The organism is Exiguobacterium sp. s34, assembly GCF_018617435.1.
Lineage (GTDB): Bacteria > Bacillota > Bacilli > Exiguobacteriales > Exiguobacteriaceae > Exiguobacterium > Exiguobacterium aestuarii.
In genome coordinates, this window is the sequence record NZ_JACSKE010000001.1 from 123,619 (window position 1) to 181,289 (window position 57,671).

The window sequence follows — 57,671 nt, forward strand, 5'->3', positions numbered from 1 at the left end:
TTCTGAAACACATAATTCTCCGCTCGTTTCGTATACTCGTTTCCGGTCACCAAATGTTTTTTCATACGCTTTATACATTTCTAAATACTTGTTCAAGATTCATCTAGACCCTCCTAGTATAAGTATCCGAGCAAATCGAGTTTCCCTTCCGTCCAACTCTTATCCCCGACCGACCGGACCATTAGTTCGTCAAATGGTGCCTTACCTATCCCACGTGTCGTCTGGTTCTCGTCATCGATTTGAAGCCACGTGCACGTGTTTGATACCGTGTGAAACCCAATTCGTTCGTAAAGGTCTGGTCGGTCTGCGAACAACAGGAGAAAGTCGATTGGGTACTCTTCTCCGAGGGCAATGACTTCTTCCATCATTGCACGTCCAACTCCACGTCCCCGAACTTCTTTTCTCACACATAAATCGATGATGCCGAGCACGTGAATCGGCTCCCCGTCCACATTCATCACACGAAAGTCTAACCCGACTTGCCCGATGATTTGTTCGTCTTCATACGCAATCAATCGGAGATGAGGAAGTTGCTTGAAGTAACGGCGATTCGGATAAATGGAAGGAAACGCATGTTGTAATAGCTCAATCAGTTCCGTATCCATCGATTCTGAAATGGTCATCTCGAGGTGCTGCTCGATTCTCATAGCTCCGCTCCATCTTTTTGAATGCGTTCGTAGCGGACGATACTGACCCCGTTCGGCATCAACTGTTGCTCAATCGCATCTAGTTGAAGTGGTAAGATGTTACCGTCCGGGAACAGACGCTTCCCGGAACCGATGATAATCGGATACATGATCAATCGGTATTCATCGATGAGGTCGTTCGCGAGTAACGTGTGCACGAGTTCACTGCTGCCCCAGACGTGCAAATCCGGTCCATCTTCTTGTTTGATTTGTTTCAACGCTTCGACCGGTTCTGTCAGAAACGTCGTTGATTCCCAAAGCGAATCCCGTGATTGCCGCGTAACTACATACTTCATCGCACGGTTGACTTCCGGCCAGACATCATCGTGATGCGGCCAATAACTCGCCCACTGATCATATGTCTTTCGACCGAGCAACAGGTCAAATTCACTGTTCATTTGCGTCCGAATCCAAATCCCTAGCTCTTGGCTCGAAAACGGCTCCGTCCATCCCCCATGCATAAAATCCCCACTCATGTCCTCTTCTTTTCCACCTGGTGCTTGAATCACGCCATCTAACGATAGATGCTCCAGAACAATGATCTTTCTCATCTCCGACTCCCCTTTCGTTTGCTTACAAAAATAGCCCCCGATTGAATCAATCGAAGGCGTATTACTATCATCTTATTCTACTTTCTCCATCCATGCCACCGTCTCCACATGCGCCGTATGCGGGAACATGTCGACCGGCGTCACCTCCATTAAACGATAGCCACGGTCGGCGAGATAACGCATATCGCGAGCCTGCGTCGCGACGTTACAAGAGACGTACACGATCCGCTTCGGTCCCATCTCGACCATCGTCTCGAGGAACGACTCAGCACAGCCTTTTCGTGGTGGGTCGACGACGATCACGTCCGGATTTACGCCGTCTTTCTTCCACTGCGGGAGCACGTCTTCCGCCGCTCCACATGCGTACGTCACGTTATCCATCTCATTGACGAGCGCGTTCTGTTTCGCATCCTCGATGGCTTCTGGTACGACTTCAACGCCGTACACATGAGCCGCTTTTCGGGCGAGGAACAGACTGATTGTCCCGATACCACAATATGCATCGACCACTTGCTCCGTACCTGACAACTGTGCGTACTCCAGTGCTTTTCCGTACAGCTTCTCCGTTTGGACCGGATTGACTTGGAAGAACGAGTGCGGGGAAATCGTGAACGTCAGTCCTGCGATTTTATCCTCAATCGTCTCATGGCCGTAGAGCAACTTGTTCGTCGCTCCGAGGATGACGTTCGTCTTGTCCGGGTTGACGTTTTGCATGATCGACGTCACGTCCGGAAGACGCTCGACGATGTCGGCGACGATTTCATTCACACCTTTTAGTTTCGTCGTCTTCGTGATGAGGACGATCATGAGTTCACCCGAATGATATCCATATCGGGCCATGACGTGACGGATGACCCCACGTCCGGTCTTCTCGTCATACGCCGGCACACCACGTGCATCTAACACGTCGCGAACGACTTGAACAGCTTTGTCATTGCGCTCATCTTGAATCAAACATTCGCTCATCTCAACGATGTCATGCGAACGTGGGCGATAGAAGCCCGAGACGAGACGGTCTCCTTCTTGTTTGAACGGCACTTGAGCCTTGTTGCGGTAGCGCCATGGCTCCGGCATGCCGATTGTGTCATGTACTGGCACGTCGAACTGACCGAGGCGCTTGAGCGCATCGACGACGCGTTCCCGTTTCTGGCGAAGTTGTCCTTCATAGCTGAAGTGTTGCAGCTGGCAGCCGCCACATTGATAAAAGATTGGGCACGGCGGCTCGACGCGGTCCGCGCTCGCTTCTTTCACGTTCAACAATCGGGCGAACCCGTACTGCTTGTTCGTCTTCGTCACGACGATTTCGACCGTCTCTCCTGGTAACGCGTTCGGAACGAACAGCGTATAGCCATCGACACGTGCCACACCCGCCCCTTCATGGGTCAAATCGTGGACGTGGACATCGAGACGATCATTCTTTTTCACTGGTAGCATACGAATGCTCCTTCCATTGCAAATAGGAATGACTGATGTCGTCATTCCTATCTTTTCACTCTGCTTTATCGAGCGAAACATTGAACAATTGCTTGATCATCTGTTCGCGTTCATATTGTGCATTCAAATCTTCCATCTCACGGATTCGGGCGTTCGGTGCGAGTACCGTCAAGTGACGGAACAAGTTCCGCATCTCGCCGGTGCACTCCCCGCCGTACTCGCCGTCGATGTTCAGGCTCATCGGTTCTGTCGTCTTCATCTTGACGCGGCTCGTCTTCACATGTTCGACGAGCGAGCTTGATAAATGCTCCCCACGGAGGAGAAGACGGACGACATGGATGAATTCGAACAAGTTACATTTCCGAAGGATGAACAGGTCGAACAACCCGTCATTCAACGACGCATGGGGTGAGATTTTTTCAAAACCACCGACCGAGTTCGAGTTCGATGTGAGGAAGACCATGACTTCTCCTTGGAACGTTCCTTCATCGTGCTCGAGCTCGATATACGTCGGTTTGATGAGCGGTAGTTTCTCCATCCCCTTCACGTAATAGGCGAGCTGACCGAGTGCCGTTTTTAACTTCGATGGCACTTCATACGAAAGTTCGGTCATGATCCCGCCACCAGCGATATTGATGAAATAGTGGATGTCACCTTTCTCGCCTTCGATCTCCCCAAGGTCGACGGGCATCTCGAACCCGTCACAAATGACGTCGAGTGCACCGACGACGCTGAGCGGGATTCGCATCGCCCGGGCAAAATCGTTCGTCGTCCCGACCGGAATCAGACCAATCGTCGGACGATTCTCAAGCGGTGCAAGCCCTGAGATGACTTCATTCAATGTCCCGTCTCCACCTGCGGCGATGATGAGATCGAATTCGGCCGCCGAGGCCCGTTTTGCTTCGAGCGTGGCATCACCAATCGCTTTCGTCGCATACGTCGACGTCTCATAACCCGCATCCTCGAGGCGGTTCAAAATGTACGGGAGTTCCCGTTTGATCACTTCTTTACCAGATGTCGGGTTATAAATGACCCGCGCACGTTTCCGTTGCATATTGATTCTCTCCCCTGTGCTCAACTCGAGCGAAAAGCGAGACACAAGTGTCTCGCCGCCTGCTTAGCGTTTTGCGATCTCTTCGTGGAACAAGCCATCGAGGAGTGCCGGGTTCGCCATCCCTTTCGTCTGTTTCATGATTTGCCCGATAATGAAGCCTTTCGCACGGTCTTTCCCGTTCTTGAAGTCTTCGATCATTTGCGGATGTGCCTCGAACAATTCGAGGATGTAGCCGCGGAGCAGGTTCTCGTCCGAGATTTGGGCGAGACCGTTCGCTTCGACATACGCTTTCGGCTCTGCGCCCTCTTCCATCATCGCTGTGAAGACACGCTTCGCAATCTTCGATGAAATCGTGCCTTCCGCAATCAAGCGGATGAGTTCTGCGAGTGATTCCGGCGTCAACTTCATCGTCTCGACCGTTTCATCCGACTTGTTCAAGTGACCGAGTACTTCACCCATGAGCCAGTTCGCTGCTGCCTTCGGTTCAGCTCCAGCCGCTGTCGTCGCTTCAAAGAAGTCCGAGAATTCACGCGTCGACGTGAGGGCTTTCGCATCGTATGCCGAGAGACCGTATTGGCTCATGTAGCGTTCACGACGTGCTGCCGGCATCTCTGGGATCGTCGCGCGAATGCGCTCTTTCCATGCCTCATCGATTTCGAGACGGACGAGGTCCGGTTCTGGGAAGTAGCGGTAGTCCGCTGCCCCTTCTTTGACACGCATGAGAATCGTCTTTTTCGCTGCCTCATCATAGCGAAGCGTCTCTTGACGCATGACGCCGCCTGAGAGAAGCAATTTACGATGACGCGTCTCTTCAAAGTCGAGTGCCTTCAAGACGTTCGAGAACGAGTTCAAGTTCTTGAGCTCTGTCTTCGTCCCGAACTTCTCTTGCCCGTATGGACGGACCGAGATGTTACAGTCACAACGAAGCGATCCTTCTTCCATCTTGACGTCCGAGACGCCAGCGAATGAGAGGACCTCTTTCAAGCGTTCGAGATACGCGACCGCATCTTTCGGCGAACGCATATCCGCTTCACTGACAATCTCGATGAGTGGTGAACCGGTCCGGTTGAAGTCGACGACCGAATGTTTCTCGCCCGTATGGTTCATCTTCCCAGCATCTTCTTCCAAGTGCACGCGCTCGATGCGGAATCGTTTCATCTCTCCGTCCACTTCGACGTCGACGTGACCGTTCGAGCCGATCGGCTTGTCGAACTGCGAGATTTGATACGCTTTCGGCGTGTCAGGATAGAAGTAGTTCTTGCGGTCAAATTTTGTATCTGTCGCGATCTCACAATTGAGTGCCATCGCCGCTTTGATCGCGAGGTTGACCGCTTCTTCGTTCAATTTAGGCAAGACGCCCGGGTGTCCGAGACAAATCGGACACGTCTGTGTATTCGTTTCGGCACCGTAAGTGCGTGAGCAGCCACACCAAATCTTCGACTTCGTGCTCAGCTCGGCGTGCACCTCGATCCCGATGATCGTTTCAAAGTTCATCGTACGTCCTCCTTAGAGCTGTGGCATCTTGAAACCGCCGTTTGCTTGTTCAAAAGCATGGGCCACGCGGTAAAGTGTTGATTCATCAAAGTAGTTCCCGATAATTTGAAGACCGACCGGAAGTCCTTCTGAGAGACCTGCCGGGACCGAGATTGCCGGGATGCCGACCAAGTTGACCGGAATCGTCATGATATCGTTCGCATACATCGTGAGCGGATCGTCGAGCTGTTCGCCAAGTTTGAACGCTGTCGTCGGTGCCGTAGGTCCAACGATGGCATCGTACTCTTCGAACACTTTCGCGAAGTCCTGTTTCATGAGGGTACGGACTTGTTGTGCCTTCTTGTAGAACGCATCGTAATAACCAGAGCTGAGCGCATATGTCCCAAGCATGATCCGGCGTTTGACCTCATCACCGAATCCTTGTTCACGCGAATACGTGAACACTTCGTCGAGCGTGTCCGCTTCGGCGCGGCGTCCGTAACGGATGCCGTCGAAACGAGCCAAGTTCGAAGAGGCTTCTGACGATGCGAGCAAGTAGTAAGCCGAAAGTGCGTACTTCACGGACGGGATGGATACCGTCTCGATTGTCGCACCGAGAGACTTGAGTGTCTCGATCGCTTTTTCGATTTGTTCGCGGACACCTGGCGCGACGCCTTCTGCCATAAATTCTTCTGGAAGGGCGAACTTCATCCCCGTCAAATCTTGGTTAAGTGCTGCCGTATAGTCAGGCACCTCAACCTCGGCTGACGTCGAATCCATGTCGCAATGTCCTGCAATCGTATTCAATAAGTAAGCATTGTCTTCAACGGTACGTGTGAGCGGACCGATTTGGTCGAGTGAAGACGCGAAAGCAACGAGGCCGAAGCGCGAGACGAGACCGTATGTCGGTTTCATCCCGACGACACCGCAATAAGCGGCTGGTTGACGGATTGAACCACCCGTATCCGAACCGAGGCTAAAGAGGACTTGCCCAGCTGCGACCGATGCCGCTGAACCGCCTGAAGAACCTCCTGGTACACGTGTCGGGTCCCATGGGTTACGGACCGGTTTGAACGCCGAGTTCTCGTTCGATGAACCCATCGCAAACTCGTCCATGTTCAACTTCCCGATCGTGACAGCGCCGGCGTCGTGAAGACGCTCCACCACTGTTGCATCGTGTGCCGGGACGAAGTTCTCGAGGAACGTCGAGGCACATGTCGTGCGCATCCCTTTTGTGACGATGTTATCTTTTACGCCGATTGGCATACCGAAGAGCGGATCGTCTGAAGTTTTCGCGAGCTCATCCATGCGTTTCGCTTGCTCGAACGCATCTTCATTGAGCGTCAAAAACGCACCGATTTTTTCATCCGTCGCTTCGATACGATCGAATGACTCTTTGACGAGGTCCGTGACCGTGACTTCGCCTTCTTTTAATAGCGTATGCAATTTCGCTACACCGTGGTCAAATAAACTCATGAAAGGCCTCCTTACTCAAAGACCGCAGGGACACGGACTTGACCGTTCTCCCAGTCAGGTGCCATCCGTTCGACTTCCTCACGTGGAAGCGATGGACGAACCTCGTCTTTGCGTAGTACGTTTTTCAAATCTAGGGCATGGGTCGTCGGTTCGACGCCCGTTGTATCCAGCTCATCGAGTTGCTCGGCGAACTCGAGAATTTTTGTCAATTGCTCCGTGAAGTGCGTCACTTCTTCATCCGTGATCGCAAGTCGGGCAAGTCCGGCGACGTGCCGAACTTCAGCTTCTGTAATACGAGCCAAAATTCCCACCTCCAACAGTTTTCAATACATCGTTCATTATCATACCACTTTTTCAGAAGACAAAAAAGGAAATCTATCTCGTTCTAAATTGTCTCATTTTTATGAAACTAGGGGAATCCACCCCGAATATTGACCCGCTTTCGAAATCAGCTATACGGTCGGCGACGGATTCTGATTATGATAGAAACGATTCGTTAAGGAGGAATCATATGTCGATCCGAAATAAACTAATCACCGCTTTCAGCATCATGTTTGTGTTGCTTCTTGGTGTAAGCGGTTACTCTTGGTATGCCTTGAACGCCTCAAAAGCGGCTCAAGAAGATATGACCGTTTCCTGGGTACCGGGGATGGACCAGATTCATCAAGTCGATAAACAATTGCTCGAAATTCGCCGCCATCTCATTCGCCACGCCCTCGTCGATGACGCGGTGACGAAACAAAATATCGAACGAGACATCCAAGCGTCCGTCGCCATCTTAGAGCAACGGATGGATGGATATGAAGCGACGATTATCATGGAAGAGGATCAACAGCTCTTCGATCAAGCAAGTTCCGATTGGGCCAACTTCCAGACCGTCATGAATGAACTTATCCGTATTTCAAATGAAGAAGGTACAGAAGCTGCGGAAGCGTACATTCGTGACACGGCTACCGCTAGTGCGGACACCCTCTCGAATTCGCTTGGCCTCCTCGTCAACCTGAACCGGGAAGCGATTCAGACAGACACGGCCGCAGCAGCTGAAATGTTTGAACAGGTTCAGCTGACGCTCCTCGTTGTTCTCGGGGTCGCTGCCGTCATGACCATCCTCATGATGCTCTTCATCTTCCGTTCCATCTTTGAGCCGCTCAAAGAGTTCAAGACGAAGATGCACGAACTCGCGACGAGCGAGGGGGATTTGACGACGTCGATTCCTGTGAAGCGCCGCGACGAGTTCGCTGGACTTGCCCGTGACTTCAATCAGTTCATCGCCAACTTGCGTCAGTTGATCCTTCAAGTAAACGACGTCACAACGGGTGTGACGAAACAATCGACACATATGTATGAAGAGTTGAAAGAACTCGACACGTATATGACGACGACCGCCGCAACGACGGAAGACTTGACCGCCGGGATGCAACAGACCGCGGCAAGCGCGCAAGAAATGAATGCGTCTGCATCCGATATGGAACGGACGATTCACCACATCGTGACCATGGCCGATGAGCGCAAAGTCGAAGCGAAACAAATCGATGAACGCGCCCTCTCCCTTAAATCACATGCGGTAGAGGCGAAAGAGAACGCGATTAGCGTCCTTCACTCAACGCGCACGAACTTGGAGAAAGCGATGCAAGACGCGAAAGCTGTACGGGAAATCGCGACCCTCACGAATGACATCCTTGATATCGCCGCCCAAACGAACCTGTTATCGCTAAACGCCTCCATCGAAGCAGCACGTGCCGGTGAGGCCGGTCGTGGATTCGCCGTCGTCGCCGATGAGATTCGTAAACTCGCCGAAACGAGCCGGGCGACCGTCGAACGCATCCAAGCAATCTCGACGACCGTTCTTCATTCGGTCGACCACTTGAATGAAAGCTCCGGGCAGATGCTTCACTTCCTCGATACGAATGTCTTGAAAGACTACGACCAACTCGAGGAGGCAGCCGGACAATATAGCGAGGACGCAGGTCGCTTCGAGACGACCGCGACCGAGTTCGCCGCTGCTGCGGGTGAACTTGAGCAATTGACATCGAACATGATCGGTGTCATTCAAGACGTGGCGACGACCGTCAACAACGGAGCGCTCGGTACACAGGAAATCGCTGAAAAAGTAACGCTGTCCGTCGATCGCTTCGCTGAATTGAACCGCGCGACCGAACAGTCGCAACAAAAGATGGAAGAACTCGATTCATTGATTCGACAATTCAAGGTATGAAAATAACCCGCCGACACGTGTCGGCGGGTTTCTCATTAGGCGGCAGATTGCACCGCTTCTTTTTTTCGTTCGAGTTCGAATCGTTTTGTCTCGGCGACGACGACACCTGATAGGAACAAGAGTCCAATCAAGTTCGGAATCGCCATGAGACCGTTGAACACATCCGAGATGGACCAAATCAAATTTAAGTTCGTCGTCATTGCACCGAGCCCTGCGACTAAAATATAGAGGACACGATACGGGACGATGACTTTTTCCCCAAGTAAATAGTACGCGGAACGTTCCCCGTAATAACACCAGCCAAGGACGGTGGAATAGGCGAAGAAGACGAGTGAGACCGTCACGATGATTTCACCGATTGGTCCTAAGAAATAAGCGAATGACGCTTGCGTCAAGGCAATTCCTTCAAGTCCTTCCGTATATTGACCACCCATGACAATCGTGAGTCCGGTAATCGAACAGACGATGAGCGTATCGATCAAGACCTGTGTCATCGAGACGACGAGACGAGTGCTTGTCGTCCCGGGAAATCGGTTTTTGCTGCCGCTGCCGCGATCGGTGCAGATCCAAGTCCTGCCTCATTAGAGAACACACCGCGCGCGACCCCGTAGCGAATCGCGGCACCTAACGCACCCCCACCGATAGCTTCGGCACTGAATGTGCTCGAGAACATCGTCGATAAGGCACCCGGTACCAATTCAAGGTTCATGATAAGAATCACGAGCCCACTTCCGACATATGCAAGAATCATGAACGGGACAAAAATCCCGACGACTTTCCCGATCGATTTGACACCACCTAAAATGACAAACGCCGTCACCGCCATCATGACGATTCCTGTCACAACCATTGGGACGTTGAACGAATTGTTCAAGGCGAGACTGATTGAGTTCGTTTGTACCCCGTTCCCAATCCCAAAGGCTGCGACTGATGCGAATAAGGCAAACAACATGCCTAGCCACTTTTTCTTTAGCCCGTGTTCTAAGTAATACATCGGCCCACCGGCAATTTCGCCTCGTTCATCGACGACACGATATTTGACCGCAAGGATGGCCTCCGCATATTTCGTCGCCATTCCGACAAAACCAGATAACCACATCCAAACGACTGCACCCGGTCCCCCGAGGACGATTGCCGTCGCGACACCGACCATATTTCCGGTACCGACCGTGGCCGCTAAAGCCGTCATCAACGCTTGGAAATGCGAGATGTCCCCACGTTGTTTCTTCTTCGGTTTCTCATTCTTTGGAATAAAGGCCTCTTTCAAGCCGACACCAAGCCTCGTCACTTGAATAAAGCCGAGACGGACGGTCAGAAAGATCCCTGTCCCGACAAGTAAGATTAATAAATGTGGCCCCCAGACGAGATTTGATAAACTCGACAGCCAACTTTCAATTTGATTCACCGTGTTGCTCTCCTCCTACGTTCTTGATTTGAGCGCTCTTCTATATTTTTCAGAACATTCACAATCGAGTCAAGGCGCCACACCCTAAGAAAGCGTTTTCACACCGTTATATAATTGTAATATTTTCCCTGAACCCTTGTCCTCATACGCTCCTTAAAATTTATTTCGAAATATGATTGTAATATATCTCCGCACTAAGAAGCACCGATTTCACAATCAATATGAATCGTTAATCGATGGACTGCATCTCGATCAGAAATGGATCGGATGTAAAAGTACAAAGACCTCTCGTGTCGGATTGAGAGCAATAATCAAATACGGGCAGGCGAGACTCCTGAGAGAATAGCAAGCAAAGTGAGACCCAGCAACGACCGAAAGTCGCGATGCGGCTCACTGCTTGCCTCTAGGAAAGCGAGCCGTGCCTGGATTGGTCAAAAAAAGACTGTAGACCTATGGTTTGTCTACAGTCTGAAACCGCTCGAGGCGATTCCTCCAGTTGCTCGTTTTACGAATGAATTGCAGACACGACTTCCTCGACGTGTCCCTTCACTTTGACATTACGCCACTCTTCTTGAATGTAGCCGTCCTCGTTGATCAGGAAAGTTGAACGGACGATACCGTAGTACTCTTTCCCGTAATTCTTCTTCAATTGCCAGACACCGTACAACTCAGACACTTCGTGATCTTCATCGACGAGCAAGTCGAACGGCAACTCATTCTTGGCGATAAAATTCTGGTGCTTCTTTTGGCTGTCCGCTGAAATTCCGATGACGACCGCGCCTTCCATCTTCGGCATCGCATCGCGGAAATCACATGCCTCCGTCGTACAACCGGGTGTCGAGTCACGCGGATAAAAATACAATACGACTTTCTTTCCTAAATAGTCTTTTAACGAGACCATCTCTCCGTTTTGGTTCGGTAATGAAAATGTTGGTGCGAGCATCTGTTTTCCTCCTTAACCGAACGACGGGTCGACGAGTTGTTCGTCAAAACCATCGATCGCTTCCTCTAGTTTTGTCTTTAACGGGTCGAGTGCTTCGATATACTCGATCGGGTCTTCGGTGGCGGCCGCTTCTCGAAGCGACGCCTCATTGTCGGTGTACCACTTCTCGTACGCTTTAAAGTAATCGGCCATGATCGCTTGGTTCTCTTCGACCGTCAACGTCTCCGCCATCAGAAGAAAGACATTATTGTCCGCTTCTAAAGCTGTATAGTCGGTCTGTGCATTGACTCGGTCGTAAATCGGACCTGCCTCATCTTCCGGAACTTCCGCAAGACGGGCGTTCGCTTCCGCGTTGACCCCATATTCGTTTGCCTGTATCCCGATGAGAAGTTCCCCGACTTCAGCGATCACGTCCTCTGGTAACGCGGTCGGCGTGATGACGAGCGACCAGTCCTCCCCATCCTTCACAGCAACTTTACTGAGGCGGTTCGGGAGCGGATTGCCGTCTTGGTCGACCATTTCATGGACGAGAAACGCCACGTCTTCGTCCTCGTTGACCCAACTCTCATAGATATCTCCTGGGGCAAGCTGACGCGTGACAGCGCCGGTCGCCGGGATGTCGGTCAAGCGACCCGCATAATCGATGGCCGTGAGCGCCTCGGCATCGCCCGACTCGAGCGCCGCTTGATAGTCCGCATACACTTCTGTGACAGCATCCGGCAATGCGCGTTTCGTTTCTTCTACAACCGCCTCTTCGTCGTTCCCACATGCCCCGAGCGTGAAGACGAGGAGAAGCGGAATGAGCCATTTTTTCATGTTGTTCGTCCTTTCTAAAGCCGTGTTCTCCCCCATCCTACCATGTCTCGAATCGTCGCTCCAATGGCATGTGTTTCTGGAAAATTGTTTCACTAGGATTTCTACGATAATTTCGATACAATACAGACGTAAGCGCTTTAACGCTCAACATCACTTTAAGGGGGAACGAGAATGATTCCATACAAACATGAACCATTCACAGACTTTACACAAAAAGAGAATGCCGATGCGATCCAAGCGGCAATCGAGAAAGTGAACGGTGAGCTTGGGAAAGACTATCCGCTCGTAATCGGTGGGGAAAAGGTTACGACGGAAGGAAAAATCACGTCTTACAACCCAGCGAACAAAGAAGAAGTGATTGGTCGCGTCTCGAAAGCGAACCAAGAGCTCGCAGAACGTGCGATGCAAGAAGCACTCACAGCGTTCGACTCATGGCGCCACGTCGACCCAGCCGTCCGTGCAGACGTCTTGTTCAAAGCGGCGAACATCGTCCGCAAACGTAAGCACGAATTCTCGGCTTACCTCGTCAAAGAAGCTGGTAAGCCATGGAACGAAGCGGATGCGGATACGGCAGAAGCAATCGACTTCATGGAATACTATGCACGTCAAATGCTCGAACTCAAGCCAGGTAAGAAAGTCGAGAGCCGTCCAGGCGAATATAACCGTTATGACTACATCCCACTCGGGGTCGGGATCGTCATCAGCCCATGGAACTTCCCGTTCGCAATCATGGCCGGTACAGCTGTCGCGGCAATCGTTGCCGGTAACACGATTCTCTTGAAGCCAGCTTCGACGACACCAATCGTCGCTGCGAAATTCGTCGAAGTGATGGAAGAAGCAGGTCTTCCAAAAGGCGTGCTCAACTTCATCCCAGGACCTGGCGCAGAAGTCGGTGACTACCTCGTCGACCATCCGAAGACACGCTTCATCAGTTTCACAGGCTCACGTGATGTGGGACTCCGCATCAACGAGCGTGCTTCTAAATTGAACGAAGGTCAAATCTGGCTCAAACGCGTCATCGCAGAGATGGGCGGAAAAGATACAATCGTCGTCGACGAGTCAGCGGATCTCGAACTCGCTGCACAATCGATCGTCAAATCGGCATTCGGTTTCTCAGGTCAGAAATGTTCAGCTTGTTCACGTGCCGTCATCGTGGACAGTGTGTATGACACGGTACTTGACCGCGTCGTCGAACTTACGAACGAACTCTCTGTCGGCAACACAGAGAAGAATGAACACTTCATGGGACCTGTCATCGACGCAGCGGCCTTCAAGAAAATCACATCGTATTTCGATGTCGCTAAAGAAGAAGGACGCATCGTCGCTGGCGGAAACGCGGATGATTCAACAGGCTACTTCATCGAGCCGACAGTTGTCGCAGACGTCGACCCGAAAGCGCGTCTCATGCAAGAAGAGATCTTCGGACCTGTCGTTGCGTTCACAAAAGCGAAAGATTTCAAAGAAGCGATCGATATCGCGAACAACACAGAGTACGGCTTGACGGGTGCGGTGCTTACACGTGACCGCGCGAACCAAGAATTCGCTCGCCAAAACTTCCACGTCGGTAACCTTTACTTCAACCGTGGTTGCACTGGCGCAATCGTCGGTTACCAGCCATTCGGTGGATTCAACATGTCAGGAACGGATTCAAAAGCAGGTGGTCCGGATTACATCCAACTCCACATGCAAGCGAAGACGACATCTGAAACGTTCTAATCAACAAGGAGACGTTCCCTCGGGGGAGCGTCTCCTTTATTAGTGTGCTTTAAAAGTCTGTTCGAACATGATGGCCATCTCTTCTTGATGGAGCAAGAACAGTTCAAATAGCGTCGGATCGAACGCTCCGTTCATGTCTTTCATCGCTACAATCGAGTCTTCATGTGAGAAGGCAGGTTTATACGGGCGGACCGTACGAAGAGCGTCATAGACGTCGATGATGGTGACGATTCGTGCCGCAAGTGGGATTTCTTCCCCTTTCAAGCCTTTAATATATCCCGTCCCGTCCCAACGTTCATGATGATAGAGGGCAATCTGGTAAGCCATCTGGATAAAGTAGTTATGAGGAAACTGTGTTTGTAAATCCTTCAACACCTCGCCCCCGACGCGCACATGATCTTTCATGAATACCCATTCCTGATCGGATAGCTTATTCGCCTTCAATAAGATCGCATCCGGGACAGAGATCTTTCCGATATCATGAAGCGGTGCCGCGAGTCGAATCCCTTCGATGAAAAGAGGAGACACATCCGGATGATGGTGATCATATAAAATCGTCGCAAAGAGCGTCGACAAATCCTGCACCCGCTCGATATGGTTCCCCGTCTCATTGTTGCGGAGTGCTGACAGGCGTAACAGTGTACGGACAAGTCCTTCTTGATAATCGATCATTTCTTTTTCCCGCTCGGCAAGGATACGCTGTGCTTCTTCGCGTCCCGCCTCGATCCGATGTCGTTCGACCGCCCCGAGAAGTGCATTACTGAAGTCTTGCAGTGCCTGTTGTTCGTATTCCGTGTACGTCCGTTCCGAGACGACGGAATCAAACCCGACAAATCCTTGGCACGTCTTCCCTTGCATCATCGGGACTGCGAGCAGACTTTGAATGGATTGCGGTTCGAGAATCCCGCGGACGACACTATTTTCTGGTAAATCAGCCACGCGCGGAATATACATCGTCTCACCCGCGACATGGGTGTTGACCCATTCGGGCAACACATCGATTGGCACGTCTTGAAGATTGTCCATTTCGGCGGTGATGCCTTCGGCGCACCACTCGAACGTGTTGTGACAAACCTGGTTCGTGAAATCGTAATCGAAGACATAGACGCGGTCGACCGCGAAATAATGTCCAAGTTCGGCTAGCGACTGGTCAACCCGCTTTTTGAAATCCGCAATCTCTGTTGTTAAAAAGCGATTGAGGAGTGACGAAAGCAGGTGATGGAGTCGCTCTTGTTGTTGTAACTGTAACGTCAATGATTCATGCGAAGTTGCCATGTGCCAAACCTCCCTTATTGTCTGAAATGAAATCAATCGTTCCATGAGTTTATTTTACCCAATTTTCAGTCTTTTTACCCTGCTTATACCAATTGAAAAACCGGGTGACGATGCACCCGGTTCGACATCACACTTGCTTCAATAAGTTCGCCATCTCAATGGCCGACGTCGCCGCTTCCCAACCTTTGTTTCCTGCTTTCGTACCAGCCCGTTCAATCGCCTGTTCGATCGTTTCCGTCGTCAATACGCCAAAGATGACCGGGACCTCCGATTGATAACTCGCTTGCGCGATTCCTTTGGCCGCTTCGTTACACACATAATCAAAGTGCGGTGTCGCGCCACGGATGACGGCACCGAGCGTGATGATCGCATCGTATTTTTTACTCATCGCCATTTTTTTCGCAACGAGCGGGAGCTCGAACGCACCCGGGACGAAAGCGAGCGAGACGTCCTCTTCCTTCACGCCGTGACGCTTCAGCGCATCCTTCGCTCCATCGAGTAGACGCATCGTAATCAAGTCGTTAAATCGTCCGACGACGATTCCAATCTTTAAGCCTTCTCCAACTAAGTTACCTTCAAATGTATATGTCATCTCATTCATCCTCCGATATGGTTCATTTTGAGTTGTTTCGTCATTCGATATGACTCGTTCGCTTCGTGCGCACCGACATGGAGCGGTACACGTTCGACGACGGTGATGCCACATGATTCTAAGGCATCGACTTTTTCTGGGTTATTCGTCATGAGGCGAACACGGGTCACTCCGAGGTCACGGAGCATCGCCGCACTGACACGATAGTCACGCATGTCGGGATGAAATCCGAGCGCCTCGTTCGCCTCGACCGTGTCTAACCCTTCCTCTTGCAAGGCGTATGCTTTCAATTTGTTCACGAGTCCGATCCCTCGTCCTTCTTGGCGCATATAAAGGACGATGCCCGACTCCTGTTCGATTCGACCGATAGCAGCATCGAGTTGTGGACCGCAATCACATCGGAACGACCCGAAGACGTCTCCCGTCAAACATTCCGAATGAATTCGAACGAGCGGGACGTCCGACAGCGTCTCGGTCACGAGAGCGACGTGCTCGTGTCGGTCGAACCGATTCGCGTATCCGATCATCCGAAACGCGCCTTTCGATGAGGGAAGTGACACGTCCGCTTCGCGCGTGACAAGGTCTGTCTCCATATATCGGACCAATGCCTCGATTGTGATGAAGGCCAATTCATGACGTTTGGCGACTTGCACCAAGTCCGGTACGCGGGCCATCTCCCCGTCTTCACGAATGATTTCACAGATGACGGCTACCGGTTCACTGCCTGCAAGTCGTGCCAAATCGACGGACGCTTCCGTATGGCCACGGCGCACGGAGACGCCTCCTTTTTTGGCGATGAGTGGGAAAAGGTGTCCTGGGCGTTGAAAGTCAGACGGACGTGATGACGGATTCGCCAATTCGCGAACGGTATGGGAGCGCTCGCTCGCAGAGATGCCTGTCGTCGAATCGACATGGTCAACACTGACCGTAAATGCCGTCCCATGTGGGTCCGTACTGTTCGTCACCATTGGCACAAGGTCAAGGCGTGCCGCGACTTCTTCGGCGACGGCTGCACAGACGAGTCCTTTTCCTTCCGTGATTAAAAAGTTCATCGTCTCAGGTGTCATCTTGTCACCGAGCACGACAAAGTCACCTTCATTCTCACGGTCCTCGTCATCGACAACGATGATGGGACGTCCGCGTCTTAACTCCTCAATCGCTCGATCGATCGAATCAAACATTACCATCCCGCCTTTCCATAACCTTGTGACGCCAAAGACTCGAGTGTCATCTTCGACTGTCCGACTAATTTTTCCATATATTTTGCTAACAGATCACATTCCAAATTGACAGAGTCGCCGACATGCTTCGATCCGAGAACGGTCTCGCTATACGTGTGCGGGATCAAGGACAGGGTAAATCCACGTTCTGATACGTCAAATACGGTCAGACTTGTCCCGTCCACAGAAATCGATCCCTTCGGCACGATGTATGAAAGAAGCGAACGGTCGCATTGAATGTCGACATATACGGCATTCGCGAGCGGACGTTTCTTGGCGATGCGTCCGACGCCGTCGACGTGTCCGGACACGAAATGCCCACCGAATCGTCCGTCCGCTGGCATCGCCCGCTCCAGATTGACTCGTGTGCCCGGCTTGACCCCATCTAAACTGGAGGCCTTCAACGTCTCTGGCATCACATCAACAGCGAACGTCGACGCGTCAAACGTCGTGACCGTCAGACAAATCCCGTTCACCGCAATGCTGTCCCCGACCTTCACGTCCTCGAGCACTTTCGTACCTGACAGGACGAGCCGTAAGGACGGTCCATTTCGCTTCACCGCTTTGACCGAACCGATTTCTTCTACGATTCCGGTAAACATCAGAGCGCCCCCTTTCGAAGGACGACTTTCAGATCAGGTCCAATCGTCTCGACCTGATGAATGCCAAAGCGAGCAATCGCATCGATCGAGCCTTCCTGCTGCGAGCGATAGATGCCGTTCTTTCCGCCGAATACGCGCGGTGATTGATAGGCGACCCATTCATCGACATACCCTCCGTCAAGAAGGGACGTGACAAGCGTCGGTCCCGCCTCCACCAACAAGCGCCCAACCCCGTTCGCGTACAATGTCTCGAGCATGCTCCCGAGTGACGTATAATCGAATAGCTCGATGCCCATAGCACGCGCCCGTTCCCGTCTCTCTTCATCGTCTGACGAAGTGAACAGGAGGACCGGTACGTCTTCAGCCGTTCGAGCAAGCGTGCTCGCGAGTGGCAAGCGAAGATCACGGTCGAGGACGACTCGCTTCGGCTGACGTGTCTCTCGGTCCAATCGAACGGTCAGTGCCGGATCATCGGCGAGCACCGTTCCAATCCCCGTCAAAATCGCATCGACTGTCGCGCGTAGTTCATGAACGTCACGACGAGCTTCCGAACTCGTCACCCACTGGCTCTCACCCGACTCCAAGGCAACTTTCCCGTCGAGGCTCGTCGCCGTCTTTAAGATGACGTACGGTCGTTTCGTCTCGAGCGCTCGCAAGAACGCTGGATTCAATTCCTTTGCTTCATCTTCAAGCAGTCCGACTTCGACCTCGACCCCAGCCGACCGGAGACGCATGATTCCTTTTCCGGCAACGAGCGGGTTCGGGTCCTCCATGGCGATGACGACCCGTTTGATCCCGGACTCTACAATCAAGTCGGCGCACGGTGGTGTTTTCCCGTGATGCGAGCACGGCTCAAGCGTGACGAAAAGTGTTGCTCCGTTCGCTGCCGCACCTGCCATCTTGATTGCATGAACCTCGGCATGCGGTTCGCCCGCCTTGAGATGGGCGCCTAGCCCGACGATGCGACCGTCTTTGACGAGAACGGCACCGACGAGCGGGTTCGCCCCAGTCTGTCCATCGGCCGATTTCGCCAATTGGATGGCCTGTTTCATGTACTGTTTCATCGTTCTCCCTCCTTTTTTCCGTACAAACAAAAGACCCTAAGGAAAGGTCCTTAGGGTCTTGGTGGGAGGGTTTTCGTCGCTTTTGAACAAGCCAAATAAACGTTTTCTTTACAGAAAAGCGTACGACGAAGCACAGGTCACGCGGACCTGTTTTTTGTTCCTTCTCCCATCCAGACTATACTGTCGGCTCTAGAGTCTCACTAGATCCACCGTTCGCACACGTGCGCCCGGGTCACGGACTTAGGGCATGGCCCATCACCGCCGGTTGGGAATTTCACCCGACCCCGAAGGAATATTTGTTTGTACAGATTTACTGTATCGCAATTGTTTTTATTTCGCAAAACAAAAAGCGCCACTCGTGAGAGTAGCGCCTCGATTATGCGAGAAAGAGGACGACAAGAAGCCCGACAATCCAGCAATAATATGAGAAATACTTCAGTTCGCCTTTGGCCATGACGTGTTGGAACCACTTCAACGAAATCGCAGTCAACGCATACGAGGCGATGAACGCCAAGATGAGCGGGCCGAACAAGTCACTCGTCTCCGGGTTCGTAAACAAAGCCGGACCGTCCAAAATCATCGTTCCGAGACTGATCGGGATGAACAGGAAGAATGAGAAACGAAGTGCTGATTCCTGCTTGATCCCGAGTAACATCGCCATGACGATGGTCGCCCCAGAGCGACTGATGCCTGGGATAAGTGCTACCGCTTGGGCGAGCCCAATCAAGATGGCGTCACGTAACGTGATACCGCCGTCCCCTTTATTCCCGCGCATATTTCGAATGAACCAAAGCGCGAGACCTGTGATGATGAGCGTATATCCGACCGTCGCGACGCCACCGAGTACTTCTCCGATCCAGTCGCCGAAAATGACACCGAGGACACCGGCTGGAACCGTTGCGACGAGGAGCAAGCCGATAAACTTCACATCGACCATCGTTTCTTCCGTTCGGTCCTTCTTGAATAGGAACGTCCATAAACTGACGATGAGACGGATGACATCTTTACGATAGACCGTCAAAACCGCGAGGAGCGAAGCAAAGTTTACGAAAACTTCAAATGACAATCCCGGCAAGTCGATGTTAAATAATTCTTGGAAGATAACAAGATGTCCACTTGATGAAATCGGAATCGGCTCCGTGAATCCCTGGATCAATCCGAGCAACGTATAAAATAACCAAACTGTCATAATGGTAATCCTCTTTTCTGTTTTTCACTCAATGCGCCTATTTTAGCAGAATTGGACTTTCGTTGACCAGCTGTTAAAAATTTTTTGATGTAATTTCAATATTCGATTGATTAGTCTGAAAATTAAATTTATTATAGAAGGGTACTCATCTGGAGCGAAGGCGATGACCCCATTTCTCCAGTTGGGTACTTTTTTATAAAAATATGACATTTTTGGTTGATTAAAACTTTTTGTTTACATTTATCTCGAAATTCGATTTAATTTGTAATAGAACTGTTACCATTTTTTGAAATCTTTATCTGTGACTTTAGACCTATCCATTTCTTAGAATATGTTTAAAAATTTTCAAAATCACGTTAATAAATCCGAAAAACCATCCGATAGTATGATTGTAGGAGCATTTTTTTCATCTTTGTCGGTTCATATTTGAGTCCACGGAAGGAGGAACCATCATTGAGTCAAACGCTAACCACTAAATCCCATCACCTGTCCACTGAACAGCAGAGGATGATCCATTGCATCCGCCTTCTCGGGGACTTGCTGAAGGAACGTCCGCGCCGTTCTGTCTATCGTCGCTTTGCCATGGAACAGAATTGGCCATCTCCTGAATCGATCATCAGACAGTTCGGGTCATGGGCTGAGGCACTTGCCATCGCAGGCTATGAATGGCATGGAGAAGCAACTGTCGAATTGCCAGACAAAATGCCAAAGTATACACGCGAGGACATCATCGAGACACTTGCGCTTTATTCGCGAGACATGGGCTCGATCATCACCTTGAAGAAGTATCAGCAATGGCGAAAGCTCCATCCGAAGGCACCGAGCCATTATCACATCGTCAAGACGTTCGGTTCGTGGCATGATGCCTGTGCCGAGGCAGGACTTGAGGCAAGTGTCACCTATTCGAAAACGGAACTCTCCAACGCGCTCCGTGAAGCTATTCAGGAAATGGGCTTCTCCCTCTCATTCGAAGCATATCGGGAATGGGCGAAGCGTAACAACAAACCTTCGACAAAAGCGATCTTACATCGTTACGGCTCTTGGTCAGCCGCCGTTCATGCGGTTGAATCGGAACTTTATAATACGAACTCATAATCTTTTCATACAAAAGGAGGATCTGCCATTTGGCGGATCCTCCTTTCATCTGACTTCTGTTGATAATCCTTGATAGTGGGCGACCCGGTCACGACCATTGAACTTGGCACCGACATACATGGCTCGGTCCGCATGCCGGAGTACCGTATCGAGGTCTTCATATTCATGAATCGTCTCGATCCCAATACTCGCCGTCACCGTAATGCGTGTCCCTTCCGTGCCAAAGTCATGTCGTTTCAGTGCGTCGCGTATCTTTTCACCGACCAGTTGGGCTGCAGCCTCATCCATCCGAGGAAAGACGAATACAAATTCTTCGCCACCATACCGTGTCACCAAATCTGTCGCCCGAACGCTACGCGTGAACAATTGTCCGGCCTCAATCAACACCTCGTCCCCGAACGCATGTCCATATGTATCGTTGATCGACTTGAAATGATCCAAATCAACTAGGAAAAGGGATAGTGGATAGGATGCGACGTCGTTCAATCGTTCTGTCGTCCAGTTACGTAACGCCCGCTGATTATGGAGACCTGTCAACGGGTCCGTCAAACTCTCATGTTGAAGGCGGTCCCGCTCATCGATTCGCTCGATTGACCACGACAACGTTTTGAGGAGCCGATTCACTTCGACGGCAATCGGCATCTCATACGCGCCGTTCGCTGTCGTCGACACCATACAGCTGACGGCCGTTTCCGCTCCCCAAACAGGCTGGATAACGAGCGCCGAATGATGAAGCTCTTGTTGCTGTTGTTGCAAGTCGGGATGCCATTCATGAAGTGAATCATAGACGAAACATGGCTCATCCTCGTCTTGATAGCGCTCGATCGTATAAGCGTCCGGTACACTCGGGATGATGCGTCCCGTCATATCATAAAACGTCCGCTCCCCTTTTCGGTTGACCTGCAGCCAACCACGTTCGACTTCAACGACGTCACGTAGTCCGTTCCAAAACTTTTCAATCAACAGCTGTTCACTATCGACACGATAGAGCTGCTCTTTCAATCGCTCGACCTGATCGACTTTTGTTTTCGTCTCTTCTGTCTCCGTCGCTTTCGACATCGTCATCTTTAAGACGGATAGAACGAAGAATGTGACAATCAGCCCGACATATCCAAACACGAGATACGATTCAATCGCAATCATCGTGAACAACAGTTCGAGTGACACGACGAGCCAATCGAATCGAATCAACCGCCACATGATCGGTAACGGGATTCGTTCTCCGACCATGAAGTACGACAGGGCAAAACTCATCGTTAGAACGAGGAAGAGCGTACCTAAGAACGCCAACATCGCCACGCCTTGTTGCATCAAATGAACCGGTTCACCGATGCGTCCACCGAGGCCGATATAGGCTAGGCCTGGCAATAGGACGAGGAGGCATTCAATTACCGTATTGAGCGGATAGAAATGTAAGAAACGACGACGCCCTACCCGACGGTTGAACGTCCTCGCCTGAAAGGTGAACAAGAGGAGCTGTCCCATCAGGAGGGCCGGGGCGAGTCCATAGAGGAAGAACGTGATAAAGACGAACATCTCATGGAACGTGAAATGCAGATGTCTACGCTTGAGCGGGTTCATGACGAACAAAGCACCTAGTGTATAGATAAACCAAAACAACGGCCAGTCGAACGATTCGAGGTGGTGCAAAGTCAAATACGTCACACCTGTGAAGACGACGGCCCATGCGAGCCAGCTCCGAACTAGATACTTCCGAAATCGCATCGTCTTCTCCCCTTTTCCCGTTCATTTTTTCTAGTATGACCCGTAATGCAAAAACATTCCAGCAATTGTTTGAAAGTTGAGACAATGAAATATTGAAATTATTCCCATTTAGATGTTTTACTTAACAACAAGTCGGCAACAGTCATAGAAAGGAGGCTAACAATGGACCTTTCCATGTTTCTCATCACATTTCTTTTGATCTATTCGCTGACGATCACGTTTCTCTTTTTACGGAAGCAAAAACAACATTGAAACATACAAAAGGCGATCCTCTCACGAGCATCGCCTTCATGTCTTATTTCGCTTTCAAATATGAAATCCCGATCGACCCAGATCCCGTATGTGCCCCGAGAAGCGGTGCGAGCGTGTCGACCCGAATCGGAATCTTGTCACCGAGTCGTTCTTTCCATTCTTGCGCGAGTTCAGGGACGTTCCCGTGGAAAATCGAGACATCCTGACATTCTCCTGACTCAATCGCCGCACGCAACACTTCGAACAAGTGGGCTTGTGCTTTCTTGTATGTGCGGACGGTCTGATAAGGAACGATTAATCCATCCTCAAATCGAAGTACCGGCTTCAATTGAAGCATATTCCCGATCAATGCTTTCGATTTTGAGATACGTCCGCCTTTTTGCATCTGCGTCAAATTTTGAAGCGTCAACTCGATGCGAACATCTTCGACGCGCTCCTTCATGTAGGCTTCGACGTCTTCAAGTGCATCGCCTCGTTCGACACGTTCAATCAACTCCTCAAACATGAGTCCCATCGTATAGATGCCTGCTCGTGAATCGAAAGCGAGTAACTTAAATTCTGCGATTTCGGCCCCTTGTACGGATGCCGAATACGTTCCGCTCAAGTCAGACGACAAGTGAATGGCGATTCCCATATCGTACTCGTCTTTCAACTTCTCATAGAGAGTGACAAAGTCTCCGATGGCAGGCTGGCTCGTCGACACACGCTCCCCGGCATCGATCCACTCATAGACGGTCGTCGCATCGACTTCAATCCCGTCCTTATACGGTTGGTCCCCTTTGACGACATAAAGAGGGACGATATGAATGTCTGGGTGGTTCACTAAAGCATCTGGAAGGACAATCGTGCTGTCCGTGATATAAGCAATCTTCATGGAAAGTTCTCCCTTAAAAAAAGTTTTTAGTACCTGGTTATATTATTTTATCACAGGTGAAGCGGTTTCACTATTTTTTCAAAACATCCTATGTGCAGCTCGTCCAATCTGACCTCGAAACGGGTACATGATACATAACGAACAAAGGAGGCGAACGAGAGATGATTCAACTCGAGAACGTCAATAAAATTTACAAGACCGGCGATGTAGAGACCGCCGCCTTGAAAGAGATTGACCTAACCATTCGTGACGGTGCATTCGTCGTCATCCTCGGACCGAGTGGAAGCGGGAAAAGTACATTACTCAACGTCATCAGCGGACTCGATACCGTATCAAGCGGCAAGATCACATTCGGGGACACGGTGTTGACCGATTTATCTCCTGAACAGATGACGACATTCCGACGCGACCATCTCGGATTTATCTTTCAACAATACAATCTCCTTCAAAACTTGACTGTCTATGAGAATATTCAAATCGGATCTGATTTGACGAAAGACCCACTCCCCATCGATGAATTGCTCGATCAAGTCGGACTCGCGACAGCCCGTGACAAATATCCCTATCAATTGTCCGGCGGTGAACAGCAACGGGTCTCCGTCGCCCGTAGTCTCGCTAAAAATCCAGCTATCGTCTTCTGTGACGAACCGACGGGGTCGCTTGACGAAGAGAATTCGAAGAAGGTGCTCGAGCTATTGGAACGACTGAACGAGACGTATCAAAAAACGATCGTCGTCATCACGCATAACAATGGAATCAGCGACATGGCGGACGATGTCATCAAGATGAATTCCGGTCGGATTGTCGAAGTGATCCATAATGACACCCGCGTCGCGGCACGTGACATTCGTTGGGGATAAGGAGGTGGCGACATGCTGTACAAAAACGTGTGGAAGACGCTCAGCAAAAAATGGATGCAACTGCTCGCCATCGCCATCATCATCGTCATGAGTTCGCTCACGTACACGATGATGTTCTATGGGATCAGCGGAATCGAAGTTCCGACCGAAGAATACTTGGAGGAATCGAACCAGGAAGACTTCGCCATCGAGATGCTGAACCGGGTAACGGAAGAAGAATTACGTGATCCCGATATCGCCACACTCGCTGGAACCGGAACGTTCACACTGGCCGACATCAAACAGACCGACGAAGACGTCTTTAATCGTTTGATCGCATCTCGCATCGATGCAGTCGAACGAGAGATGCCAGAGGCGACGATTGAGCTCCGTGACTTCAAAACGATCACGTACACGCTCGGTGATGCCGAACATCGTGGTCTCATATTGAAGGAATCTGATACAATCAACCGTTCCTATGTAGAGGCTGGATCAAGACCAAATACGAATGACGAGGTCGCCCTCAACAAAAAATATGCTGAAGAGAACGGGATTGAAATCGGGGACACGATTGATCTCGGCAGACCGTTCACCGTCAGCGGGTTCGTCCTCTTCCCTGACTACACACTCCCACTGTTCGATGACAACTTTTTCAATCTAGACCCAGGCTCTCAAACGCTCTTACTCATGACGGACGAATCGTTCGAATCCACTGTCGGACAAGAGTCGTTCCGTCTATCGGGTGTGACGGAGCAGACAGTCGTGACCAATCTCGAATTGCCATTTGTCGTGTCCGTCATGGAGACAGAAAATATCATCCGTAGCGGTGCGATTTATAGTGAAATCTCATCTGGGAAAGCGATGGCGCTCGGACTCAGTCTCTTCATCGTGTCGATTGCCGTCATCATCGTCGCCATCTTGATCTCGAACATGCTCGAGGCGGAACGTGGCCAAATCGGACTGTTGAAAGCGATCGGCTATAATCGCCGTCAAATCGCGACGCCCTATCTCGTCCTCATCTTGATTTTCGCTTTCTTCATGCTCATCATCGGCTACTTCCTCGGTCTTTATTTTGCGGACCCGTTGAAACAGTTGTATCTCGACTTTTACCTTTTACCGTCCATCACCATCGCCCAAAGTCCGCTCGTCTTTCTCACGGCCGTGTTTGCACCATTGCTATTCTTCGCGCTCGTCGCAGGCGCAGTCATCTATAAAATCATGGGAGAAAGCGCCCTCGCCCTTCTATCACCTCGAGACAACGTCTCCTTGAATCGACTGAGCCGATTCGTCAGTCGACTATTGAAGCGAGCGAGCGGCAAGACGAAGTTCAAATACTTGTATGCCGTCAAAAGTACAGGCAGTTTTCTCATTTTCTTCCTCGGTATTTTGTTCTCGACCATTCTCATCGTCTTCGCCCTGATGATGAACGGAGCCGTCGACCGAATGACCGTGGGTGGTTTGAATGAGGCCGTCTATGAATACGAAGCGTATACAGACGGTTCACCGCCAATCGAAGACGGACAAGAACCATTCCTCACTTATCCGTTCGCGTTTGTTGAAGAGAAACTGATCACCTTGAAAGGCTTAGATATCGACAATACCTTATTCCCTTTACGCAACGAAGAGGGTGACACGCTGACACTTGAACCTGACGGACTAATCGTATCGTCATCCCTTGCCTTAAAACTCGGACTCGAGGTCGGGCAGGACATCGATATCGAACTGAATGAGGAAACGCTGACTTATCCCATCACGGGTATCGCCGATGAATTCTCTGGAGACTTCGCCTATTTGCCCCGGACGACGTTAAGTGAACTTCTTTCGGATGGGATGACGGATGACTTATTCAATGGCATCTATGCGATGGAGCGCCCAGATGACTCCGACTATACGACCATCTTGTCGCGTCAAGGGTTGATTGAGCAGTCCGAATCCATCAATCAATATATGAACTTTATGATGAACGTCTTGATCGGCGGGGCATCCCTCATCGCCTTCAGCATCTTATTCGTCCTGACGGCACTGACGGTCGAGAAGAATTACTATGTCATTTCCTTGTTGAAAGTCATGGGGTACCAAAAACGGGAAGTCCGCTCGATGATACTGAACAGTTACTTCATTTACGCGCTCGTCTCGGCCCTTTTGAGCATTCCAATCGCCTTGTTGACGCTTCGGGTCATTATCGTCGTGTTCGCAGAAGATTATGGGCTCGTGCTGCCGCTGGAATTCGAGTGGATTTATATCGTCTATACGCTCGGTGCGGTCGTTCTCCTCTTCTTCCTGAGCACGTTTATCAGCCGACGGAAGATTGATCAAATCCCACTTCAGGAAGTATTGAAGACATATCAAGAATAATTTGTGCCAAAATAGGGCATAATAAAAGATAGACCAGGCCTCTCCCGAGGAGGGGCCTGACTTTTGCAGAAAAGGATGATTGACATGAATCGTACACAAGTTATGCTCGCCATTCCAGGGAACTGGTCTTCCGCGGAAGGCGTGAACGAACAAATTAGTTTACATAGTGAAGGCTACACGATGGCAGGTCTGTTGTTGCTCGAAGATGAGACTGGCAAGGCGTTTACTGTAGAAGTCGTCGAACGAGACCCGGCTCTCGCCGAGGCGATGATTCACGCGAGTTCGGGTGGATTCACACCAAAAGTCGCAAAAGGAATCGCCCGTCATACGCATGTCGTCTATTTGATTGTCGATGTCAACGATTTGACAGACGTTGCCGCTGCGCGCCGTGCCGCAAATGCCGTCTTAAATGCTGGTGGGGTTGGCGTCATGGTCGAGTCGGCTGGTGTCTCTTTCTCGAAAGATGAATGGCAAGAGTCGAAAGAAGAAGACCTCGCGCTCGATTACTCGCTGTTGACGGCCATCACGGAAGAAGAGAACGCCTATATGTCATGGGGAATGAAAGCGTTCGGTCATGCAGACGTGGCTGTTCCGATGACACTTGATATCGAGGATGCCATCCATGTGATTCATTCGTTCAACTTCCACCTCATCTCAGGTGGCGCGATGTTCGGCGATGGTGACCATTTCGCGTTCGAAGACGGACGTGCCTTCACGGTCGAGATGGGTGAAGACGAACGGACGACAATCGACAACTTGTTGCATAACCCGTTCGGTTTGATTTACCTCGTCCCACAAGCAGCAGAATAACCTGAAAATGGAGCGCCATTTGGCACTCCATTTTTTATGTCGCCAACACGTCATGGTATTCAGGATGACGATCGAACTGATTTTTTGTGAACGGACAAAGCGGGATGATTGTCTTCCCTTCTGTCCGAGCATAGTCGACGACAGCGACCACAAGTTTCTCCCCGATTCCTTGTCCTCGCAGGTCATCACTGACATACGTATGATCGACAATCAGTTTGTCGGGTCCCGTCGGTACGTAGTGCAGTTCTGCCGATGGCTTCGCCTCGTCCCCAACGTAAAACGTATTTTCCTTCTGTTTGATCTCCATTCACTTACCACGCTCCTCCTCTAGTTTTAGCGGGATGAAGAAATGATCACGTGTCGTCCAATCCATCTCACGCATCAAGATATCGAACGAGGTGGACAAAAAGTCTTGGACGTGACCACTCGTTGCTTCATCAAGCGGCAAGAAAAATTCACTCTTTTCCGCGTCATAATAAGCCGCGCCCGGCTTCAACGTCTCCGTCGGCAACGGTCTGAACAAAAACGGATACGGCAACACAAAATAACTTGGACGATCCGTCACATCATCCCCGAGCCAAAATCCGAATTCGACAAACTGTTCATCAAAGGCGACACGCTCAATCACTTTGTCCTCCGGGAATGGCTGTTCAATCGGATAAATGACGAGTGACGAGACGTCAAACGTTCCCCAAAAGAGGGCCGGTTTGATTTTTCGGCATCGCAGTTTTGATAAATATGTCAGTTGTTCGTGCGCCGCTCGCTGAAACAACCTTAACCCTTTTCGGGCATACGCTGCGTCATAGGCAAGCGGTGTCTCGTCCGTATCGAGCTGGCCTGTGAACGACATCTCTTGTGGTTTCGGATTGATGTTCACATGTATCCCGTGTTCGCGAAGACGCGCGAATAAATCATCGTGATAAGACTTGATCGTCTTCCCCGATTCAATCGGAATGGCGTCCGTCTGATCCTCGACGTGGATGACGAGACAAGACGTCAACAGGTCCACGTCGATTTGTAGCGTTCGTTCTCCTTCGAACAACAACCCTGTCGTGAATCCTTGCACCATAAGCGGCAACGAGACATGCCCCCACTGCGGTTCTGGCGGTGCCAGTTGAAGTCTGATCTTCCCGAGCAGCTGGGAAATCAAATGCAAGGTCAACTTTGTGTCGTGCCATTCTGAATGCAGTGGAATATGCATCCTCATTCATCCTCTCATCCTTTACATGCGCCACTATGGTCACAAATCGGTCGTTTCTCAGACTGCCCGCATCCACACAATGTCGCTCGGTAAGTCGAAATGATGTCATTCCCTTGTTCAATGTGAAGGTCGCCCCGCACCTCGATTTGTTGCCAGTCGTTCAGCTTAACAGATATCGGCACATCCGGCGTCTCCGCATCTCCTCCGTCTTTTCGGACGAATTGGAGCGCACCGCTTGGACAACGTTCAATCACCGTCGCGACATCAGGCGCCTCGGCACCGTCTGGTAAAATCCACGGTTTTCGTTTCGTATCAAACACGTCCGGTAGCCCGCGCACACATTCTGCCGCATGTACGCAAAGCGACACATCATAATACACATCAATCGATTCTCCCACATATTGTTTGCCCCGCATCGAATCACCCCTTATGTGTTTGCGGGTCTTTACCCGTTCACCTACGAAAAAAACCCATCATCCGTCAAGTGGGATGATGGGCTTCGATTAGGCTTGTCTCATTTCTTGCATGCGTTCGAGTTGATGTGTCAATTCCCCGATTGGGACGAATCGCGCCCGACGTAGCATCTCTTTTCCGTTGATGAAAAAGAGGACGACCGGTACTGTGAAAATGGAGAAGGTTCCCGCAACTTCTGGGACTTCGTCCGAATCCACTGCGACCGCCTCGATGTCAGGGAATTGATGGAGCATCTCTTCGATTTGAGGTTTCAGCGCATGACAGACACTGCATCCTGGATGTGACACGTAAACGAGCAGTTGTTCCGTGCTCGCGATCCGTTCGTTCAATCCAGTCAACGTTGTCATTGCTTCCATCTTATATTCCTCCTATTAATTAAGCGTCGAGCCACAAGACACCGACCGTCTCAAACCCGGCATGTACCGCGATGGATGGACAGAATCGTGTCCGTACCACTTCAAGACCCGGTAATTTCGACTCGATAAGTGCGACAAGGTCGTCTTGCATCTTCGGTGCGAGTGCCGTCTGGACGAACACACGATTGTCTTTTACACCGTTCTCCGCGTGGCGACGTTCGAGTTCGCCGACCATCTCCGCATAGGCTTTCTTCAACGAGCGTGCTTTTTTGAACGGAATGACTTTCCCCGTCTCATCGAGCGTGATGATCGGTTTAATGTTCAAAATGTTCGCAAGGAACAGTTCACCCGAAGAAACACGGCCACCGCGGCGCATCGTTTCCATGTTTCCGATAATCATGAAGAAGTTTTTCTTATCACGCCATGCCTCGAGCAATGCGACAATCTCTTCGACGGATTTGCCTTCTTGTTCAGCAGCCTTTCCGATTCGAACGAGCTCTTGTTGCGCTTCGAGCGCAGCGTGAGAGTCGATTGTATACACTTTAAAGTCAGCCGCCTCTGCCGCTGCTTTTGAGTTTTTGGCCGTGCTGCTCAATCCGTTCGAACAGTGGACGGCGATGGCGCAGTCATATCCTTCTTCTTTCAAGCGCTCGTAGCGGCCGATGAAATCTCCGAAAATCGGTTGTGACGTCTTCGCTTCTTTCTTTTGGTCAATCATATACCGGTGCAAGTCTTCAAGCGAGAGATTTGTTTCACTATAACCGTTGCCATCCACAATCAATTGAATCGGGACGATATCCACACCGAGACGCGCCGCCTCTTCTTGTGAGAAGTTGGCCATGCTGTCGGTAATCCATGCGATTTTTGTCATAACTAAAAAGCCTCCAATGGTCGTTCATTTTTGTCCAATCCCATTATACCTTATTTTCTGCCCCTATTCCTACTCGTCCGAACGAGACACAAAAACAGAGCGACATGCGGTCGCCCTGCTTCTCTTCACTTCGTCGAAATCAATTTTGTATGGGCGAATTCGTCATGCGGCAACTCGAGGTCTTTGTTCGACTTCATCTGTTGGAGCGCTCGAATGAGCGGAATCCCGAGCGTCGCCGGATAGACGACGTCCTTATAAAGTGTCCGTTTGATGACCTGTTCAAGAGAGAGCGGGCGTCCGTCCGCACTCACGACTTTTATTCCAACGACTCGATCACCAAGTGTCTGACCGTTTTGGTACAGCATACAGTAAACCTCTCCAGCCATCGTCACAACGGTCGGTAAGTAATACCGCTTCACTTCCTTGTCTGGCCATACCTTTTTGCGGATTGCCTTCTCAACCAATTTGGCCGGTGTCTGAAAGACGACTTGGTCGATTTGACCGGCGACGGCTCGTTTCCAAAGTGGGACTGCCACAGCAATCATCCTTTCTCTCGGTTCTAGCCTTTTATTTCCTCTTTTACCGGCTGACGAAACCCCGAGAACGGACATCCACTTCGTGCGAACAAGTTCGGCGTCTTGATGATATTGTCATAATGTTCATGGAAGACGTGCGTCGTCGCAGGCGATAGGGGTGGGATGAGCCAGCTCCACTGCCCGGTGACGTCACGCCCCGCTTCCCGTTCATTCTTTTCGAATCGTTTGAACTGTTTTGCGGCGGTATGGTGGTCAACGATGGTGACACCTGCCCGTTCGAACGACTGAAGGACAGCGATATTCAATTCAACGAGGGCACGGTCCCGCCAAAGGGAGCGTTCTTTCGACGTGTCGAGCCCGAGTGAACGGCCGACAAGTGGCAATAAGTCATAACGGTCGGTGTCTGCCAAGTTACGGGCACCGATTTCCGTCTCCATATACCAGCCGTTGAACGGCACGGATGTAAAACGGAGACCGCCGATTTCAAGCTCCATGTCGGCGATGGCCGGGACGGCGTGCCATTTGATGGTGCGCCCGTCAAACAAGTCATACTCCTCATGCACGATATCCACTTCGAGCACAGCGTCACTCGGTAATTCATAAAGACGAACATCCTGACCGTCCGTAATCATGAGCGGCAGGACGTCAAACGGCGTGCCTGCACCGACCCAACCGAGTTGTTCAGCCCGTTTCGTCATCGTCACCGACATCGGATCCCCGATGATCCCGTCTTGCGTCTCATATCCGGCATACCGAATGAGCTGCGTATTCAACAGTTTGAACTCGTTCGGAAGGACCGTCATCGTCGAGCGGATCTTCCCACCGTTCGTCGCGAAATGAAGATGATTGACAAGCCGCGCGTAGACATCATCAAATGTTGTGGCGTCTCGAGCATCGATCACATGAAGCGTCTGCCAAAACAATCGTCCGATGCAACGGTTCGAGTTCCGCCACGCCACTTTCGCACCCTCACACAACTCCTCTGTCGTCAACGTATAGGTACCGGTGCGCTCAATTTCTTGTTCGATTTGCTGCAGGCGTTCAGAAGGGACGTCTTGCCGTTGTCGCATCCACTCGCTCGCTTGTTCATACACATTCATATCTTAAGTCTCCTCATTTTTTCTCTCTTCTCCATCTTAGAGAAAAGGAGACCTTCCTTTCAACTATCCATCCTCGCCTACGACAGGTCGAACGCTCATATTCCCTCTACCTGATGTACGAGTTGCAAATAATCGGAGATGGATTCGTCTCCGGTCACTTTTGTCTCAAGAGAAGTGAGCTGCGCTTCCACCCCCGGACTCGATTCGTATTCGGCAGTGTATTGATATAGCCCATTGGTCACTTCTGTCATCCGATGTAAACGAACAGGTAAATCCGCTCCAACCTTAAAGCGAATAATAAACTCGACCTCTCCTTCTAGCGGAAGACGAAGCGCGGCATAAAAATGAAGGTGCTGGTCCGAACGTGATGTCAAGACGATTGAGGATAGTCCGACCGATACCGGTTGTTGTCGAATCGTCGTGATCGTGATTCCCGCTTGAATATAACGAGTTGTCGCCATTTCATGATTATCGAGCGGGTCGGCAATCAGTTTTCCGGTATGCATCATCTTCGCGAAAGCATCGCCGCGGACAGGAGGACTGAACAGATACCCTTGAATCGTCTTGCAACCGAGCTGACGCAACAGCAATAAATCTTCCATCTGTTCGATCCCTTCTACGACGACTGCGAGATCGAATTCTTTTGCCAAGACGACAAGGCTATGAATGATGGCACGGGCTTGCTTGTTTTCCGATACGCCGTGACCAAATATTCGGTCGATTTTAATCGTATTCACCTGGAACTGTTGCAAATAGGCTAGTGACGAATATCCTTTTCCGAAGTCGTCGAGGGCAAGTTGAATCCCAAGCGCTTTCAACGAAGAAAAGACGTTCATGATATGGTGTGTTTCATCTAGTTTTGACGTCTCGGCCACTTCGATTTCAAGCCAATGTAACGGGACATCATGTCGCCGGCTCGCCGCTTCGAATGTATGCAACAACTGTTCGTGATACAAGTATTTCGGGGAAACGTTCAACGAGATTGGGACTTTACTCCGTAACGTCGCCAAGTACCGAAACACTTCCTCAATCAAATAGTCCGTCAATCGAATGAACAGGTTGCTCTCTTCGGCGAGTGGGATGAAGTCAAGCGGAGACACGACACCCCATGTCGGATGATCCCAACGCATCAGCGCCTCCGCTCCCGTGATCTCTCCGGTCCACGCATTCACTTTCGGTTGATATAAGAGATAAAATTCATTCCGGTCAATGGCGTTCGGCAAGTCACGTAACAATTCGAATCGCTTCAATTCATCAAGGTTCATATGCGAGGCATACAAAGAGACAGGGGCCGCTCCAGACTTCCCCGCTCGTCCCATCGCCATATAACTCCGGCGAATGAGCGTCGTTTCGTCATCCGCATCATTCGGATAACGGCTGACTCCGACTTGCATATTCGGATATACGGAATACGGTTCAAGTTGAAAACAGTAATCGGATAATGTCGTGAGTCGCTTCCCGATTTGGAACAACTGTTCATCTTCGTGATGACCAGGCATGATGACGAGATACGTATCTCCATCTAAATGACCGACGACCGCTTCGTCCGGTACACTTTCGAGCAACCGATGCGCCGTTTGAATTCGCCATTCATCGCCGTACTCATAACCGAAAGCTCGATTGATGTCACCGATTCGATTGAACGTCACCGTGAATAAGACGAATGCGAGGTCCGTCTGAATCAATCGTGTGACGGACTGGAACATCGTTTCGCGGTTCGGAAGATTCGTCATCGGGTCGAATTCGATCAATCGAAGCACCTCTGCTTCATGCTCCCTCACTTCGGTAATGTCCCGGATTAACGCCTGAAACCCTCGCACGCGCCCCGTCTCATCGTATAGATGGTGACGGAATTCTTGAATCCATTTCTGCTTCTTACCGACAAAAATCCGATATTCAAGGTGGACCGGGTTCATATGACGCGTCTGTTCATTCGCCAAATTGACCTTTTCCAAATCTTCCTGATTGATGACGACTTTCCAATAATCCGGATGGGCATTGAACTGTTTCACCGTATAACCGAAGATAGCTTGAAACTGCCCTGCCGCAAACTCAATTTGGCGCGTATCATAACTATAGTCACAAATCGCCGTGTCTGAAGCCTCACATACGCGACGCAACAGTTCTTCTTTATCGGTCAATTCATGCTCGATGCGTTGCTGGTCTTTCGTCGAAAAAATAACGTACGTGAACACGTTCCGTTCGAGAGACAACGCACCACGTATCGTAACAGGTAACTCTTTACGTGTGACCTGATGTCGAAGGCGAATCTCTATCGCGAAGTCTGCCCCTTCCCCGGCTGTTCGCAATGTTTGAATCGCTTGTGTCAGTTCTTCCCAGTCATCAGGATGAACCGTTTCGCGAATGTCGTTCAGTGTCATGTCGTTCAATCGGCGTTTTGAAAGGCCAAGGAACGATGATACTTGGGAGGAGAATGAAAACGTGCCGTCTTTCACATGTGCTTCGATGATCATGAGACCCGGCACTTGTTCAAGCAATTCACGCCCTACTTTCATAATCGCATAGCGGTTTTGCGTCTCCCATTCCGCGCTCATGTCTTTTACAATCCCATAAACACCTTGAATGAGTTGGTCTTTATAAAGTGGGGTACACGTGACCGCGAGTTTACGTTTTTGCCCCTCATATGTTTTGACTAGTTCAAAATGAACCGTTTCTCCGACTAACGCCCTTGCATGATAAGACGCGAACTCTTCTGACTCTGTCGGAGAAATGGTGAGATCGTCAAATAAAAGTCCCATCTTTTCGTTTGAATCAATTAAGTGACCATTTGTATCGAGTACGTAGATGGCATCAGGATATTGTTCGATTAATAGGGAGTCCACATGAAATGCGGGCACTTTCCCTTTCGAAAGTATATCTGTGTCGTCTCCGTTGACGCGATGAATCCACTTCTTGAAAATCGCCATACAATCTCTCCTTTCGAAAGAGATGGAAATTCCAAACGCAAACTCTCGTGTTCATACAAAAAGACTAGTTTTTTAAACATTAATTACCAAATACCCATAATTGTTACATAAGAAAACCCCACTTGTTTGCAAGTGGGGTCAATGAATTAGTGACGTTCAAGGACAAACGTATGGTATGCAGGGACTGTGACTCTTCCAGTCGTGCGCTTAATCGTCTTCGTTCCAGCGCGATCCCCATCGACAATCACGTTCCACGTTCCTTTTGGAAGTTTCACGGATACAGCGTTCGGGTTCGCGTTATGTGTGATGTACAAGTCGTTCTTTTGACCTGGTGCATCTTCATCGATCAAGTACGTGATGACGTTCGCCTCAGACTTGTAGAATTTCAAGAAGCGCTTCACGTCAGTCGCTTTCGTCATGCGGAGACCAGGGTTTGCTTTCCGCATCTCAATCAAACCTTTCATGTATTGGACGTCCGCTTTACGGTCGGCTGCCCGTTTCCAGTCAAGCTGGTTGATGGAGTCTGGCGATTTGTACGAGTTGTGATCGCCTTCTTTCGTACGCATGAATTCCTGTCCAGCGTGAAGGAATGTCGTTCCTTGGCTCGTCAAGAGAATGCTCGAAGCGAGACGGTGCATGTCTGTACGTACTTCTTCAGAGGCGTCAGGATTCGTCAACTCCAACTTGTCCCAAAGCGTATGGTTATCGTGCGCTTCGACATACGTAATCGCTTGCGTCGGTTCTTTCGTGAAGCCTTTGATGGTGTCGTTGTACGTGATTTCACCGACGATTCCTGTCTTCACGCGGTTTTCCATGCCTTCTTTTCCATTGATGAAGCCATTGTCTTCATCGTAGAAGACGCTTCCTTTCAATCCGTCGCGAATGTTGTCATTGAAGTGAGCAACACCTGGCATGTCGTAGGCGTTCTTTTGGTTCGCCTTCAGTTCCGCATCAAGTGGCGTACCGAGATCCCAGCCTTCTCCGAAGACGAGAATCGATTTGTCCACTTTGTTCAGTTCCGCACGGACTTTGTTCATCGTATCGACATCATGGATTCCCATCAAATCGAAGCGGAAGCCGTCCCAATGGTATTCTTTTGCCCAGTAGACGACTGAATCGACGATGAGTTTCTGCATCATCGCGCGCTCAGACGCCGTATCGTTCCCGACACCGGTTCCGTTCGCGAAGTCGCCACCTGCCGTATAACGATAGTAGTAACCCGGTACGATTTTGTGAAGGTTTGATGCCTGTGCATCGAACATGTGGTTGTAAACAACGTCCATGACCGCACGCAAGTTATTGTCATGTAGGCCTTGGATCATTTCTTTCATTTGATTGATTCGTACTTTGGCATCGTACGGATTCGTCGAATACGAGCCTTCTGGTGCGTTGTAGTTTTTCGGGTCATAGCCCCAGTTGTATGTCGCCGTTGGATTCGTCTCGTCGACAGAGGCCGTGTTGTAGTCATAGACCGGGATGAACTGGACGTGCGTCACGCCAAGGTCTTTGACATGGTCGAGCCCCGTTTTCGTCGCTGTCTTCTTCCCATTCTCAATCAAGCGAGTCCCTGGTTGGACGACACCTAGGTACTTCCCTTTGTAGCGAATGCCTGAATCATATGTGTTCGATTTGACATCGAAAATCGAGAAGTCGCGGACGTGAGTCTCATAGATGATAGCGTCCGTCGCATGTTGCAACTTCGGTTTCATCGAGTTCCAACGTTTCGGATCCGTTTCTTTCAAGTCGACGATGACCCCTTGATCACCGTTCACACCGACAGCTGTCGCATACGGATCGACCGCACGAACTTTTCCTGTCGCATGTGTCACTTGATACGTATACCCGACACCGTCGAGGTCACCGCGTACTTCAGCCACCCACGTGCCACGCTCGCCGCGTTTCATCTGGATGACTTTTTTCAAGTCTTTGTCGTTCGCTGGTCGATCTTTCGGCATGTTCCATAGTTCGAGCTCGACTTGTTGAGCAGTCGGTGCCCAAAGAACAAATTGTGTTTTTGATTTTTGGTACGTGATGCCGAGCTTTCCGTTATAGGCATACTTCGCATCAAACTCTTTTGAACGAAGTACTTTTCCTGCTTGAAGCATCTGTTCACCAAACTCAGGATGTGAGGCTTTGATGACCTTCGCTAAATCGATGTCTTCGCTGAATTCAATTGTGACTGACTTGTCACTAGCCTTTGTGATGGCAGCGACAGTAGCACCATCCACCGTCACTTCATCAATGAACGCATCCGTAATGACGCGGTTCGTCGTGAGCGTTGCTTGACGGAACGTGTCCGCCGAGAATGAGACGAGTTTCGGTGAGCGATCGATTTCAGGCTCTGAATAGTAGATTGTCGAATCTCCTTCAACGAGCCAAATTTCTTTCGCTGAACCAAGAACGAAGCGATCTTCCCCGTCTTTCTCCGTCCATTCTCCTTTTTTCGTGATCAAGCCCATCAGTTTTTTCGACTCTGGGTTAGCGAGCTTGACGTTCGCCACGCCACCGAATGCATCAGTCTCGTCAAACGCGATGCTCTGACCGTCCCCACCGTCTGGCCAAGCCCATAGGCCCCAGTCCGTGTATGTATTGTCGTAACGGAAATAGTGGACTTTCATATCGATTTCCGTTGATGCCGTCTCCCCGTCTGGGTTCGACGTATAAATCTTTGGATCCCCTGATTTGATCCACACTTCTGCGACACCATCTTGAATCATGTCACTCGTGATGAAGCGGTCGTTCTCTGACCCTTTATCCTTGTCCCAGTTGTCCGTTCGGACGATGAGACCAATCTTTTCAGGTGAGTCAACCGGGAATTCGTAAGCCGCCACCTTTCCAAATGCATCTTCCCCATTGAATGTGAAGCCTTTATTCGGGAAGTAATCTGGGCCGTTCGCCCAAAGCCATAAGTTCCAATCCTTTTCGTTATCCGGCGCCTCTTGATAATGGACGACGACGAGTGTCGACTTTCCTTTATCTAAAGCGGACGTCGGCATCGGAAACATTGACAGAATCAGTGCAAACGTTAGCACAACTGCCCATACGGGTTTCCATTGCTTTTTGACCATGAGTGTCCCTCCTTGTAGCACTATTTTGAGAAAACGCTTACACAAAAATTGTAAACGGTTTCCTTTAACGAAGCAACGTTATTTTAGAAAAGGGTCAATTGGCATCATTCATCTTGTGTACCATCTAAGGAATATGAACTAAACAGATCGTTCTCTTTCAATAATCGTTCCGCTTCTGTCTTTCTTTTGAAACCTTGGTATAAAAAAAACGACGTCCGCAATGGACGTCGTCTTGCTTAGTTCCCGTACTTTTTGAACAACTGATAGTTCTTATTTCCGCCTGACAAGTTGTACACGTCGGTGAACCCGAGGTTACGAAGCACGTTCTGCGCCGCGTTTCCCGTGACCCCGCCGTTACAGTAGACGACGGTCGGCTTGTTCTTGTCCATGTCTTTCGCCGCTTCGCGAAGGTTACCGAGTGGGACATTGACCGCACAATCGACGCATGCCTTCTCGAACTGCGCCGCTTTCCGTGTATCGATGATTTGCATATCTTCCCCTGCATCGATTCGTGTCTGAAGCTCAGCCGGTGTGATGAGTCGTGCCGCCTTGTCGATACTGTTCGACAAGACCATCCCCGTATACATGACCGGGTCTTTCGTCGTCGAGAACGGCGGTGCGTATGCGAGGTCAAGGTGGAACAAGTCGTCGACTTTCGCCTTCAGCGTGATGGCTGTGACGAAGACGTCGATCCGTTTGTCGACTCCTTCGAACCCGACGATTTGAATGCCGAGCAATTGACGTGTCGCACGGTCCGCGACCGCTTTGATTGTCATGTCTTTCCCACCCATGTAGGCAGGTTTGTCCGGTTTCGTATTATGAAGCACCTCGATGTCATAACCGAGTTCACGTGCTTCTTTTTCGGCGAGACCCGTCTGCGCCACGGCAAGTCCGAACACTTTGAAGATGCCCGTTCCGAGGATACCGCGATGTTCGAGATGGCCGCCCGTGATGACGTCCCCAGCGGTCCGCCCCATCTTGTTCGCTGTCGAACCGAGCGGGCGCCAAATTGGTTTTCCGGTCACGATGGAGAAGCTCTCCGCAACGTCACCTGCCGCATAGACGTCTGGGATGTTCGTCTCCATGCGCTCATTGACGGCAATGGCACCCGTCTCACCTAGTTCGACTCCCATATTCATGGCGAGCTCGACGTTCGGACGGACCCCGACCGATAAAATGACGAAATCTGTCTCAATCTCCTTGCCGCTCTCTGTGATGACACGTTCCACATGTCCGCCACCGACAAGTTCCGTCACCGTCTCACCGAGCATGAGCTCGATCCCGTTCTTCTCGAGGTGTTCCTCGACACGGCACGCCATGTCTTTGTCGAGTGGTGGCATCACTTGCGGCACACGCTCGATGATCGTCACGTCCACACCGCGTAGTTTCAACTGTTCGGCCATCTCAAGACCGATGAAGCCGGCACCGATGATTGTCGCATGTTTCGGGTTCGTCGAATCGACGAACGAACGTGTCGCTTCTGCGTGTTGAATATTTCGAATCGGGAAAACGTTATCCGACTTCACACCTGGAATCGGTGGGATGATGCTCGTCGCCCCTGTCGCGAGGACGAGGACATCATACGAGTCCGTGAACGTGTCACCCGTCTCTAAGTTTTCCACTGTCACTGTCTTCGCGTCCTTGTCTACTGACGTCACGTTATGACGTGTCATCACGTCGATGTTGTAACGCTTTTTGAAGAAGGCTGCGTCACGTGGTGTCAAATCGTCACGTGATTCTACTTCTCCACCAACGTAATACGGAATCCCGCAACCTGAATACGAGATGTCGTAGTCCCGATCGTAAATCGTGATTTGTGCCTCTTCGTTATTACGACGCGCTTTCGCCGCGACCGATGTCCCGGCAGCAACTGATCCAATGATGACTAATTTCATATAACCCACTCCTCAATAAAGTAATAAGCTGATATATAGACCGAGCAACGTGATGGCTAGCGTCGGAATCGTCAAGATGATCCCGACTTTGAAATATTCACCCCAGCCGATTTTTAGACCTTTTGTGCGGAGCACGTGGAGCCAAAGGAGCGTCGCAAGCGACCCGATTGGTGTAATCTTTGGTCCAAGGTCGGATCCGATAACGTTCGCATAGATTAATGCTTCCCGAATCTGACCGGTCGTATTCGTCAAGTCGATAGCGAGCGCATCAATCATGACGGTCGGCATGTTATTCATGACAGACGATAGAATGGCTGCCAAAAAGCCCATCCCGAACGTCGCACTGAATGCGTCCACCGCGAACCAGTCAATGAAGTTGGCGAGCACTTGTGTGAGTCCTGCGTTTTGTAATCCGTACACAACGATATACATCCCGAGTGAAAAGAAGACGATTGCCCACGGTGCCCCTTTGACGACTTGAGTCGTTTTCACCGCAGATGACCGATTCGCCATCACAAGGAAGAATAAGGCGATCACCCCGGCGACGAGTGAGACCGGGATTCCGAGCAAGTCACTCGTGAAGTAACCGATGACCAACAAGGCGAGCACGACCCAAGATAAGCGGAACATCGTATGGTCTTTGATGACCGATTCCGATTCAGCCAACTGAGAGGCGTCATATTGTTTCGGGATATCTTTTTTGAAATACAGATACAACACGAGCAAGCTGCCCGCGACCGCGAACACATTGACGAATACCATCCGTGCCGCATATTCCGCAAACCCGATGCCGAAGAAATCAGCTGAGACGATGTTGACGAGGTTCGATACGATAAACGGGAGACTTGCCGTATCGGCGATAAAGCCGGATGCCATGACGTACGCCAACACGACCGCGTCAGGAAGCTTGAGTGCCCGTACCATCGCCAAGACGATCGGGGTCAAGATGAGCGCTGCCCCATCGTTCGCAAACAATGCTGCGACGAGCGCGCCGAGTAAGGTGATATAGACGAACAACTTCACCCCGCCACCTTTGGCGATTCGTGCCATATGTAAGGCTGCCCATTCAAAAAATCCAATCTCATCTAAAATGAGGGAAATGATGATGACGGCGATGAACGTGAACGTCGCATTCCAGATGATGCCCCATACCGTTCCGACGTCATCCAAATTGACGACGCCCGAGATGAGCGCGATGACAGCCATCCCCATCGCCGAGTAACCGATGCCGAGGCCTTTCGGTTGCTTGATGATGAGAAAGAGCGTCACGAGAAAAATTAAACTAGCAATCCACTGCACAATGAGTTCCTCCAATAATCTCTATTTAATTATTTTTTTAGCAAGATGGTTGTAAACCGTGTAACACGAGTGTGATGCCGTCTTCTGTCGACTCGACGTCGAGCGTGACGTTTTCTGCCAATACTTCAGCTTCCTTCGCAACGGCAAACGTGAGCGTGCCGAATTGCTTCACCTCGTCTGTCTCTTCTGGTGTAGCCACGGCTAGACCGAGCGTCGGTCCACAGCAGCCCGCCTCTGTGATGATGCGGACCGATTTTGTCTCTTCCTCTTCTAGCGCGGTTTGTAAAAAGTCGATTGCTTCGTTTGTGATGTTCATCTTACTTCCTCCTTTAGTAATTGAGATAACGCTGAATATCCGACAGGCAGTTGTTCTTGCCATGCGAGAATCGTCGGACGCGGATTGTTGTTCACACGCTCAAGCCATGTCGTCTCGCTCGCGACTTTCGCTGTCAATAACTGACTCGTGACGTCGAGTGGCGTGAACGATTGGTTCACGACCCAGGCGAACGGTTGAATTTCGGCGCGCTTCAAGTCCGCTGTGAGTCTTTCTGCTTCATACACCGGCGTCGCTTCTGGGAGTGTCGTGATGATGACGTGCGTTTGTTTCGGGTCACGCAGTTTCGGTAGTAACGTTCGGACCGCTTCCGGGACGACGCCGGTCGACCGTTCGAGTTCGCGGTGATAGCTCTCCGTCGCATCTAATAGGAGGAGCGTATGACCTGTAGGTGCCGTATCGATGACGACGAAGCGGTCTTTCGCTTTCGCCACTTGATCGGCGAAGGCACGGAAGACGGCGATCTCTTCGGTGCACGGTGAGCGCAAGTCCTCCTCGAGCATCATCCGTTGCTCCTCGTTCATGTCCCCTGCTTCTCGGAACACATCCGTCCGATACTTCTCAATCTCGGCTTTCGGGTCGATCGCATCGACGGTGAACGTCTCTGAAACATCTGCTCCAATCGTCAGAGCAACGTGCGCGGCCGGGTCTGTGGTCGTCAAATGGACAGCATGCCCTCGGTCATGGAGTGCGACGGCAAGGAGCGAGGCGAGTGTCGTCTTCCCGACACCACCTTTCCCCATTGTCATAATCACACTCGGACCGTCCGCTTCCAGTTCGTCGACGAGTTGGTCGACGGACTCGTAACGACTCGTGTCATAACGTGCATCCGAAATGGCGACCGGCTCTCTGCTCACAAAACGCTGGAGAGCGGATATCCCGACGAGGTTTTCGTACGCATACGGGAGCGTGAACGTCTCGAGGTCGACGACACCATTCGGGAGATCGTCAAGCGCTTGCTGTTGTCGCTCGATAAATCGTTTCGTATAGCGGTCTGTCCCTTCACTTGACTCGACGACACCGTTGATGACGAGTTGCATGCGCTCGATGCCGATTGCGCGAAGCTCGGTCGCAGCACGCGCCGCTTCGACGAGTGTCGACTTCTCAGGACGCGCGACGAGCAGTAACGTCGTTTCATTGGCGTCAGTGAGCGTCTCGACGGCTTGTTTATACTGCACTTGCTTATCCGCAAGACCTGCAAGTGGACCGAGGCAAGACGCCCCGGTCGTATTCGTCTCTAAAAACTCATCCCATGCGCTCGGTAACGTCAGTAGTCGCAACGTATGCCCAGTCGGTGCCGTATCGAAGATGACATGGTCATATCGTTCCCGTGCCACTTTTGACGTCAACAGTTCTGTGAACTGATCGAATGCCGCAATCTCAACCGTACAGGCGCCAGACAATTGCTCTTCCATCGACTGGATGGCCACGTCCGGTAACACGCCACGATACGGACCGACCATACGTTCCATATACTGTTTTGCCGCCTGTTCCGGGTCAAAGTTGGCGATTTCGAGCGTCGTCCCTGTGACGATTCGCGGTGTCTCATCAAGTTCCATCTCAAAGACGTCTTGCAAATTACTCGCCGGGTCGGTCGAGACGAGTAAGATCTGTTTCCCACGATTGGCGAGCGTCAAGGCGAGACTCGATGCCGTTGACGTCTTCCCGACCCCACCTTTTCCGGTTAAAAACACATAACGGGTCGGGTCCATCGCCTGAAAATCAAATGGTTTCAATGTGAGCAACTCCTTATTTTTTGAGTGAGATTCGAACTTTCGGTTTTTCTCCGTCTTGTTTCGCGAATGCGGCAATCGGTAATCCTGTCAACTCCGCCATCTCTTCATTCGTCAAATAAGCGCCCTGCTTCACAATCTTCCCGTCGACGAGCGTCATCGGGAGCACATCGAGCCCGTTCATGATTTCGGCTTGGACGATCGCATTCTCAACAAATCGGTTCGGTTCCGACGCAAGGTTATAGCGTGACACGTCAAACCCTCGTTGCTGTAACACGTAATGAATCGTCGCCACCCGTGTCAGTTCCGGGTCGATGGACGGTCCGCACAATCCGGTCGGACAACACATGGCTGGTTCAAACACTTCAAGTTTCATTTTCATCTCTCCTCAAATGGCACAATTCGGCTCACAATCACAATTCGGTTCAGTTGATTCTAACTTCGATAACAAATCAGTGACGAGCGGATAAAATGGACTCGTCTCATTTAACCGATAATGAATCCACTGCTTGTCTCGACGTTCGAGTAAGAGTCCCGCCTGGCGCAACATCTTCAAATGGCGACTGATGGCCGGTTGTGAGATATCGAAACAATCGACGAAACTACAGGCGCACTGTTCGCCCGCTTCCATCTGCTTCAACATCGTCAGCCGGGTCGGGTCTCCGAGCACTTTGAGCACTTTACTCAGTTCTTCTACGGTATACATGTTGACTCCTCACCTTCAATATAACTTTTTCGTTATATAACCTTCACGTTATGAAATTACCATAGTTTTTCAAACGAAGCAATTGTCATTTTTCCTTGGATTCGGTATGATGAAACACGTTGAAAATGAACGGATTGTATCATTTTGATTTTCGTGAGACTCGAAGATCAAATCACTTTATTAAGGAAAGGTGTGTTCTTTTGGAAAAATTGAATACGTTGAAACACGAATGGTTCGGAAATATCCGGGCCGACATTTTGGCTGGGATTGTCGTCGCCTTGGCGCTCATCCCGGAAGCTATCGCCTTCTCCCTCATCGCGGGAGTCAACCCGATGGTCGGGCTTTATGCCTCATTCATCATCGCCATGGTCATCTCATTTGCCGGAGGTCGTCCAGCGATGATTTCCGCTGCGACCGGAGCGATGGCGCTTGTCGTCGTCTCCCTCGTTGCTGACCACGGTCTTCAGTATTTACTGGCTGCCGGTATTTTAACGGGGATCATTCAAATCGTCCTCGGCTATCTCGGAATCGCCCGCTTGATGAAATTCATCCCACGCGCCGTCATGGTCGGATTCGTCAACGCGCTTGCGATTTTGATTTTCCAGGCACAGTTATCAAACTTTGAAGGTGAGAGCTGGATCATCTGGGCGATTGTCGCCGCGTCACTTGCTATCATTTTCTTATTCCCACGTGTCACAAAAGCAATTCCCGCACCGCTCGTCGCCATCGTCGTCATGACGATCCTTGCGATCACGCTCGGTCTCGACACGAAAAACATCGGGGATATGGGAACGATTTCGGCGACACTTCCGGACTTCTTGTTCCCGGATGTGCCGTTCACGCTCGAGACGCTCATGATCATCTTGCCATACTCGATCTCACTTGCCTTCGTCGGCTTGATCGAATCGCTCTTGACGGCTCAAATCGTCGATGACATGACTGGGACGGACTCAAACAAGAACCGTGAATCTCGTGGACAAGGAATCTCGAATATCATCGCTGGGTTCTTCGGTGGGATGCCAGGATGTGCGATGATCGGACAATCGGTCATCAACGTCTCGTCCGGTGCACGAGGTCGTCTCTCGACGTTCACGGCCGGACTCGCTCTCTTTATCATGATCATGACGATCAGTGATGTGCTCATGCTCATCCCAGTTGGTGCACTCGTCGGGGTCATGTTCTTCGTCTCGTATGCGACGTTTGACTGGGGCTCGCTTAAAGCGATGCGTACCGCTCAAAAATCAGACACAGTCGTCATGCTCGTCACGGTCATCGTCACTGTCTTCACGCATGACCTGTCACTCGGTGTGCTCGGTGGGATTTTGACGGCCGCGATTTTATTCGCTGCCAAAATTTCAAAAATCGACCTCGATCGCCAAGTCACGTCACATCGCGCGGACTATACGGTCAACGGGCAATTATTCTTCGCTTCCACGTCTGAATTCGTCAACCAGTTCGACGTGACCGAAGACGTAGATGCGGGTCTCCAACACGTCACCATCGACTTTGCGAATACGCATCTATGGGATGACTCGGCAATCGGCGCCATCGATAAGGTCGTCTTCAAATACCGTGAAGTCGGGATTGAACCTGAACTTCTCAACTTGAACAAAGACTCTGAAAAACTGCTCAACACGCTCGCACTTCACTTGAAGCAACAAGATGCGAACGCGGGACATTGATTCATCGTTTCCCCGCTTCATTAAATCACCTATACTAAATGTAGAACGTGCGAAAGAGGAGGAATTTTCATGGGAAAGGTATTTTTAGCGGCAGACGGTTCTGCCCACTCGAAACGTGCGCTTGAAAAGGCGATTCAACTCGCAAAGGCTTCGAATGCGTCAATTGACATCGTGCATGTCATCAGTGCGAAAGAGTCAAAAGAAGCGGCCCTCAACTCAACGGGCAAAATTGACTTGGAAACGAAACGAAAACAGATGCTGAAACCGTTGTTCGATTTGACGGAAGCAGAAGGCATCCCTTACGAGTACATCGAACTCCGTGGTGAGCCAGAAGTCGAACTCGTCAAATATGCGAACCATGAGCCATACGAATATGTCGTCGTCGGGTCACGCGGATTGAACACGTTTCAAGAGTTCGTCCTCGGTAGCGTGAGTCATAAACTCGCAAAACGTGCACTCGCTCCCGTCATCATCGTCAAATGATTTCCTTTCCCCGTCTCTTCGTGAGATGGGGATTTTTTGTGTCCATACAGGTGACGCCCTATTCTTGTAGAATGTGTAAGGGTAGGCTATTTTTCTAAAGGAGGTCTCACGATGGACATCGCAAATGATCCGAATACACTTTTTCTCATCCTATTACCTGTCCTCATTTTGCAACTCATTTTGCTCGTCGTCGCCTTGATCGATTTGTTCAAACGGGACATGACGAACGGACCGAAATGGGTATGGCTTCTCGTCATCGTCTTCATCAATATTCTCGGTCCTATTATCTACTTCTTATGGGGACGGACTCCACGATGAAAGTGACGCACTTGACGAAACAATTTGGCTCATTCACGGCACTCGATGATGTTAGTTTCGAGTTGCGCCCAGGCTGTACCTCACTACTCGGGGAGAATGGAGCCGGCAAAACGACCTTATTGAACTTGCTCGCCCGAGTCACGGAACCGACGAGCGGAAAGATGAGCGGACACGACCACATCCGAATTGGCTATTTGCCACAACGCCCTGCCCTCTACCCGTCTCTCACTCCTGTCGAGACGATTCGATACGCCGCCGAATTGACAGGAACGAAACACATCGACCCTGTCAGTCTGCTAAAGCGTGTCGGGCTTGAACCGGTCGACCGTCCGGCCTCGAACTTATCCGGTGGAATGCGTCAGCGTCTCGGCATCGCCCAGGCGCTCGTCCATGACCCCGAATTGCTGTTACTCGACGAACCCGTCTCAGCTTTAGACCCACGTGGACGACGAGAAGTGCTCGACTTATTGAGCGACTTGAAACGAGAGCGAATGATTCTCTATTCGACACACGTCCTCCCGGATGCTGAAGAAGCGAGCGACTGGGTGCTCTTGCTTCGAAAAGGAAAATTACTGATGGAAGGAACGGTGACAGACTTGCTCGGTTCGAAATCGACGATTGAATTGCGTCTCTTCGATGATCCGACGAGCGAAGCGGATTGGAGCACGTTAGCAGGTGTACGTCGCGCGACGAGAACGGGTTCGACGTGGACGTTTGAATCGACGGACCGAGACGTCGCCGAACGGGCGATTTTACATCGGGTACTGGAACTGAACGTCACTGTTCAATCCCTACACGTCGGGCATCCATCACTCGAGTCTTTGTTTTTGGAGGTGAATGCCTGATGCGCACGGCAATCTTCAAACAAGAATGGCGGGAGTCATGGGCGAACAAACGACTCATTTGGATTCCAATCGCGCTCATGCTCCTCGCTTCGATGCAGCCGCTCACGCTTTACTTCTTACCCGATATCCTCGCTTCTGGCGGGAACTTACCGGACGGTGCTGTCATCGATATTCCGACACCGACTCCGGAAGAAGTGTTGATTTCCGTCAGCGAACAACTTCGCCAAATCGGACTCCTCGTCGTCTTGTTGTCGGCGATGCATACGTTTAGCCATGAACGGACGAACGGGACACTCGCCTGGCTCAAGTCGTTACAAATCCCGACGTCACGCATCGTCATCAGCAAATGGGCGCATTATGCCTTATTGACCGTCGGTGGTATTTTGCTCGCACAAACGGCAGCCGCATACTATACAATCATCTTATTTGATTCATTTGACTGGTTGGATTTTCTCATATCGACCATATTAATCGTTTGCCATTTCATTGTTCAGTTATCGATTTTCTTTTTCATCGCAGCGATTCTTGAAAGTGGTGTCGTCGCAGTCGTCTTGACGCTCGGTCTTCACTTCGTCATATCGCTCGTGATTGGTTGGATCGACCTCGATTGGATGCCTTGGATGCTCGGTCCTTTATCGAGTCAGGTTCTCCTCACAGAAGTGAATCTCATTTGGCCACTCGTGACAGGACTCCTCGTCGTGATCGTCTCGCTTTTCCTCGCGTCAAAACGCCTGCGGTTCATGAGTCATTCGGCGTAAACGTCTGACTCTTCAATTGAATCCTTTGCCTCAGCTTCACATTGGATAAATATGGGTATCTCTTTTGTATTCGTATCGAGGAGGTTCAATAGATGGGATGGAAAAGAAGAATCGGCATCGGGCTTTTCATAGGTGCCCTATGGGTGAGTCCCCAACTCGTTTTCGCTGAAGGGTCGTTTCAACAGACGGATGACGGGATTGTCTACACGTCGAGTGACGGGACAATCTCGACGGGGTGGCAACAGATTGACGGAAATACGTATTTTCTAAATGCGGACGGGATCCTTCTCACAGGTTGGCAAGAAATCGACGGAGCTACATATTATTTTGAAACGGATGGTCGCCTCATCACGGGCACCTACTCCATCGACGAAACGACTTATACCTTTGGTGAAGACGGGAAGCTGCTAACCGGATGGCAAGAACGGGATGGGGCCGTCTATTTTTACGACAAGACCGGTCAGCCCGTCACAGGATTCCAGACCATCGATGGCAAACGGTACTACTTCTCATCGGAAGGGATACGCCTCTCTGGTTGGCAAACAATTGCGGGCGTAAAACATTACATTTTTTCAGACGGAACGATTCGTACCGGCATGTACACGCTCGGTGGAAAAACGTACTTTCTATTGAACGACGGTAAAGTCGCAACGGGATGGCAAACAATCAAAACACGTTCTTACTATTTCGGAAGTGATGGGGTCCGTCGTCAAGGTTTGGCATGGGTCGGGAAAGACGTATACGGATTTCATCCGACGTACGGATATAGCCTGAAAGGGACATATCGGTTGCGCGACCGAAATTACTTATTCGATTCAAAAGGAAAACGACAATATGGACTGCAACGAATCAATGGCAAAACATATGGGTTCCACCCTCAGTACGGGTATCGTCTAAAAGGGAAATTCAAGATGGGCAACCAGACGTACTTCTTTCATTCGACCGGCGTACAGGAAATCGGATGGAAGTACTCGACACGATATGAATATTTCGCACCGGCACTGACGAAGAAGACGGACTGGCAGCTGATCAAGGGACAGTGGTACTACTTCGATTCGAACGGACGTATGTATCAAAACAAGCGTATCGGCAATGCCGCGTTTGACGCGAAAGGTGTCTATTCTCCCCGGCTATCGATTTATAAGATGAGCGTCCCCCTCTATCGTCAGTTCCCGATGGGGTATCCGTCCGGTTGTGAGTTCTTCTCACTTAAAATGGCACTTGAAGAAAAAGGACGCGCCGTCAGTGCCTCGACACTATATAACGAGATGCCGAAAAGTATGTGGAACGCGCGTTATGAGAATCGGTTATACCGCTGGGTCGACCCGAACGTCATGTTCACCGGGGATCCGCGCCGTACGCTCGGTAAGTATAAAAACTACGGCATTTATCCGAAAGGGATGATTGGATTCTCCAGCAAATATCGACCGGTGAAAGACTTGTCAGGGCAAGGACTCGCCTCGATCGAGCGGGAACTGTCGATGGGTAACCCGGTTATCGTGTGGGCAAGTGTCGACTTCAATAAACCGTACGGCTACTTTAATTGGTATACCGCCTCGAACAAGAAATTCACCGGATACGTCAACTATCATGTCATGTTGGCGACAGGCTATGACAAATCGAATTTATACATCAACGACCCATACCGTGGTCGACTCGTCGTCCCGAAATCAAAAGTGAGCGCCGTCATGGGCGCCACGGGATGGAAAGCGCTCGCGGTCAGATAATCTTGAACGTGTCTTTCATAAGAAAGACGCGTTTTTTGTATCTTGATAGGACGATAGTATGAAAATCAGAAATATAAATTCCTATTTTTGTTACAAAATGTTGAAATTAAATTTCTAAATGATACACTCCTGTTAAGAAATTAAAGCGCTTACATGATGAAGAGGAGGAACTCGAATGAAAAAGTGGATAGGTGGTATGGCGGCATTGACGCTACTCTCGACCTCAATCGTCTTGCTTGATGCGGACGCGAAGTCAGATCCGAAAAAGCCAAAGGTCGAACTAGGTGTCGATCGCTTGATGGAGAATCCGGACATCTTGAAAGGAAAACGAGTCGGGCTGATCACGAATCCGACCGGGATCAATGCAGAGCGGACTAGCATCGTCGATTTGTTCGATCAGTCCGATGATTTCGAATTGACGGCACTTTACGGACCGGAGCATGGGGTTCGAGGCGACGCCCAAGCCGGCTCCACCATCAGTTCGTATATCGATGAAGTGACAGGATTGCCGGTATACAGCTTATACGGGGCCACGAAGAAACCGACGGCTGAGATGTTAGAAAATGTAGATGTGCTCGTCTTTGACATTCAAGACGTCGGAACTCGCTTCTACACGTATATTTACACGATGGCATATGCGATGGAGGCTGCTGCTGAGAATAATATCCCATTCGTTGTGCTGGACCGTCCAAACCCCCAAGGCGGACTTCGTGTCGATGGTCCAGTCCTCAATCCCGAATACGCTAGCTTTATCGGGCTCTATCCGATTCCTTTGAAACACGGAATGACCGTCGGCGAACTCGCTCAACTATTCAATACGGAGTATCAGATTCAAGCCGACCTCGAAGTTGTGAAAATGAAAGGATGGAAGCGTTCGATGATGTATGAGGATACGGGGCTTCCGTTCGTTATGCCGTCCCCAAACATGCCGACGACAGACACGGTCAACGTCTATCCTGCGACCGGATTGTTTGAAGGGACGAATTTATCAGAAGGACGCGGCACAACAAAACCGTTCCAACTGATTGGTGCTCCGTATATCCAAGCGCATGAGTATGCGAAAGAGCTGAACGACCTTGACTTGCCTGGTGTCGCCTTCCGAGCCGCCTCATTCACTCCGACGTTCTCAAAACACTCGGGCAAACTGACGCACGGAGTCGAGGTCTATGTCACCGACCCGACTCGATTCGAATCGACGAAAACCGGGATTGCGATGATTCAAACGGCACACGATTTATATCCCGATGACTTTGAGTTTTTAGCGAACGACTTTATCACGAAATTGACAGGGAATGCTTACGTCAAAGACATGATCCTTGAAGGGGCTCCACTTGAAGAAATCCTGACGAAAATTGAGGACGAACGAGACGCGTTCCTTCCAATCCGAAAAGAATATTTACTTTACAAATAATGAAGCGAGGGTGGGCTCAAGAAGAGTCCATCTTTTTTGTAATGAAATGGTAAAACCAAAAATCGACCAAACAATATAGAATATAGGGAGTCCGATAAAAGGAGTCGATCGAATTGAAAAAAATCATGACTGCCTTTCTCTTGACCCTCATCGTTTCGCTATCGTCAACATTGTCGCAACAACCAATCGTTGCACATGCGTATACGGAAGTATCGGTCAACACGAAAGGATATGTGACAAACATCAGTAAATTATATGCGCGCCCTACTCCATCGCTCAGTGCCCCAAGACTATCGGCGATTGCCCGAGACGGCTCGATGCGCGTGCGCACCACCTTTTTCGTGAACGGAGAGCGCTGGTATAAGATTCAATGGGGCAATGGCTATGCCTATGTGCCTGGAGATTATGTCCGTTTGTCTACAGCGGAAGTTCCTTTCACGACACCGACTTTTGTGAAACCTTCGAGCGTATACGTGAAATCTGCGCCGCTGACAACGTCATCGAACGTGAAATTTTTACGTCAAGGCACTTCACTCGAGACCATCTCCTATCGCTATACCGGGACATCACGATGGTATAAGGTCCGTTACGGATCTTACATCGGATATCTTCAAGCCAAACATGTCAGCTTCACGTCTCCGATTAACGTGTTGACCGAGACGAACAAAGAACGACAGTCAGCCGGCTTATCGCTTCTCGCCGCTTCAAACGAAGCGAACCTTGTCGCACAAGTCCGGGCGAATGAAATGGCTCGGACGGGCCAGTTCTCCCATACATTAAAGGAGAACGGTACACCTGGTGACACGTTAGATGCTTATAACGTGACATATCGAGGATGGGGAGAAAACATTTACAAGGGTTCGAGTGACCCAATTCGGGCAGTTGACGCCTGGATGAATAGCAGCGGTCACCGTGCCAACATACTGAATGCGAACTATACACATCTCGGGATTGGCAAAGCGACCGATGCCCAAGGTTCGACCATTCACGTCCAAATCTTTTTAACGAAATAATCGATCAGAACCAGTCACAGATGTGGCTGGTTTTTATTGCACAAAAAAAGCGGATACGCATCCGCTCAAACTCCTATACATTTACACTTCATGCTCTTTCACGAGCACACGAAAACGCGGTCGGACGGTCAATTCGATTGACGTCACGGTCCGCTTCCGGTCTTCTGCGAGGACAATCAACAACTCCGCATGATCACGCCGGTCTTCTAAAATTTCGACTTTGCTGACGGTCCGAAGCAACTGATAGTAGAGGAGTTCCCCTTCCCGGTCTTTCACATTGATTTCAAACTCGTGATAGCTCGGTGATATTTTAAAGTAGAACGTCTCTTCTTTATTCGTAAATCGAAAAATCGACTCGTCATAGTAAAACGGTAACGTCGAATCCATACGTTTCGGTTCGACTGTACAAAAAGCAGAAAGTACAATCTCGTCCGGGAATAACGCCCCCTCATGTTTGTTGAATTGCCACCCTTTCATCCCAATCCCTCATTTCGACACAATAATTATCTGAATAATTAGATTATTGCACATTTCAACCCGTTCGGACAGGTATATTCGTGACAATTCTCGAACACCTTTGTGTAGAATGATACGTCTGTTTCAACAGAAGGGAGTGCACTATGTCAATCATCTCGCTCGACCATGTCACGAAACGGTTTGGGGACACACTCGCCTTGAACAATCTCAGTCTAAACGTCGAAGAAGGAGAGCTCTTCGGACTTCTCGGTCCGAACGGGGCCGGTAAGACGACCGCCATCTCCGTCATGCTGAATTTGTATGAAGCTGACTCAGGGTCGATTCATATTTTTGGACAATCGATGCCAAAAGACGAACTGTCCATCAAGCGACGTGTCGGAATTGTCCCACAGCACGTCTCCGTCTATGATCAGCTGACCGTCTATGAGAACATCCAGTTTTTCGCCGAATTGTATGGATTCAGTCCCAAAGAAGCGAAACAAAAGACCGAGGCCGCGATTGCTTTCGTTGAACTCGATGCCCACCAAAAGAAACGACCACCCGAACTGTCTGGCGGTCTCCTCCGTCGCCTCAACATCGCATGCGGAATTGTCCATGAACCTGAACTCATCTTCATGGATGAACCGACCGTCGCCATCGATCCGCAGTCACGGAACACGATTTTAGAGAACATCCGTGAACTGAATCGTCGCGGGGCGACCATCATCTATACATCACACTATATGGAAGAGGTCGAGCTACTCTGTGACCGCATCGCAATCGTCGACGAAGGGAAAATCATCGCCGAAGGGACGCAAGATGAACTGAAAGACCGTGTCATGACGCTTGAGACGGCCCGTATCAAAGTCGATGCACTCACGCCCCATCTGCTTGAACGACTCGATGCACTCGACCACGTTCAAAAAGTGCAATATGAAGAACCATATATCGAGGTGTCACTCGATAAAGATACGCCGCTCGCCCCGCTCCTTGACACGCTCCATCAGGAACACGTTCACTTCACATCCATCACGGTCGACCGCCCTTCCCTCAATACCGTCTTTTTGGCATTGACCGGGAAGACACTCCGGGAATAGGAGGCGATTTCATGTGGACTTTCATCAAATACGATGTGAAACAGCGATTACGAGACCGTGCCACACTCTTTTGGATGCTCCTCTTTCCGCTCATCCTCATCTTCGGTCTCGGGACGATGTTATCGGCTGTCTTTAGTGACACGTTCAAACTGCCCGTCACAAATGTCGCGTACGTCGAATCATCAACCGACCAGTATCGTGAGCCGCTTGAGAACTTTTTGAATGATGAAGACATTCAGGCGTTCATCCGGCTCGTCCCTTATGAAGATATCGATTCGGCCGAGCGTGGCGTGAACGATGGGGATGCGGACGTCATCTTACAGCTCGAAGGAAGTGACATCACGCTTTTATATGAAGAGCCGACGACCGTCGAGTTTGACGTACTCGAAGCCATTCTCGGTCAGTATACGGCGATTGCCAACCAACAGATTACGCTCGCAGAGGCCGGTGTGTCGGCCCCGTACGAGAATGAGTCGTGGCTTGATACCGAGAGTGTCGACCTCGCGGGACGGACCCCGACCTCACTCGAATATTTCACCGTCACCATCTCGATTATGACCGCTTTGTTCGGGTCGTTTTATATCACCGCGATGGCACGGGAAGAACAGCCGAACACGGGCAGCTATTTACGGATTCAAGCCGCTCCTGTCCGAACCATCCAGTATCGGCTCGCGCGGACGTTCAGCCGCTACGTCATCATTTTACTTCAGCTCATCTTATTGTTTTGGTTCAGCCATTTCGTCTATCGAACGTTTGATTTGGCAAACGTTCAGTTCGTTTATTTAATCCTCGCTTGGCTCGCCTTGACTGCATATGGAGTCGCCATCGGGTTTGTCATCGTCAACCTTCCAAAGCTGAGTACGACGACGAAAGATGCAATCGTCAACGGATTCGTCGCCATCATCATGATTTTATCGGGTGGCTACGTTCCTGGATTTGATCAAGTGACGCTAAACTACGCACCGTGGGCAGCCTATGTATTCATGCCGATCTTTATGCGAGACGGGATGCTCGCCGTCATGCTTCGAGAAGGTGATATGAGCGTCTATTGGGAAAGCCTCGGTTTACTCGGGATTCATTTGCTCGTCTTCATTGCGCTCAGCTATATTCTGTCGAAAGGGGTGAAGCGCCATGGTACTCATTAGGCACGTCGCCAAGCGGATGCTCCGAAAGAAAGGGCTTTGGGTATTCACATTCGTATCGATGTTCGGTTTCGCGCTCATCTTATCCTTCGTCGGGAGTACCTCGAGTCTCAATGCATCGATTGGAATTGTCGATGAGGACGGAGGTATTCTTGCCGAGCGTCTTATTGAAGAAGCCGAGCGCTTTGGACGCGTCACCTTACTTGAGACGAGTGGCGAGGACGTCTTGTTAGAGGGTGAAGATATCGTACTCCTCATCCCAAAGAATTTTACAGAACGAGCCTTTGACGAGGACATGCCCCGTCTTTCGTTCTCCGCGATTGCGGGCAGTGATGCTGCTTTGGTCGAACAGGCACTGAACGGTCATTTGTCGCGTGAACGTCAACTTCTCGAGGCGAGCGGATTTGATGAAGAAACGTTCGAACAACTTGCGGCTAAGGAGACAGAAAACGGCTACACGCTATCAAGCGAACCGTTTCAAGAGAGCGTCGCCACGACCGCGCGTACGCAAGCCTTTTTCGGTCTCTTGTCGTTCATCATGATGTCGACGTTTCTCCAGTTCATCCCGATGTTTGTCGCGGACGACCGAGACGAGAAGATCTACGCCCGCCTGTTCGCCTCACCGGTGACACCCCGGCGTTATTTCGCATCGCTTCTCCTCGCCTTCTATCTCGTCGGCTATGTCTATGTCATGCTGCTGATTGGTGTGAGTCTCGTCCTTTATGGTCAAGACGTCTGGACTCACCTCCCTACCGTCTTCGCCTTGTTCTCGGCCTACCTGCTCGTCTGCCTGGCGTTTGGAGGACTCATCGCCGTCTTTGCGACAAATCGGGAGAAAGCGAATATTTTTCAAATTTCGGTCACAATGGCATCCGCCATCACCGGGGGCGCATTCATCAGCCTGCTGTGGTTACCGGAATCATTAAAAGTGGTTGGTCGTTTCTTACCGACCTATTGGTTGAACAACGGGGTGATCACTATGTACGAGGGACAGTTCCCATTCCTCTCCATTCTCGTCATGATCGGCATGACCGGCATCGTCTTCGTGTTGACGATTCTCGTATTGAAGAAGCGTCCGCTTACCGTTTAAGCAAGCGAGTCCTTCGGCTTTCGTCGCAGGACTCCTTCTTTATGAATCATCATAGCTATTGAAAGAAGGAAGTGTTTACGTGTCTATCGGGAAAGTCATCTACTATCATCGTAAAAAACAACGCAAAACTCAGGAACAACTTTGCCAAGGTATATGCTCTACTACTCATTTGAGCAAGATTGAAAATAATACAAAAGAAGTCAATGAAAAGACATTAGCGTTACTCTGTGATCGATTGGGGATTTCAATCGAGGAAGAAAATCGGAAGACTGAAGCGTTAAACCGAAAGCTTACCCAGTTCTACGAAGCGATGGAACGTCTTCATCGTGATCATGCAGCACGTCTGAAAAAAGAATTGGAAGAATACAAAGATTTTTTACAATGTACCGAAATGGTTTATTTATTCGAGCTATACATGTTGCGCTATCTACTATTCACCAATCAATCCTCACTGTTTGAAGACATGGTCAAACGTCTTAAGCAAAATTATAATAAGTACTCTTCTTTTGAAAAATATCTTTGGAATTTCTTTCAGGCGATACATCGTGCACAGCGGCTCCAATTTTCGGAAGCGCTCACCTTACTCAATCAAATCGAGAAAGAGGCTGAACGCTACAGTGGAAAAGTGACGGATTATTACTATTATAAAGCCGCCGTACATGGACAACTGAAACAATTCACGCTATCTCTTCATTACTCACATCGAGCATTACAAACTTTTCAAAGTAGCGGAAACATCTCGCGGATCTTACATGTGAAAATTGGATTATCTGCGAATCTCATCTATATCAATGATTTAGAGAGTGCGGAACACCTTCTCCAAACTGCACTTCATGATGCAGAAATGTTGAACGATCACGCGACACGTCCAATCGCATTGCATAACTATGGTTTGTGGCATTACAAGAAAGGAAATCTCGAGGAAGCTTTACAGTACTTCACACAATCTCTTCAATCCAAGCAACTTGATACATCTAGCTATTACGGGACACTTACTGAAATGATCAAAGTTCAGCTCGATTTAGGAGAAAGAGAATCAGCCCTTGCTTTATTAAAGGACGTGTTGAGAGACTTTAAAGGAGAACAGTCCGGACAGTATGTCGAATTGATGGTTCTCTATTTAGAGATGAATGGAGACACAAAACGTCTGAAAGAATATCTGATCGAGTACGGTATTCCTCTTATGCAACAAGAAGATTTACATAAAACGGTTTCCTATGCGGAACGACTGGCGACGATTCTTCAACAACAAGGGGACTATGTTCAAGCAAATGACTATTTATGCCTCGCCAATTCGTTATTAAAAAATCTCTTATTCAATCATTCGAATACATGATGAACAAGTAGCCTCGCTACTTGTTTTTTTAGGTCAAAATCCCTTTTTTGGTCCCCCTATTAGGTGTTTCATCCTGATATTCGTCTATTTGATTGAAATGGATAGGTCTTTTTCCTATCCATCAAATAACTTTCCCAAGTTTTCAGCCGATG

General features: G+C 50.2%; 51 protein-coding genes, 1 pseudogene and 1 riboswitch. Of the genes and pseudogenes, 18 read left to right on the plus strand and 34 right to left on the minus strand.

Going from position 1 to position 57,671, the window contains the following annotated elements; all coding sequences use genetic code 11:
* Positions 1-113: 113 nt before the first annotated feature.
* The 7 genes from KNO87_RS00685 to gatC all read right to left on the minus strand — a co-directional run bounded on the left by KNO87_RS00685 (position 114) and on the right by gatC (position 6,976).
* Positions 114-647, minus strand: coding sequence for a GNAT family N-acetyltransferase (locus tag KNO87_RS00685; protein ID WP_214793635.1), 534 nt, complete (start codon positions 645-647; stop codon positions 114-116).
* Entirely contained in the window at positions 644-1,237 is a 594-nt protein-coding gene (locus KNO87_RS00690; RefSeq protein ID WP_214793632.1) for a dihydrofolate reductase family protein, read from the minus strand. Before KNO87_RS00690 ends, KNO87_RS00685 begins: the two co-directional genes overlap by 4 nt.
* A gap of 72 nt (positions 1,238-1,309) precedes the next feature.
* Positions 1,310-2,671 (minus strand): 23S rRNA (uracil(1939)-C(5))-methyltransferase RlmD, encoded by a 1,362-nt coding sequence (gene rlmD, locus KNO87_RS00695; RefSeq protein WP_214793628.1) that lies wholly within the window; start codon positions 2,669-2,671, stop codon positions 1,310-1,312.
* A 55-nt stretch (positions 2,672-2,726) separates the two neighbouring features.
* Entirely contained in the window at positions 2,727-3,725 is a 999-nt protein-coding gene (locus KNO87_RS00700; protein WP_214786002.1) for a diacylglycerol kinase, read from the minus strand.
* Between the two features lie 63 nt (positions 3,726-3,788).
* Complete coding sequence (gene gatB / locus KNO87_RS00705) at positions 3,789-5,219, minus strand: Asp-tRNA(Asn)/Glu-tRNA(Gln) amidotransferase subunit GatB (RefSeq protein ID WP_214793625.1); 1,431 nt, start codon at positions 5,217-5,219, stop codon at positions 3,789-3,791.
* A gap of 12 nt (positions 5,220-5,231) precedes the next feature.
* A complete protein-coding gene (gene gatA, locus KNO87_RS00710; RefSeq protein WP_214793622.1) occupies positions 5,232-6,674 on the minus strand; it encodes an Asp-tRNA(Asn)/Glu-tRNA(Gln) amidotransferase subunit GatA in 1,443 nt (480 codons plus the stop codon).
* Between the two features lie 11 nt (positions 6,675-6,685).
* A complete protein-coding gene (gatC, locus tag KNO87_RS00715; RefSeq protein WP_012727041.1) occupies positions 6,686-6,976 on the minus strand; it encodes an Asp-tRNA(Asn)/Glu-tRNA(Gln) amidotransferase subunit GatC in 291 nt (96 codons plus the stop codon).
* A 209-nt stretch (positions 6,977-7,185) separates the two neighbouring features.
* Here gatC and KNO87_RS00720 point away from each other — a divergent pair, with 209 nt between their 5' ends.
* On the plus strand, positions 7,186-8,889 hold the full coding sequence (locus tag KNO87_RS00720) for a methyl-accepting chemotaxis protein (protein ID WP_214793619.1): 1,704 nt from the start codon (positions 7,186-7,188) through the stop codon (positions 8,887-8,889).
* Positions 8,890-8,924: 35 nt separating this feature from the next.
* On the opposite strand, the pseudogene KNO87_RS00725 reads toward KNO87_RS00720, so the two are convergent.
* The 3 genes and pseudogenes from KNO87_RS00725 to KNO87_RS00735 all read right to left on the minus strand — a co-directional run bounded on the left by KNO87_RS00725 (position 8,925) and on the right by KNO87_RS00735 (position 12,053).
* Positions 8,925-10,294 (minus strand): annotated as a pseudogene (locus KNO87_RS00725) (alanine/glycine:cation symporter family protein).
* 505 nt (positions 10,295-10,799) lie between these two features.
* Positions 10,800-11,237, minus strand: a complete 438-nt coding sequence (bcp, locus tag KNO87_RS00730) for a thioredoxin-dependent thiol peroxidase (RefSeq protein ID WP_214793617.1) — start codon at positions 11,235-11,237, stop codon at positions 10,800-10,802.
* A 12-nt stretch (positions 11,238-11,249) separates the two neighbouring features.
* Positions 11,250-12,053, minus strand: a complete 804-nt coding sequence (locus tag KNO87_RS00735; RefSeq protein WP_214793615.1) for a hypothetical protein — start codon at positions 12,051-12,053, stop codon at positions 11,250-11,252.
* A gap of 171 nt (positions 12,054-12,224) precedes the next feature.
* Between KNO87_RS00735 and pruA the strand changes: the two genes are divergently transcribed.
* Positions 12,225-13,769, plus strand: coding sequence for an L-glutamate gamma-semialdehyde dehydrogenase (pruA, locus tag KNO87_RS00740; protein WP_214786014.1), 1,545 nt, complete (start codon positions 12,225-12,227; stop codon positions 13,767-13,769).
* 39 nt (positions 13,770-13,808) lie between these two features.
* On the opposite strand, the gene KNO87_RS00745 is transcribed toward pruA, so the two are convergent.
* From KNO87_RS00745 to KNO87_RS00770, 6 genes are all read right to left on the minus strand, one after another.
* The gene (locus tag KNO87_RS00745) at positions 13,809-15,044 is read right to left on the minus strand and encodes a GAF and HD-GYP domain-containing protein (protein WP_214793612.1); all 1,236 of its coding nucleotides are present in this window, start codon (positions 15,042-15,044) and stop codon (positions 13,809-13,811) included.
* Positions 15,045-15,171: 127 nt separating this feature from the next.
* Positions 15,172-15,636, minus strand: coding sequence for a 6,7-dimethyl-8-ribityllumazine synthase (gene ribH, locus KNO87_RS00750; protein ID WP_214793609.1), 465 nt, complete (start codon positions 15,634-15,636; stop codon positions 15,172-15,174).
* Between the two features lie 5 nt (positions 15,637-15,641).
* On the minus strand, positions 15,642-16,817 hold the full coding sequence (gene ribB / locus KNO87_RS00755; protein WP_214793606.1) for a 3,4-dihydroxy-2-butanone-4-phosphate synthase: 1,176 nt from the start codon (positions 16,815-16,817) through the stop codon (positions 15,642-15,644).
* A complete protein-coding gene (gene ribE, locus KNO87_RS00760) occupies positions 16,817-17,458 on the minus strand; it encodes a riboflavin synthase (protein WP_214793603.1) in 642 nt (213 codons plus the stop codon). The genes ribB and ribE overlap by 1 nt, the downstream gene beginning before the upstream one ends.
* Positions 17,458-18,522: a bifunctional diaminohydroxyphosphoribosylaminopyrimidine deaminase/5-amino-6-(5-phosphoribosylamino)uracil reductase RibD gene (ribD, locus tag KNO87_RS00765; RefSeq protein ID WP_214793600.1), complete on the minus strand. Its 1,065-nt coding sequence runs from the start codon at positions 18,520-18,522 to the stop codon at positions 17,458-17,460. The genes ribE and ribD overlap by 1 nt, the downstream gene beginning before the upstream one ends.
* Before the next feature lie 154 nt (positions 18,523-18,676).
* Positions 18,677-18,818, minus strand: a riboswitch (FMN riboswitch).
* A gap of 80 nt (positions 18,819-18,898) precedes the next feature.
* Entirely contained in the window at positions 18,899-19,711 is an 813-nt protein-coding gene (locus KNO87_RS00770; RefSeq protein ID WP_214793597.1) for an undecaprenyl-diphosphate phosphatase, read from the minus strand.
* 453 nt (positions 19,712-20,164) lie between these two features.
* Between KNO87_RS00770 and KNO87_RS00775 the strand changes: the two genes are divergently transcribed.
* The gene (locus KNO87_RS00775) at positions 20,165-20,806 is read left to right on the plus strand and encodes a homing endonuclease associated repeat-containing protein (RefSeq protein ID WP_074036465.1); all 642 of its coding nucleotides are present in this window, start codon (positions 20,165-20,167) and stop codon (positions 20,804-20,806) included.
* Between the two features lie 45 nt (positions 20,807-20,851).
* Here the strand turns inward: KNO87_RS00775 and KNO87_RS00780 are convergent, their stop codons facing one another.
* Together KNO87_RS00780 and KNO87_RS00785 are read right to left on the minus strand one after the other, a co-directional pair.
* Positions 20,852-22,531 carry a sensor domain-containing diguanylate cyclase gene (locus KNO87_RS00780; RefSeq protein WP_214786723.1) on the minus strand — a complete coding sequence of 560 codons (1,680 nt, stop codon included), beginning with the start codon at positions 22,529-22,531 and terminating at the stop codon, positions 20,852-20,854.
* 295 nt (positions 22,532-22,826) lie between these two features.
* A complete protein-coding gene (locus KNO87_RS00785; protein ID WP_214786721.1) occupies positions 22,827-23,657 on the minus strand; it encodes a DegV family protein in 831 nt (276 codons plus the stop codon).
* Between the two features lie 161 nt (positions 23,658-23,818).
* On the opposite strand from KNO87_RS00785, the gene KNO87_RS00790 reads away from it, so the two are divergent.
* From KNO87_RS00790 to KNO87_RS00800, 3 genes are all read left to right on the plus strand, one after another.
* Positions 23,819-24,517 carry an ABC transporter ATP-binding protein gene (locus tag KNO87_RS00790; RefSeq protein ID WP_214786718.1) on the plus strand — a complete coding sequence of 233 codons (699 nt, stop codon included), beginning with the start codon at positions 23,819-23,821 and terminating at the stop codon, positions 24,515-24,517.
* Positions 24,518-24,529: 12 nt separating this feature from the next.
* Positions 24,530-26,851 carry an ABC transporter permease gene (locus tag KNO87_RS00795; protein WP_214793594.1) on the plus strand — a complete coding sequence of 774 codons (2,322 nt, stop codon included), beginning with the start codon at positions 24,530-24,532 and terminating at the stop codon, positions 26,849-26,851.
* 84 nt (positions 26,852-26,935) lie between these two features.
* Positions 26,936-27,661: a DUF4261 domain-containing protein gene (locus KNO87_RS00800; RefSeq protein ID WP_214786714.1), complete on the plus strand. Its 726-nt coding sequence runs from the start codon at positions 26,936-26,938 to the stop codon at positions 27,659-27,661.
* Positions 27,662-27,695: 34 nt separating this feature from the next.
* Here the strand turns inward: KNO87_RS00800 and KNO87_RS00805 are convergent, their stop codons facing one another.
* The 15 genes from KNO87_RS00805 to KNO87_RS00875 all read right to left on the minus strand — a co-directional run bounded on the left by KNO87_RS00805 (position 27,696) and on the right by KNO87_RS00875 (position 44,161).
* Entirely contained in the window at positions 27,696-27,968 is a 273-nt protein-coding gene (locus KNO87_RS00805; protein WP_214793592.1) for a GNAT family N-acetyltransferase, read from the minus strand.
* Positions 27,969-28,862, minus strand: a complete 894-nt coding sequence (locus KNO87_RS00810; RefSeq protein ID WP_251126716.1) for a DUF5996 family protein — start codon at positions 28,860-28,862, stop codon at positions 27,969-27,971.
* A 14-nt stretch (positions 28,863-28,876) separates the two neighbouring features.
* Positions 28,877-29,278, minus strand: a complete 402-nt coding sequence (locus KNO87_RS00815) for a (4Fe-4S)-binding protein (RefSeq protein WP_214793586.1) — start codon at positions 29,276-29,278, stop codon at positions 28,877-28,879.
* A gap of 87 nt (positions 29,279-29,365) precedes the next feature.
* On the minus strand, positions 29,366-29,692 hold the full coding sequence (locus tag KNO87_RS00820) for a thioredoxin family protein (RefSeq protein WP_214793583.1): 327 nt from the start codon (positions 29,690-29,692) through the stop codon (positions 29,366-29,368).
* A 19-nt stretch (positions 29,693-29,711) separates the two neighbouring features.
* Positions 29,712-30,563, minus strand: a complete 852-nt coding sequence (locus KNO87_RS00825) for a DegV family protein (RefSeq protein ID WP_214793578.1) — start codon at positions 30,561-30,563, stop codon at positions 29,712-29,714.
* 125 nt (positions 30,564-30,688) lie between these two features.
* A complete protein-coding gene (locus tag KNO87_RS00830; RefSeq protein ID WP_214793576.1) occupies positions 30,689-31,108 on the minus strand; it encodes an RDD family protein in 420 nt (139 codons plus the stop codon).
* Positions 31,109-31,122: 14 nt separating this feature from the next.
* Positions 31,123-32,199, minus strand: coding sequence for a nitric oxide synthase oxygenase (locus KNO87_RS00835; RefSeq protein ID WP_214786703.1), 1,077 nt, complete (start codon positions 32,197-32,199; stop codon positions 31,123-31,125).
* Positions 32,200-32,294: 95 nt separating this feature from the next.
* Positions 32,295-35,126, minus strand: a complete 2,832-nt coding sequence (locus tag KNO87_RS00840; RefSeq protein ID WP_214793573.1) for a sensor domain-containing protein — start codon at positions 35,124-35,126, stop codon at positions 32,295-32,297.
* A 146-nt stretch (positions 35,127-35,272) separates the two neighbouring features.
* Positions 35,273-38,194 carry a type I pullulanase gene (gene pulA, locus KNO87_RS00845; protein WP_214793570.1) on the minus strand — a complete coding sequence of 974 codons (2,922 nt, stop codon included), beginning with the start codon at positions 38,192-38,194 and terminating at the stop codon, positions 35,273-35,275.
* Between the two features lie 236 nt (positions 38,195-38,430).
* Positions 38,431-40,089 carry an FAD-dependent oxidoreductase gene (locus KNO87_RS00850; protein ID WP_214793567.1) on the minus strand — a complete coding sequence of 553 codons (1,659 nt, stop codon included), beginning with the start codon at positions 40,087-40,089 and terminating at the stop codon, positions 38,431-38,433.
* 12 nt (positions 40,090-40,101) lie between these two features.
* Positions 40,102-41,388, minus strand: a complete 1,287-nt coding sequence (locus tag KNO87_RS00855; RefSeq protein ID WP_214793564.1) for an arsenic transporter — start codon at positions 41,386-41,388, stop codon at positions 40,102-40,104.
* A gap of 37 nt (positions 41,389-41,425) precedes the next feature.
* Positions 41,426-41,704 (minus strand): Fe-S cluster assembly protein HesB, encoded by a 279-nt coding sequence (locus tag KNO87_RS00860; protein ID WP_214793561.1) that lies wholly within the window; start codon positions 41,702-41,704, stop codon positions 41,426-41,428.
* Positions 41,701-43,434: an arsenical pump-driving ATPase gene (arsA, locus tag KNO87_RS00865; protein ID WP_214793832.1), complete on the minus strand. Its 1,734-nt coding sequence runs from the start codon at positions 43,432-43,434 to the stop codon at positions 41,701-41,703. Before arsA ends, KNO87_RS00860 begins: the two co-directional genes overlap by 4 nt.
* A 37-nt stretch (positions 43,435-43,471) precedes the next feature.
* Complete coding sequence (gene arsD, locus KNO87_RS00870; RefSeq protein WP_483298043.1) at positions 43,472-43,831, minus strand: arsenite efflux transporter metallochaperone ArsD; 360 nt, start codon at positions 43,829-43,831, stop codon at positions 43,472-43,474.
* 12 nt (positions 43,832-43,843) lie between these two features.
* Entirely contained in the window at positions 43,844-44,161 is a 318-nt protein-coding gene (locus KNO87_RS00875; RefSeq protein WP_214793555.1) for an ArsR/SmtB family transcription factor, read from the minus strand.
* A gap of 200 nt (positions 44,162-44,361) precedes the next feature.
* Between KNO87_RS00875 and KNO87_RS00880 the strand changes: the two genes are divergently transcribed.
* From KNO87_RS00880 to KNO87_RS00915, 8 genes are all read left to right on the plus strand, one after another.
* Positions 44,362-45,843: a SulP family inorganic anion transporter gene (locus tag KNO87_RS00880; RefSeq protein WP_214793552.1), complete on the plus strand. Its 1,482-nt coding sequence runs from the start codon at positions 44,362-44,364 to the stop codon at positions 45,841-45,843.
* Between the two features lie 69 nt (positions 45,844-45,912).
* On the plus strand, positions 45,913-46,326 hold the full coding sequence (locus KNO87_RS00885) for a universal stress protein (RefSeq protein ID WP_214793549.1): 414 nt from the start codon (positions 45,913-45,915) through the stop codon (positions 46,324-46,326).
* Between the two features lie 111 nt (positions 46,327-46,437).
* Positions 46,438-46,644, plus strand: a complete 207-nt coding sequence (locus tag KNO87_RS00890) for a PLD nuclease N-terminal domain-containing protein (RefSeq protein ID WP_078147432.1) — start codon at positions 46,438-46,440, stop codon at positions 46,642-46,644.
* Positions 46,641-47,489: an ABC transporter ATP-binding protein gene (locus KNO87_RS00895; RefSeq protein ID WP_214793546.1), complete on the plus strand. Its 849-nt coding sequence runs from the start codon at positions 46,641-46,643 to the stop codon at positions 47,487-47,489. The genes KNO87_RS00890 and KNO87_RS00895 overlap by 4 nt, the downstream gene beginning before the upstream one ends.
* Complete coding sequence (locus tag KNO87_RS00900) at positions 47,489-48,247, plus strand: ABC transporter permease (protein WP_214793543.1); 759 nt, start codon at positions 47,489-47,491, stop codon at positions 48,245-48,247. The genes KNO87_RS00895 and KNO87_RS00900 overlap by 1 nt, the downstream gene beginning before the upstream one ends.
* Positions 48,248-48,339: 92 nt before the next feature.
* Positions 48,340-49,974 carry a C39 family peptidase gene (locus KNO87_RS00905; protein WP_214793540.1) on the plus strand — a complete coding sequence of 545 codons (1,635 nt, stop codon included), beginning with the start codon at positions 48,340-48,342 and terminating at the stop codon, positions 49,972-49,974.
* A 175-nt stretch (positions 49,975-50,149) separates the two neighbouring features.
* On the plus strand, positions 50,150-51,385 hold the full coding sequence (locus tag KNO87_RS00910; protein WP_214793537.1) for a DUF1343 domain-containing protein: 1,236 nt from the start codon (positions 50,150-50,152) through the stop codon (positions 51,383-51,385).
* A gap of 113 nt (positions 51,386-51,498) precedes the next feature.
* A complete protein-coding gene (locus KNO87_RS00915) occupies positions 51,499-52,398 on the plus strand; it encodes a CAP domain-containing protein (RefSeq protein WP_214793535.1) in 900 nt (299 codons plus the stop codon).
* A gap of 81 nt (positions 52,399-52,479) precedes the next feature.
* On the opposite strand, the gene KNO87_RS00920 is transcribed toward KNO87_RS00915, so the two are convergent.
* A complete protein-coding gene (locus KNO87_RS00920) occupies positions 52,480-52,875 on the minus strand; it encodes a hypothetical protein (RefSeq protein ID WP_214786675.1) in 396 nt (131 codons plus the stop codon).
* A 143-nt stretch (positions 52,876-53,018) separates the two neighbouring features.
* On the opposite strand from KNO87_RS00920, the gene KNO87_RS00925 reads away from it, so the two are divergent.
* From KNO87_RS00925 to KNO87_RS00940, 4 genes are all read left to right on the plus strand, one after another.
* Positions 53,019-53,951 carry an ABC transporter ATP-binding protein gene (locus tag KNO87_RS00925; protein WP_214793532.1) on the plus strand — a complete coding sequence of 311 codons (933 nt, stop codon included), beginning with the start codon at positions 53,019-53,021 and terminating at the stop codon, positions 53,949-53,951.
* 11 nt (positions 53,952-53,962) lie between these two features.
* A complete protein-coding gene (locus KNO87_RS00930; protein ID WP_214793529.1) occupies positions 53,963-55,096 on the plus strand; it encodes an ABC transporter permease in 1,134 nt (377 codons plus the stop codon).
* Positions 55,083-56,183, plus strand: coding sequence for an ABC transporter permease (locus KNO87_RS00935; RefSeq protein WP_214793527.1), 1,101 nt, complete (start codon positions 55,083-55,085; stop codon positions 56,181-56,183). The genes KNO87_RS00930 and KNO87_RS00935 overlap by 14 nt, the downstream gene beginning before the upstream one ends.
* 79 nt (positions 56,184-56,262) lie before the next feature.
* On the plus strand, positions 56,263-57,519 hold the full coding sequence (locus KNO87_RS00940; protein ID WP_214793525.1) for a helix-turn-helix domain-containing protein: 1,257 nt from the start codon (positions 56,263-56,265) through the stop codon (positions 57,517-57,519).
* Positions 57,520-57,671 lie beyond the last annotated feature (152 nt).

Bases quoted from the DNA above. Each gene is read 5' to 3' on its own strand.
- KNO87_RS00805 (WP_214793592.1), bottom strand. From the start codon at position 27,968: ATGGAGATCAAACAGAAGGAAAATACGTTTTACGTTGGGGACGAGGCG.
- KNO87_RS00905 (WP_214793540.1), top strand. From the start codon at position 48,340: ATGGGATGGAAAAGAAGAATCGGCATCGGGCTTTTCATAGGTGCCCTA.
- KNO87_RS00770 (WP_214793597.1), bottom strand. From the start codon at position 19,711: ATGACAGTTTGGTTATTTTATACGTTGCTCGGATTGATCCAGGGATTC.
- rlmD (WP_214793628.1), bottom strand. From the start codon at position 2,671: ATGCTACCAGTGAAAAAGAATGATCGTCTCGATGTCCACGTCCACGAT.
- KNO87_RS00700 (WP_214786002.1), bottom strand. From the start codon at position 3,725: ATGCAACGGAAACGTGCGCGGGTCATTTATAACCCGACATCTGGTAAA.
- ribD (WP_214793600.1), bottom strand. From the start codon at position 18,522: ATGAAACAGTACATGAAACAGGCCATCCAATTGGCGAAATCGGCCGAT.
- ribB (WP_214793606.1), bottom strand. From the start codon at position 16,817: ATGTTTGATTCGATCGATCGAGCGATTGAGGAGTTAAGACGCGGACGT.
- gatA (WP_214793622.1), bottom strand. From the start codon at position 6,674: ATGAGTTTATTTGACCACGGTGTAGCGAAATTGCATACGCTATTAAAA.
- KNO87_RS00860 (WP_214793561.1), bottom strand. From the start codon at position 41,704: ATGAACATCACAAACGAAGCAATCGACTTTTTACAAACCGCGCTAGAA.
- arsA (WP_214793832.1), bottom strand. From the start codon at position 43,434: ATGGACCCGACCCGTTATGTGTTTTTAACCGGAAAAGGTGGGGTCGGG.
- KNO87_RS00850 (WP_214793567.1), bottom strand. From the start codon at position 40,089: ATGAAATTAGTCATCATTGGATCAGTTGCTGCCGGGACATCGGTCGCG.
- KNO87_RS00935 (WP_214793527.1), top strand. From the start codon at position 55,083: ATGGTACTCATTAGGCACGTCGCCAAGCGGATGCTCCGAAAGAAAGGG.
- KNO87_RS00910 (WP_214793537.1), top strand. From the start codon at position 50,150: ATGAAAAAGTGGATAGGTGGTATGGCGGCATTGACGCTACTCTCGACC.
- KNO87_RS00820 (WP_214793583.1), bottom strand. From the start codon at position 29,692: ATGGAAGCAATGACAACGTTGACTGGATTGAACGAACGGATCGCGAGC.
- KNO87_RS00890 (WP_078147432.1), top strand. From the start codon at position 46,438: ATGGACATCGCAAATGATCCGAATACACTTTTTCTCATCCTATTACCT.
- KNO87_RS00780 (WP_214786723.1), bottom strand. From the start codon at position 22,531: ATGCGATTTCGGAAGTATCTAGTTCGGAGCTGGCTCGCATGGGCCGTC.
- KNO87_RS00815 (WP_214793586.1), bottom strand. From the start codon at position 29,278: ATGCGGGGCAAACAATATGTGGGAGAATCGATTGATGTGTATTATGAT.
- KNO87_RS00825 (WP_214793578.1), bottom strand. From the start codon at position 30,563: ATGACAAAAATCGCATGGATTACCGACAGCATGGCCAACTTCTCACAA.
- KNO87_RS00720 (WP_214793619.1), top strand. From the start codon at position 7,186: ATGTCGATCCGAAATAAACTAATCACCGCTTTCAGCATCATGTTTGTG.
- ribH (WP_214793609.1), bottom strand. From the start codon at position 15,636: ATGACATATACATTTGAAGGTAACTTAGTTGGAGAAGGCTTAAAGATT.
- KNO87_RS00735 (WP_214793615.1), bottom strand. From the start codon at position 12,053: ATGAAAAAATGGCTCATTCCGCTTCTCCTCGTCTTCACGCTCGGGGCA.
- KNO87_RS00800 (WP_214786714.1), top strand. From the start codon at position 26,936: ATGAATCGTACACAAGTTATGCTCGCCATTCCAGGGAACTGGTCTTCC.
- KNO87_RS00885 (WP_214793549.1), top strand. From the start codon at position 45,913: ATGGGAAAGGTATTTTTAGCGGCAGACGGTTCTGCCCACTCGAAACGT.
- bcp (WP_214793617.1), bottom strand. From the start codon at position 11,237: ATGCTCGCACCAACATTTTCATTACCGAACCAAAACGGAGAGATGGTC.
- KNO87_RS00745 (WP_214793612.1), bottom strand. From the start codon at position 15,044: ATGGCAACTTCGCATGAATCATTGACGTTACAGTTACAACAACAAGAG.
- pruA (WP_214786014.1), top strand. From the start codon at position 12,225: ATGATTCCATACAAACATGAACCATTCACAGACTTTACACAAAAAGAG.
- KNO87_RS00810 (WP_251126716.1), bottom strand. From the start codon at position 28,862: ATGCATATTCCACTGCATTCAGAATGGCACGACACAAAGTTGACCTTG.
- KNO87_RS00895 (WP_214793546.1), top strand. From the start codon at position 46,641: ATGAAAGTGACGCACTTGACGAAACAATTTGGCTCATTCACGGCACTC.
- ribE (WP_214793603.1), bottom strand. From the start codon at position 17,458: ATGTTTACCGGAATCGTAGAAGAAATCGGTTCGGTCAAAGCGGTGAAG.
- KNO87_RS00930 (WP_214793529.1), top strand. From the start codon at position 53,963: ATGTGGACTTTCATCAAATACGATGTGAAACAGCGATTACGAGACCGT.
- KNO87_RS00790 (WP_214786718.1), top strand. From the start codon at position 23,819: ATGATTCAACTCGAGAACGTCAATAAAATTTACAAGACCGGCGATGTA.
- KNO87_RS00840 (WP_214793573.1), bottom strand. From the start codon at position 35,126: ATGGCGATTTTCAAGAAGTGGATTCATCGCGTCAACGGAGACGACACA.
- KNO87_RS00900 (WP_214793543.1), top strand. From the start codon at position 47,489: ATGCGCACGGCAATCTTCAAACAAGAATGGCGGGAGTCATGGGCGAAC.
- KNO87_RS00685 (WP_214793635.1), bottom strand. From the start codon at position 647: ATGAGAATCGAGCAGCACCTCGAGATGACCATTTCAGAATCGATGGAT.
- KNO87_RS00785 (WP_214786721.1), bottom strand. From the start codon at position 23,657: ATGAAGATTGCTTATATCACGGACAGCACGATTGTCCTTCCAGATGCT.
- KNO87_RS00690 (WP_214793632.1), bottom strand. From the start codon at position 1,237: ATGAGAAAGATCATTGTTCTGGAGCATCTATCGTTAGATGGCGTGATT.
- KNO87_RS00835 (WP_214786703.1), bottom strand. From the start codon at position 32,199: ATGAATGTGTATGAACAAGCGAGCGAGTGGATGCGACAACGGCAAGAC.
- pulA (WP_214793570.1), bottom strand. From the start codon at position 38,194: ATGGTCAAAAAGCAATGGAAACCCGTATGGGCAGTTGTGCTAACGTTT.
- KNO87_RS00795 (WP_214793594.1), top strand. From the start codon at position 24,530: ATGCTGTACAAAAACGTGTGGAAGACGCTCAGCAAAAAATGGATGCAA.
- KNO87_RS00830 (WP_214793576.1), bottom strand. From the start codon at position 31,108: ATGATTGCTGTGGCAGTCCCACTTTGGAAACGAGCCGTCGCCGGTCAA.
- gatB (WP_214793625.1), bottom strand. From the start codon at position 5,219: ATGAACTTTGAAACGATCATCGGGATCGAGGTGCACGCCGAGCTGAGC.
- KNO87_RS00875 (WP_214793555.1), bottom strand. From the start codon at position 44,161: ATGTATACCGTAGAAGAACTGAGTAAAGTGCTCAAAGTGCTCGGAGAC.
- KNO87_RS00925 (WP_214793532.1), top strand. From the start codon at position 53,019: ATGTCAATCATCTCGCTCGACCATGTCACGAAACGGTTTGGGGACACA.
- KNO87_RS00920 (WP_214786675.1), bottom strand. From the start codon at position 52,875: ATGAAAGGGTGGCAATTCAACAAACATGAGGGGGCGTTATTCCCGGAC.
- arsD (WP_483298043.1), bottom strand. From the start codon at position 43,831: ATGAAACTTGAAGTGTTTGAACCAGCCATGTGTTGTCCGACCGGATTG.